Origin of the sequence: Novosphingobium sp. 1529 (assembly GCF_040544855.1) — a bacterium.
Taxonomy (GTDB): Bacteria; Pseudomonadota; Alphaproteobacteria; order Sphingomonadales; family Sphingomonadaceae; genus Novosphingobium; species Novosphingobium capsulatum.
Genome location: NZ_JBEPKW010000003.1, coordinates 288,358 through 346,028 on the forward strand (window position 1 = coordinate 288,358; position 57,671 = coordinate 346,028).

44 protein-coding genes and 1 other annotated feature (2 of these 45 only partly in view) are annotated in these 57,671 nt (G+C 68.4%); of the genes, 12 read left to right on the forward strand and 32 right to left on the reverse strand.

Going from position 1 to position 57,671, the window contains the following annotated elements; translation table 11 throughout:
* The 15 genes from ABIC78_RS09255 to ABIC78_RS09325 form a co-directional block, all read right to left on the reverse strand.
* On the reverse strand, positions 1-255 hold the 5' portion of the coding sequence (locus ABIC78_RS09255; RefSeq protein WP_354489155.1) for an antitoxin Xre/MbcA/ParS toxin-binding domain-containing protein. 108 nt of this gene lie to the left of the window's left edge; 255 of the gene's 363 nt are visible here — the first part of the coding sequence; the start codon lies at positions 253-255; the stop codon falls past the left edge of the window.
* Between the two features lie 136 nt (positions 256-391).
* The gene (gene treF / locus ABIC78_RS09260) at positions 392-1,939 is read right to left on the reverse strand and encodes an alpha,alpha-trehalase TreF (RefSeq protein ID WP_354489157.1); all 1,548 of its coding nucleotides are present in this window, start codon (positions 1,937-1,939) and stop codon (positions 392-394) included.
* Positions 1,936-3,411 (reverse strand): tryptophan halogenase family protein, encoded by a 1,476-nt coding sequence (locus ABIC78_RS09265; protein WP_354489159.1) that lies wholly within the window; start codon positions 3,409-3,411, stop codon positions 1,936-1,938. The genes treF and ABIC78_RS09265 overlap by 4 nt, the downstream gene beginning before the upstream one ends.
* Entirely contained in the window at positions 3,408-5,426 is a 2,019-nt protein-coding gene (locus ABIC78_RS09270) for a glucosidase family protein (protein WP_354489161.1), read from the reverse strand. The genes ABIC78_RS09265 and ABIC78_RS09270 overlap by 4 nt, the downstream gene beginning before the upstream one ends.
* Positions 5,427-5,617: 191 nt before the next feature.
* Complete coding sequence (locus ABIC78_RS09275; protein ID WP_354489163.1) at positions 5,618-8,488, reverse strand: TonB-dependent receptor; 2,871 nt, start codon at positions 8,486-8,488, stop codon at positions 5,618-5,620.
* A gap of 105 nt (positions 8,489-8,593) precedes the next feature.
* Positions 8,594-9,577, reverse strand: a complete 984-nt coding sequence (locus ABIC78_RS09280) for a FecR family protein (protein ID WP_354489165.1) — start codon at positions 9,575-9,577, stop codon at positions 8,594-8,596.
* A complete protein-coding gene (locus tag ABIC78_RS09285; protein WP_354489167.1) occupies positions 9,574-10,167 on the reverse strand; it encodes an RNA polymerase sigma factor in 594 nt (197 codons plus the stop codon). Before ABIC78_RS09285 ends, ABIC78_RS09280 begins: the two co-directional genes overlap by 4 nt.
* A 65-nt stretch (positions 10,168-10,232) precedes the next feature.
* Positions 10,233-11,966, reverse strand: a complete 1,734-nt coding sequence (locus tag ABIC78_RS09290; RefSeq protein ID WP_354489169.1) for an FAD/NAD(P)-binding protein — start codon at positions 11,964-11,966, stop codon at positions 10,233-10,235.
* A 74-nt stretch (positions 11,967-12,040) separates the two neighbouring features.
* On the reverse strand, positions 12,041-12,637 hold the full coding sequence (gene pnuC / locus ABIC78_RS09295) for a nicotinamide riboside transporter PnuC (RefSeq protein WP_354489171.1): 597 nt from the start codon (positions 12,635-12,637) through the stop codon (positions 12,041-12,043).
* Positions 12,634-13,743 carry a phosphotransferase enzyme family protein gene (locus tag ABIC78_RS09300; protein ID WP_354489489.1) on the reverse strand — a complete coding sequence of 370 codons (1,110 nt, stop codon included), beginning with the start codon at positions 13,741-13,743 and terminating at the stop codon, positions 12,634-12,636. The genes pnuC and ABIC78_RS09300 overlap by 4 nt, the downstream gene beginning before the upstream one ends.
* A gap of 26 nt (positions 13,744-13,769) precedes the next feature.
* On the reverse strand, positions 13,770-16,106 hold the full coding sequence (locus ABIC78_RS09305) for a TonB-dependent receptor (RefSeq protein ID WP_354489173.1): 2,337 nt from the start codon (positions 16,104-16,106) through the stop codon (positions 13,770-13,772).
* Positions 16,107-16,208: 102 nt separating this feature from the next.
* Positions 16,209-17,237, reverse strand: a complete 1,029-nt coding sequence (arsB, locus tag ABIC78_RS09310; RefSeq protein WP_354489177.1) for an ACR3 family arsenite efflux transporter — start codon at positions 17,235-17,237, stop codon at positions 16,209-16,211.
* A gap of 3 nt (positions 17,238-17,240) precedes the next feature.
* Entirely contained in the window at positions 17,241-17,669 is a 429-nt protein-coding gene (gene arsC / locus ABIC78_RS09315; protein WP_022677753.1) for an arsenate reductase (glutaredoxin), read from the reverse strand.
* Between the two features lie 13 nt (positions 17,670-17,682).
* Positions 17,683-18,015 (reverse strand): ArsR/SmtB family transcription factor, encoded by a 333-nt coding sequence (locus ABIC78_RS09320; RefSeq protein WP_354489180.1) that lies wholly within the window; start codon positions 18,013-18,015, stop codon positions 17,683-17,685.
* Positions 18,016-18,061: 46 nt separating this feature from the next.
* Positions 18,062-19,531, reverse strand: a complete 1,470-nt coding sequence (locus ABIC78_RS09325; protein ID WP_354489182.1) for a SulP family inorganic anion transporter — start codon at positions 19,529-19,531, stop codon at positions 18,062-18,064.
* Positions 19,532-19,639: 108 nt separating this feature from the next.
* Positions 19,640-19,695, reverse strand: a sequence feature (sul1 is cis-regulatory element that is thought to sense ions involved in sulfur or methionine metabolism; They are found in Alphaproteobacteria).
* A gap of 197 nt (positions 19,696-19,892) precedes the next feature.
* Between ABIC78_RS09325 and nfsB the strand changes: the two genes are divergently transcribed.
* On the forward strand, positions 19,893-20,549 hold the full coding sequence (gene nfsB / locus ABIC78_RS09330; protein WP_354489491.1) for an oxygen-insensitive NAD(P)H nitroreductase: 657 nt from the start codon (positions 19,893-19,895) through the stop codon (positions 20,547-20,549).
* Between the two features lie 106 nt (positions 20,550-20,655).
* Positions 20,656-23,673 carry a sensor histidine kinase gene (locus ABIC78_RS09335; protein ID WP_354489184.1) on the forward strand — a complete coding sequence of 1,006 codons (3,018 nt, stop codon included), beginning with the start codon at positions 20,656-20,658 and terminating at the stop codon, positions 23,671-23,673.
* Here the strand turns inward: ABIC78_RS09335 and pip are convergent.
* Positions 23,661-24,605, reverse strand: a complete 945-nt coding sequence (gene pip / locus ABIC78_RS09340) for a prolyl aminopeptidase (RefSeq protein WP_354489186.1) — start codon at positions 24,603-24,605, stop codon at positions 23,661-23,663. The two genes, ABIC78_RS09335 and pip, sit on opposite strands and share 13 nt — an antisense overlap.
* 30 nt (positions 24,606-24,635) lie before the next feature.
* Complete coding sequence (locus ABIC78_RS09345; RefSeq protein WP_054131428.1) at positions 24,636-25,898, reverse strand: spinster family MFS transporter; 1,263 nt, start codon at positions 25,896-25,898, stop codon at positions 24,636-24,638.
* 109 nt (positions 25,899-26,007) lie between these two features.
* On the opposite strand from ABIC78_RS09345, the gene ABIC78_RS09350 reads away from it, so the two are divergent.
* The 4 genes from ABIC78_RS09350 (at position 26,008) to ABIC78_RS09365 (ending at position 30,157) form a co-directional block, all read left to right on the forward strand.
* Positions 26,008-26,703: a TetR/AcrR family transcriptional regulator gene (locus ABIC78_RS09350; protein WP_084390822.1), complete on the forward strand. Its 696-nt coding sequence runs from the start codon at positions 26,008-26,010 to the stop codon at positions 26,701-26,703.
* Positions 26,700-27,566, forward strand: coding sequence for an alpha/beta fold hydrolase (locus ABIC78_RS09355; protein WP_354489189.1), 867 nt, complete (start codon positions 26,700-26,702; stop codon positions 27,564-27,566). The genes ABIC78_RS09350 and ABIC78_RS09355 overlap by 4 nt, the downstream gene beginning before the upstream one ends.
* A gap of 84 nt (positions 27,567-27,650) precedes the next feature.
* Positions 27,651-28,898, forward strand: a complete 1,248-nt coding sequence (locus tag ABIC78_RS09360) for an MFS transporter (RefSeq protein ID WP_354489191.1) — start codon at positions 27,651-27,653, stop codon at positions 28,896-28,898.
* A gap of 8 nt (positions 28,899-28,906) precedes the next feature.
* Positions 28,907-30,157, forward strand: a complete 1,251-nt coding sequence (locus ABIC78_RS09365; protein ID WP_354489193.1) for an arsenic transporter — start codon at positions 28,907-28,909, stop codon at positions 30,155-30,157.
* A 1-nt stretch (position 30,158) separates the two neighbouring features.
* Here ABIC78_RS09365 and ABIC78_RS09370 read toward each other — a convergent pair whose 3' ends face one another.
* From ABIC78_RS09370 to ABIC78_RS09385, 4 genes are all read right to left on the reverse strand, one after another.
* Positions 30,159-31,157: an alpha/beta hydrolase gene (locus ABIC78_RS09370; protein WP_354489195.1), complete on the reverse strand. Its 999-nt coding sequence runs from the start codon at positions 31,155-31,157 to the stop codon at positions 30,159-30,161.
* Positions 31,158-31,191: 34 nt separating this feature from the next.
* Complete coding sequence (locus ABIC78_RS09375) at positions 31,192-33,555, reverse strand: TonB-dependent receptor (protein ID WP_354489197.1); 2,364 nt, start codon at positions 33,553-33,555, stop codon at positions 31,192-31,194.
* A 205-nt stretch (positions 33,556-33,760) separates the two neighbouring features.
* Positions 33,761-34,750, reverse strand: a complete 990-nt coding sequence (locus tag ABIC78_RS09380; RefSeq protein WP_062784204.1) for a LacI family DNA-binding transcriptional regulator — start codon at positions 34,748-34,750, stop codon at positions 33,761-33,763.
* A 90-nt stretch (positions 34,751-34,840) separates the two neighbouring features.
* Positions 34,841-35,932, reverse strand: a complete 1,092-nt coding sequence (locus ABIC78_RS09385) for an alpha/beta hydrolase (RefSeq protein WP_354489199.1) — start codon at positions 35,930-35,932, stop codon at positions 34,841-34,843.
* A 107-nt stretch (positions 35,933-36,039) separates the two neighbouring features.
* Here ABIC78_RS09385 and ABIC78_RS09390 point away from each other — a divergent pair, with 107 nt between their 5' ends.
* On the forward strand, positions 36,040-36,576 hold the full coding sequence (locus tag ABIC78_RS09390; RefSeq protein WP_354489201.1) for a DUF3237 domain-containing protein: 537 nt from the start codon (positions 36,040-36,042) through the stop codon (positions 36,574-36,576).
* On the opposite strand, the gene ABIC78_RS09395 is transcribed toward ABIC78_RS09390, so the two are convergent.
* The 6 genes from ABIC78_RS09395 to ABIC78_RS09420 all read right to left on the reverse strand — a co-directional run bounded on the left by ABIC78_RS09395 (position 36,577) and on the right by ABIC78_RS09420 (position 45,657).
* Positions 36,577-38,304: a tannase/feruloyl esterase family alpha/beta hydrolase gene (locus ABIC78_RS09395; protein WP_354489203.1), complete on the reverse strand. Its 1,728-nt coding sequence runs from the start codon at positions 38,302-38,304 to the stop codon at positions 36,577-36,579.
* 94 nt (positions 38,305-38,398) lie between these two features.
* Entirely contained in the window at positions 38,399-40,258 is a 1,860-nt protein-coding gene (locus tag ABIC78_RS09400) for an aspartyl protease family protein (protein ID WP_354489205.1), read from the reverse strand.
* Positions 40,259-40,401: 143 nt separating this feature from the next.
* Complete coding sequence (locus tag ABIC78_RS09405) at positions 40,402-40,938, reverse strand: hypothetical protein (RefSeq protein ID WP_354489207.1); 537 nt, start codon at positions 40,936-40,938, stop codon at positions 40,402-40,404.
* A gap of 147 nt (positions 40,939-41,085) precedes the next feature.
* Entirely contained in the window at positions 41,086-44,124 is a 3,039-nt protein-coding gene (locus ABIC78_RS09410; protein ID WP_354489209.1) for a TonB-dependent receptor domain-containing protein, read from the reverse strand.
* Positions 44,105-45,055 (reverse strand): FecR family protein, encoded by a 951-nt coding sequence (locus tag ABIC78_RS09415; protein ID WP_354489211.1) that lies wholly within the window; start codon positions 45,053-45,055, stop codon positions 44,105-44,107. The genes ABIC78_RS09410 and ABIC78_RS09415 overlap by 20 nt, the downstream gene beginning before the upstream one ends.
* Positions 45,052-45,657 carry an RNA polymerase sigma factor gene (locus tag ABIC78_RS09420; protein ID WP_062784214.1) on the reverse strand — a complete coding sequence of 202 codons (606 nt, stop codon included), beginning with the start codon at positions 45,655-45,657 and terminating at the stop codon, positions 45,052-45,054. The genes ABIC78_RS09415 and ABIC78_RS09420 overlap by 4 nt, the downstream gene beginning before the upstream one ends.
* A 220-nt stretch (positions 45,658-45,877) precedes the next feature.
* Between ABIC78_RS09420 and ABIC78_RS09425 the strand changes: the two genes are divergently transcribed.
* From ABIC78_RS09425 to ABIC78_RS09440, 4 genes are all read left to right on the forward strand, one after another.
* On the forward strand, positions 45,878-48,700 hold the full coding sequence (locus ABIC78_RS09425; RefSeq protein WP_354489213.1) for a TonB-dependent receptor: 2,823 nt from the start codon (positions 45,878-45,880) through the stop codon (positions 48,698-48,700).
* Positions 48,701-48,815: 115 nt separating this feature from the next.
* Positions 48,816-50,066 carry a histidine-type phosphatase gene (locus ABIC78_RS09430; RefSeq protein ID WP_354489215.1) on the forward strand — a complete coding sequence of 417 codons (1,251 nt, stop codon included), beginning with the start codon at positions 48,816-48,818 and terminating at the stop codon, positions 50,064-50,066.
* Between the two features lie 78 nt (positions 50,067-50,144).
* Positions 50,145-50,351, forward strand: a complete 207-nt coding sequence (locus ABIC78_RS09435; RefSeq protein WP_028658256.1) for a hypervirulence associated TUDOR domain-containing protein — start codon at positions 50,145-50,147, stop codon at positions 50,349-50,351.
* A 4-nt stretch (positions 50,352-50,355) separates the two neighbouring features.
* Positions 50,356-50,679: a hypothetical protein gene (locus tag ABIC78_RS09440; protein ID WP_168352261.1), complete on the forward strand. Its 324-nt coding sequence runs from the start codon at positions 50,356-50,358 to the stop codon at positions 50,677-50,679.
* On the opposite strand, the gene ABIC78_RS09445 is transcribed toward ABIC78_RS09440, so the two are convergent.
* Genes ABIC78_RS09445 through ABIC78_RS09460 form a run of 4 tightly spaced genes read right to left on the reverse strand, consistent with a single transcriptional unit; the run spans position 50,676 to position 55,728 of the window.
* Complete coding sequence (locus tag ABIC78_RS09445; RefSeq protein WP_354489218.1) at positions 50,676-51,089, reverse strand: hypothetical protein; 414 nt, start codon at positions 51,087-51,089, stop codon at positions 50,676-50,678. The two genes, ABIC78_RS09440 and ABIC78_RS09445, sit on opposite strands and share 4 nt — an antisense overlap.
* 6 nt (positions 51,090-51,095) lie before the next feature.
* Positions 51,096-52,013 carry a myo-inosose-2 dehydratase gene (iolE, locus tag ABIC78_RS09450; protein WP_354489220.1) on the reverse strand — a complete coding sequence of 306 codons (918 nt, stop codon included), beginning with the start codon at positions 52,011-52,013 and terminating at the stop codon, positions 51,096-51,098.
* The gene (iolD, locus tag ABIC78_RS09455) at positions 52,010-53,833 is read right to left on the reverse strand and encodes a 3D-(3,5/4)-trihydroxycyclohexane-1,2-dione acylhydrolase (decyclizing) (protein WP_354489222.1); all 1,824 of its coding nucleotides are present in this window, start codon (positions 53,831-53,833) and stop codon (positions 52,010-52,012) included. The genes iolE and iolD overlap by 4 nt, the downstream gene beginning before the upstream one ends.
* Entirely contained in the window at positions 53,824-55,728 is a 1,905-nt protein-coding gene (locus ABIC78_RS09460; protein ID WP_354489224.1) for a bifunctional 5-dehydro-2-deoxygluconokinase/5-dehydro-2-deoxyphosphogluconate aldolase, read from the reverse strand. Before ABIC78_RS09460 ends, iolD begins: the two co-directional genes overlap by 10 nt.
* 140 nt (positions 55,729-55,868) lie before the next feature.
* Between ABIC78_RS09460 and iolG the strand changes: the two genes are divergently transcribed.
* Positions 55,869-56,852, forward strand: a complete 984-nt coding sequence (gene iolG, locus ABIC78_RS09465) for an inositol 2-dehydrogenase (protein WP_354489226.1) — start codon at positions 55,869-55,871, stop codon at positions 56,850-56,852.
* Positions 56,853-56,858: 6 nt separating this feature from the next.
* Here iolG and ABIC78_RS09470 read toward each other — a convergent pair whose 3' ends face one another.
* Positions 56,859-57,671, reverse strand: partial view of a GH92 family glycosyl hydrolase gene (locus ABIC78_RS09470; RefSeq protein WP_502915667.1) — the 3' portion only. 1,539 nt of this gene lie beyond the right edge of the window; the window shows 813 of its 2,352 coding nt (coding positions 1,540-2,352); its start codon lies beyond the right edge, outside the window; the stop codon is at positions 56,859-56,861.

Here is a 57,671-nt window from a genome sequence, read left to right on the forward strand (position 1 = left end):
CTGCGACCGATACCAGGCAAAGGCGGCCAGTTCCGAGCCGGCCCAGGGGATCACGCGGTTGACGATCTCCACCATGTCACGCAGCCGCTTCTGCGTGGCGGGCGATGCCACGCGGCTGGCCTTGGACACACTGTCGCGCGACAGGCCCAGCGCATGGGCCAGTTCGGTCTTGGTGATGCGCAGGCGGCCCGAGACGACATCGGGCGAAACCGCCCCGCCTTGCCCCACCATATCTGCCAGAAACGCCGTTGCCACGTCTGCCTCACCAATTGCCGCGATATAGGGGCAATATACGTGGCAATGGCGGATTTGCAAGATGGGCTCGGCTTAGGTTTCCACCACCCCCAACCCCCTCCTCTTCAGAGGAGGGGGTCGGGGGGTGGTGCGAACCCTAGCCCTGCGGCTCGTATCGCTCCAGCAACACCCGCGTCACGCCGTTGGTCCAGCCAAAGCCATCCTGCAGCGGATATTCCCCGCCGCCGCCCGGCGCGTGGGCTTCCACGTCATACTTTTCCAGCATCTTGCCGGTGCTGTCATAGGCGGCCTGCACCGTGCCCAGCCACGCGCGCGCGATGGTCGCAGCAAGATCGCCCTCGCCATAGCGCAGCAGGCCTTCGTGGGCGATCCATTGCAGCGGTGCCCAGCCGTTGGGATCGTCCCACTGCTGCCCGGTGCGCAGCGGCGTGGTGCGCAAGCCGCCCGGCGCCAGCAATTGCGCGCGCACCAGCCGGGCCACGGCCTGCGCCTGATCGGGCCGGGCCAGGCCCACGAACAGCGGATAGAGCGTGGCGGCCGAAACGCGGGGGCTGGCCTGGCGGATTTCGCGGTCCCAATCGGCAAAGCGACCCTGCGCCGGCAGCCACAGCCAGCGCTGGATGGCACGGGCGCGGGCATCGGCCTGGGCGGCAAAGTCGGCCGCGCAGGCGCGGTCTCCCGCCTCGGCACAGCGGCGGGCGATGGCCTTTTCCTGCGCCCACAACAGGCTGTTGAGATCGACCGGCACGATCTGGGTGGTGCGGATCGTTTCCAGCCGCGCCGGATCGCCCAGCCAGCGGGAGGAATAGTCCCACCCGCTTTCCGCCCCGGCGCGCAGATCGGTATAGACCTGATCAGCCGGCCGGCCCGACGTGCGGGCGGTGGCCACATCCTCGCGCCAGGATTCATCGCGCGGGCCGGGTGCATCGTCCCAATAGCGGTTGAGCAGGCTGCCATCGGGCATGCGCACCACGCGGGCCGCTGCACCATTTTTGCGCGCGGCGGCGGCGCCTTTCATCCAGAACGCATGCTCGGCCCGCAGCGCCGCGAGGTGCCGCGCTGCCGTGGCGGCATCGTGGCGCGGATCGAGATCGGCCATCAGCGCCAGGAACGGCGGCTGCGAGCGGCCGAGGTAATAGGTGCGCGTGCCATTGGGCACAAAGCCATAGCGCGCCACCAGGCTGTCGAAATCATCGAGCATGCCGGCGATCAGCGCATCCTGGCCGTCGGCCTTGAGGCCGAGCATGGTGAAATAGCTGTCCCAGTAATAGATTTCGCGAAAGCGCCCACCTGGCACCACATAGGGCTGCGGCATGGCCAAGGCCGATGAACCCGGCGGCGGGGTGAGCGCCGGGCGGGTCAGCTGCGGCCACAGCGCGGCGATATGCTCGCGCAGCGATGGCCGCGCCCCCGGCTCGGCCGGCACCACGAAGTGCCGGTTCACAAAGGCGCGCAGCGCCGCCGGGCCCTGCGGCTGCTCCGCCCGCCACGCAGCCATCACCGCATCGGGTGCCTCACGCGGGGTGGCGTCGGCAAAGGTCTTGCTGTCGGGATAGAGCCGCGCCGCCTGCACCGCTTCAAACAGCGGACCGAACAATACCTGCGGCGGCGGCTGGGGTGAAGGCGCCACCTGCCCCATCGTGGCTAGCGCCACCAGGGCAAGTGCGAGGGGGCGCAGCCTCATGCCCGGTCTGCCCGCAATTGGGCCAGGCTCTTGGCCACGGCGGCCTTTACGGCATCGAGGTGGCGCAGGTTTTCCGTTTCGCTCATGCTGTCGAGCATCGGATTATGATCGCCCGCGCGCAAGCCCTGCCCGGTCATGACGGCAAACCAGCTGGCATCGCGGAACAGCTCTTCGCCACGCAGCATCAGGCGCCCGCTCGATGTGAACTGCTCCACCTTGTAGGCCAGGCTTTCGGGCAGGGCCGTGGCCTGGCAGTGCTGCCACAGCGGCTCGCTGCGGCCTTGGGTGAAGTGATAGTGCAGCACCAGGAAATCGCGCACGTCTTCCATTTCCTGGGCGAACACGCGGTTGTATTGCTCGGCCAGCAGCGGCGCGCAGTCCTGGCGTGGGAACAGCGACAGCAGCTTGCCGATCCCGGTCTGGATCAGGTGGATGCTGGTCGATTCCAGGGGTTCGAGGAACCCGCTGGCCAGGCCGATCGCCACGACATTGCCGATCCAGGCGCGACGGCGACGGCCGGGGGTAAAGCGGATCAGGCGCGGATCGGCCGTGGGCGTGCCGATCGCGGCGATCAGGCTGTCGCGCGCGGCATCGGCGGTTTCGAACCGGCTGGAAAAGACATAGCCATTGCCCACGCGGTGTTGCAGCGGAATGCGCCAGCGCCAGCCGGCCGCCGCCGCCGTGGCGGTGGTGAACAGCGGCGCGGCCGGATCGGCGGCGGTGGGCGCGGCCCAGGCGCTGTCGCACGGCAGCCAGTGCGACCAGTCTTCAAAGCCAGCCGCCATCTGCCCTTCGATCAGCAGGCCAGCGAGGCCCGAACAATCGATGAACAGGTCTGCCGCCACATGCTCCCCCCGCTCGGTGGTGAGCGCGCGGATGAAGCCGGTCTCGCCATCGCGGTCGATCGCCGTCACGCGCCCCTCTTGGCGGCGCACGCCGCGCTCTTCGGCCATGCGTCGCAGGAACGCGGCATAGAGGCCGGCATCGAAATGATAGGCATGGCCCAGCGTCGAGAGCAGCGAGCGCGGATCGCCGCTGCCCCGGGCAAAGACGCCGGCCCGCGCCAGTTGCGTGGTCAGCGACACGGCCTCGATATCGATCGCGTGCCCGCCGTTCCACGCGCGGATCAGGCGGTGCGGCAGCATCTGCGCATCGCCCGGCAGGCCATAGGTGCCGAACGGATGGAAATAGGCGCTGCCCTCGCCCTGCCAGCCGCGAAATTCGATGCCCAGTTTCCAGGTGGCGCCGGTTGCCTGCATGAACGCCGCTTCGTCCAGGCCGATCAGCTGGTTGAACCAGTGGATCGTCGGGATCGTCGCTTCGCCCACGCCGATCGTGCCGATGGCATCGGATTCAATGAGGGCAATGGCCACGCCCTGCGGCGCCAGCGCCTTGGACAGGGCCGCTGCCGTCATCCATCCGGCGGTGCCGCCACCCAGGATGGCGATCGAGGCAATCGGCGCGCCGCTCATCGCAGGCCGCAGCCCGTCATGCCCGGCGCCGGCCGCTTGAGCGCCAGATAGACCGTGCTCCACAGCTGCGCGGCGTTGGATTCATCGGCATCGCCGCCGCGCGCGCCAAAGGCTTCCACCTTGTAGCGCCCGCCCGTCACGCTCCATGACCACAGCTCGGAACTCTGCACCGCACGGCTGGCATCGATCGCCTGCCACAGGGCGCCTTGCGCGCCGCGCACCTTGGCGCAGACCGCGCCGGGCAGATCGGTACGCGCGGCCTGCCGCGCCAGGCCAGCGGCGGCCAGCGCCTGGTGCCACGACCACACCACCGTGCCGTGATAGGCATTGCGGCCAAAGCGCGCCTGCAACGGTGCCGGGGCCAGCGCCGGATCGGCCACGACCATGCCCGCCCCGGTCATCAGCCCGGCGGGAAAGGGCCGCGCCATGGTATCGGCGGCCAGGGCCACCTGATCGGCATCGGGCCTGCCCATCAGCAGGGCAAAGCCTTCATCAGAATGGATAATCGGCACCGGCTGGCCCGCCCCGTCGAGCGCAATGGCGTGATAGCGCAGCGGGGCATTGCCCAGCGCGGCAAGCGCAGGGGCCGCCGGCACGCCTTCCTGCCGGGCATAGGCATCCACCCGCGCGCGCGCCGTGGCAACGTCCACGCTTTGCAGGAACAGGCGCGGCGCCTGATCGTGCCAGACCTGCGCCATGTGCCCCACGCGCGCCAGCATCGCGCGATCATCGGGCGTGGCATAGGGATCGAGCAGGCCGGCCTGGGCCATGGCCGCCGCCGCATCGAGCGCGGCCGGCACCAGCACGGCGTTGACATCATAGGGATAGCGCCCGCCGCCCAGGCCATCGTTGCTGTCCCGCCATTCGCCCGCATCCATGCCGGGTTTGAGCGCGATGAGGTTTTGCCAGCGCGGATCGCGGGCAAAGGCGTCGGCCGCCTGCACCACATGGCGCAGGTTGCGGATCAACGCCGCGCCCAGCGCGGTATCGCCATCGCGCTCGGCCAGGAAGGCTGCGGCGCGCGCCTGGCCGCGCGGATCGTCCACCATGTAGGCGCGCGCCACCGGCGCCAGCAGAAACGCGCTGTCGATCATCGCATAGTTGTAGGTGGGCGCATCGCTCGCCCCCTGCCCGGCGGCAAGATGATCGAGCACGGCAAATTCGCCGATGTCTTCCTCGTGCGCCACGTTGCCATCGGCCGACAAGCGGGTGAGCACCGAGCGCAGGCCGGTTTCCACCGCAGGGGGCGTCAACACCGGCATGAGCAGCCGCACCGACATCAGCGTATCCCGTCCGAAATAGGTGTTGAACCGCCACGAACCGGCCAAGAATTTCTCATGATAGCTCAGGAATTGCAACGCGCGCCGCGCCGCCGGATCAGCGGCGGCCTGCAGGGTGAGCAGGGTTGGCGCGGTATAAGGCGTGAGCGCGGGATCGCCGCTCAGCGCGGTGATCGCCAGGGTGATGCGCCCATCGCGCCCGGCCAGGATCGCGCCATCGGCCACGCGGCCATGGGTTACGGTCAGTGCCAGGCGATAGCCGGCATGCCCATCGAGCCGGTCCCGCTGCCACACCACGCTGTTGCCATCCACGCGCGGCGCCACCAGCACTTGCGCCGGCGCCTTGCCCAGCGCCTGGTAATCGCGCAGCACGCGCACGCTCGACAGCACCGCCTGCTTGAGATCGAGCCGGGGCGTGGTGATCTGTGCAGCCAGGCGCACCCCGCGCAAGGGGCGTCCCTGCGCATCGGCTTCATGCACCGGCACCGGCGGCGTGGTCAGCGTCCAGCGCGCCGGCTGGGCAAGCTTGCCGAACCACAGCCCGGTCCCGCTGTTGCCCGCGGGAAACGCCACGATCAGGCGTGGATCGCTGCCCGAACGCAGCACCACATGCGCCGCGACATCGCCTGCTTGCACGAAGGAATTGAGATTGAGCCCCTCCTCCACCACCGGCGCCGGTGCCGCCCCGGTCAGCAGCAGCAGGGCAAGCGGGGCCAGCACGCGGGTAGGGATCATGGGGTGTCCTTTGAATAGCGCAGCAATCGTTCCTCCCATCGTCACCCCGGGCTCGACCCGGGGTCCTGCTTTTTCTTGCTGCGTCACGCCAAGCTCCAAGAAGCGGGACCCCGGATCAAGTCCGGGGTGACGAAGGAGAAGATAGGGTGTGCCGGGGGCCATGGGAGGGCAGCCCCCGGCACGAGGGGGCTTCAGAACCGGTAGGTCAATGAGGCCAGGGCGTTGCGCCCGGCAATCGCGCGGCCATAGAAATAGCCGTTGACGATCGTCTGCGTCTGGCCTTGGCGCGGGTTGCCTTCGGTAAAGCCCTTGGCGTTGGTCAGGTTGTCGATGCTCACCGCCAGGTTGAGCTGGTCGGTCAGGTTGAGATTGGTGCCGATCGTGAACACGCTATAGCTGGGCAGCGCCACGCCATTGCCGGCGTCGGCAAAGATCTTGCCCACGTATTTCCAGCGGCCATAGATTTCACCCAGCCCATGGGGCAGCGTGAACGACGGCGTCACGGTCAGCAGCTTTTTCGGCGTGCGTTCGGGCGTGTTGCCTTCGTATTGCGGCTGCGCCGTGCCATCAAACCGCAGGTTCACCAGGCGCGGCACCTGATACACCCCAGTGGCGGTGATGCTGAAGAACCGCGTCGGCCGCAGTTCGGCGTCAAGCTGCACGCCGTTGGTGGTATTGTCAGCCAGGGCGTTGACGGCATTGGCCGGATCGGCCGGATCGATGAACTGGTACGACTGGTTCTTGAACAAGGTGCGGAAGCCGACGATCGAGGCGGAGAGGATCGACGTGCGCAGGCGCACCCCGCCTTCATAGAGCGTCAGGTCGGTCGGGCCATGGGCGCCGCCGGTGTCGGCCCCGTTGGTCTGGAAACCCTTGGCCCCGCGCAGATAGAGCGAGACATTCGATGTCAGCTCGTAGTTGATCCCGGCGGTATAGGCCCAGTCGCTGAAACTGGCGGCGACATGGGTATAGGTGCCGTCAAACGTGCTGCCCACGTCGCGCGCCAGGCCGGGCGTGCCGGCCGGCACTGCTTCGTTGACCATGGCGGTGTTGCCGATGTTGGCCGAAATGTGCTGATGCTCATACCGCGCGCCAAAGTCGATGTGCAGCTTGTCGTTGACGGTCAATTCGTCGTTGAAATAGCCCGACAAGCTTTCGACGTGGCTGTTGTAGATGCCCTGGCCCCAGTTGCCATAGCTGAGCATGCCGTTGTTGGTCAGCTGGCCCAGCACCTGGCCACCCTGGTCCAGTGCCACCACGTCATAGATATGCGAATTGTCGCGCACGTCGTTGATCAGGGTGGCCACGGCCGATTGGTCGTTGCGCTGGCGCACGTCGTAATACATGCCGCCCACGGTCAGCGAGTTCTGGATCGCATCGCCGCGCGCGTCCCAGGTCACGCCGAAATTGCTGCCGAAATCCTTGGTGGCCAGCGTCTGGTGGTTGAGCACGGTCTGCTGCAACAGGCCATTGCCATTGAGCGCGTTGAGCGTGCCGGTATCCGAGGCGGCGATCACGTTGCCGGTCAGCGTATCGCGAATGCCGAACTGCGTGGTGCCCGGAAACGCCGCCGCGCCCGCCGCCAATGTGCTGGCAATCGGCGAGGTGCCCGGCGTCAGATAGTTGACCGCCGAGGAGAGGCCCGCCGTGCCCGAGCCACTGCCCGGGAAGATGCCGTTGAAATCATACTTGCCATCAAGATAGCGCGCGCGGGCAAACAGCTTCACGCCATCGGCCACCGGCTTTTCCATATCGATGCGATAGGTCCACGAGGTGGTGTGGATGCCATCCTCGCCGCTGAATGTGCGCAGGCGATTGCCCGTGGCCGAGGCATCGGGCACCGCGATCGAGCGGAACGCCTGGCCCAGGATATTGTCATAGCGCAGGTCGGTGCCCGGCACGCTGCCGATCTTGCCCGAGGCATCGACGGCAAACGGCATGTCGGCGTAATAGGGATCGTGCTCGTCACGGCGTTGCAGCGTCAGGCGCACAAAGCCATCGTCGTCGAACCGCTTCTCGATCTGGCCCTTCACCTGATAGCTGTTGTAGCGGAACGGCGAATGGCGCTGGCCGCGCTGGCTCCAGTAATAGCCGCTCAGGCTATAGGCCAGGCCATCGCTGATCGGGCCCGAAAGGTAAGCGTCCGCACGGAAATCGGAATAGGTCGTGCCGGTGGCGCGCACCGCCCCGCCCAGCTTGTCGAAATTGAGCTTGCGCGAGATGAAGTTGATCGTTGCGCCCGCGCCATTGGGGGCCAGCACGCCCGAGGTGCCGCCTTCGACCGCTTCCATGCGATCGACCGACAGATCCTGCTGGAAATAGAAATCCGCGCCGCCGCCGCCATAGAGGATCGGCAGGCCATCCTGCTCCAGCGTGATGAACGTCTGCCCGCCGCCGCGCAGGCCGCGCACCGAATAGTTGTTGGAGGCAGGGCCAGCCGTCGCCTCGACAAAGATGCCTGGCACGAGTTCGAGGGTTTCGGCAGTGGAACGCGGCGCCTTGCGCTGCAGTTCGGCCGCATTGGCCAGCGTCACGTTGCTGGATGAGTTGAACTGCGTACGCCGGCCCGAGGTGCTGCCGGTCACCACGATGACATCGGCGGGCGAGGCTTCGACCGGCGCGGGCGCCTCGGCTGCGGCGGGGGCCGGCGCAGGATCGATCGTCTGCGCGGCAGCAGGCGTGGCCATCGGGCGCGGCTCGCTGCGCAGGCGCGGCTGCTGGCCCGACATCCGCGCATCGGGCATGCCCGCATCGGCAAGAACCGCCGTGCGCCCATCGAACGAAACCAGGCGCATGTGGCTCGATGCCGCCAGACGGCGCAGGCCATCGGCCACGGTATAGCGGCCCTTGAGCGGGGCGATGCGGCGGCCCTGCGTCGCCGTGCCCGGCGCCAGGATCTGGATGCCCGCCTGATGGGCAAAGATCACGATGGCGTCCTTGGCCGGCTGGCCGGGAACGTCGAACTGGCGCACTTGTTCATCCGCCTGGGCCGGCGCGGCGGCGATCACCGCCGTGGCGGCGAGCATGGATGACGAAATGCAGAAGCGATGGATCGATCGCAAGGTATCCTCCCCTGAAGGTTTGTCACGCCTTTGCGGCGTTCGGCCCTACAGATGACTGGCCAACGATTTTCCGTCGACTCGGTCCCAAAAAAATTTCGAATGTATCTATTTCAGGATGCGGATCACGCCATCGCCGCGCTCCACCCGGCCACCGACCATCGCCGCGCAGGCCTGGGCAAAGCCATCCATGTCATTGGTCTGGAACGAACCGACCACGCGCCGGTCGGCCAGTGCCGGGTCCACTTCCAGGCGATCTTCGTGATAGGCGTTGAAGCGCTGCGCGGCCTGGGCCAGCGTTACATCATCCAGCACGATCTGCCCTTCGCGCCAGGCGAGTTCCTGCTGCGCGGCATCGGGCGCAATCGCGCTGACCGCCAGGCCCACGCCATCATCGAGCCGCGCGCGCTGCCCGGCCTTGACCAGTTGCGGCTCGCCGCCTTCGCTCCACACTTTCACGGTGCCTTCGGTCACCACCACGTCAACCCCGACGCCGGCGCGGCGGACGTTGAACGCAGTGCCCACCGCCTGCACCCGCACGCGGCCGGCGGTGACGGTAAAGGGCCGATCGGGCGCCTTGGCCACCTGGAACCAGGCCTCGCCCTGCGCCAGTTCCACGTCGCGGCGGCGGCGGGTGAACGATACACTCAATTCGCTGCCGCTGTTGACCACGGCCATCGAGCCATCGGCCAGCGGCACGCGGCGCATTTCGCCGATGCGGGTGCGGATGCCCGAACCCTGCGGCCACAGCGCCAGCGCGCCCGCGCCGATCAGGCCACCGGCCACGCCCACCCCGGCCAGCGCCATGGCTTGGCGGCGCGTGGTGCGCCAACCAGGGGTGGAAACATCTTCCTCCGCGTCGGCAGCACTATCATCGCCGCTACCATCACCGCATCCCAGCGCGCGGCAGCGATCAAGCAGGGCCATGCCCGCCTGCGCCCGCAGCAGTGCGCCGCGATGGCGCGGGTCGGCCGCCAGCCAGGCGTCCAGCGCGGCTTCCTCCTGCGCGTCGAGATCGCGATCGAGCGCGGCCGCCCACTGGCAGGCCTGCGCATCGATCGGGTTGGCGACGGGGTCCTCGTGATCGATCATGGCTGGTCTCCCTGCCGCGCGGGGCGGGCAAACAGCGGGCGGCGGCGGCGCGTGGGCATTTCGGCGCGTTCGCCCTCGGTCAACTGATCCAGCACACGGCGCAGGCCGCGCGCCACTTCGTTTTCGACCACGTTCTCGCTCAATCCCAGGGACGCGGCGATCTCGCGCTGGGGCAGGCCGTCGATCTTGCGCATGCGCACGATACGGCGGCTGCGTTCGGGCAGCGCATCGATCAGGCGCTCCACGCGCTCAAGCGCCATGCGCCCGGCCACGATCCGCTCGGGACTGCATTCCTCGTCCACCGCCCCCTGTTCCAGCACCGCCAGGCCGCTGGCCGCCTCGATCCGCACCACGCGTTCGCGGCGCACCTGTTCCAGCACGATATTGCGCGCGATGCGAAAGAAATAGCGGCGCGGATCGTCGATATGATCGACGCTGGAAAGCCCGGCCAACCGGCAATAGGATTCCTGGATCACGTCATCGACGTCGATTGCCGGAAAAGCCGTGCGCAGCCACGTGCGCAACGCGCGCTCGTGCGGCAGCACATGGCGGCTGACCCAGCCGATCAGGAACGAAGACATTGCAGGCATCACCGCACCGATGCACCGCGCAGACGTTTCCGTCATCCCGCGCGCAAAAATATTTTCGCGATGCGTCAGGCCGTTGGCCGCGCCACCATCAGCACGTCGGTGCCCTGATAGATCGGATCGGTGCGATCGAGCCAGGCCAGCGCGGCGTGGATATCGTCGCGCGAGCGGGGCTTTGCCTCGGCCCGGCGACCCAGTGCCGCCACGCAGGCGCGGGCCATGGCCGCGCTTTCGGTCAAGCCCTGGATGAACGGGTGGCGATGCAGCAGGAACGGCAGCGAGAGCACATGCACGCGCGATAGCGCCGGATCTTCGGGATCGAGTACATGACCTTGCGCCGGCGCCAGGCCTTCATGCCAGTGGCGGTCTTCGGCCAGGGCCTGCGCGCAGATGTGCAAGCGCAGCGTAGGAAAGGGAAAGTCTTCCAAACCCAGCGGCGCCTGGCCGCGCGCGTCGATCACTTCGTCAAACGGCTCGACCGCGTCGGGGGTGCCGATCGTCCAGCCACCATCGGCCGCGCGCGCCATGCTGGCATCGCGGCCGATGCACTGCACGGTCAGCACGCCCGCCTCGTGCAGCGCCAGCAGGCGCGCCACCGACAGGTGCGGTACAGCGGCGTAATTATCGACAAACACGCGTTTCAGCCCACGGGAAAAGCGCGCCAGATCAGCGTCGCTCAGGTCAGGCACGATGGTGGCAAACGCCTCGTGCATGCGCAGGATGGCGTGGCGCCAGGCGATCGTCTGCGCGCGAGCATGGCTGTCGCGCGCCTGGGCCAGGTTGGCGCGGGCATGGACAAAGGGATCGCTGCCCATGCGCGCGGCAAAATGGCGCGTGGCAAAGCTGTCAGCGTCGCACGTCGGCAGGTCGATCGTGCGGGCATAGTCGGGGTCAGCCTCGGCCAGTTCGCGGGCGAACAGGGCAAACGCGCGATCGAGGTCGCCATCGGCGCCGTGCACGACGGCGGCCAGCGCAGCCGGCGTGCAGTGGCGCAGCGGTGGCGCCTGTTCCGGCACCCAGAAATCGGCCTCGGGCAGCAGGCCGTGGCGCGACAGGAACGTCACCGCAAAGGGCTGCTCCATCGCATAGCGCAGCGTGCCATCGCCCGCTTCGTGGAATTGCCCGTGGCGCACGGCGAGCTCCACCGCGGCATCGATCGCGCTGAGCGAACTGCCGATCACGGCCACGCGCCGCCCGCGCGCGGTGCGGGCGCTCGCCCCGGCCAGCCGCGCGCCGACATCGGGCTTGCCATAGCCGCTGGCCACGATCACCGCGTCGAAATCGGCGGCATGCTGCTGGCCCCGCTGGGTCCAGATCACCCGCGCGCCATCGGGGCGGGCGACGATATCCTGCACTTCGGCATGGCAATACAGCTCTGCCTGACACGGGCCGGCCTCGGGCGCCATCAGGCGGCCCAGCTGGTCGGCATAATAGGCGCCCAGCGCCATGCGCGGGAAAAACGCGCGCGGATCGTGCGCCATCCCGGCCACGCCCAGCGCGGCCTGGCGCCGCGCAGTTTGCCGCATGGCCCAGGCATTGAGCGTTTCACCCACCGGCGGCAGTTCAAAGCCGGCGATATTGGCGAGCAGATGCGCGCCATTGTTGCGCGCGTTGAACGGGATGCCCTGCCCCGGCTGGCCGCCCGCCTCCAGCAGCGTGACGCGGCAGGCCGGCCCCTGGCGCTGCAACGCATCCAGCGCATAGACGGCTGTCGGCCCGGCACCGACAATCGCAATGGAAGGGAGGCTGGAAGACGCGGGAAATGGGCCGGATGACGACGGCGCGCAAGGCAGGGGTTGCATGATAGCCGATGAACGGCACGGGCGCCCGATCCGTTCCACCCTGCCCTGCGAAATCGTGCTTTCCTTGATATGGGTTACGAGATTGCCATCTCGCCGGGCATGGCGCCGCGCCGCCACTGCCGCCAGCCCAGCACGGCGAGCACCACCAGCGCGGCATAGAGCCCGGCGGTAAGCCACAGGCCCTTGAACACGAACATGCCGACATAGATGAGATCGGCCGCGATCCACAAAAGCCAGTTCTCCGCATGGCGCCGCGCCGCCCAGAACTGCGCCACCAGGCTGAAGCTCGACAGCGCCGCATCGATCCACGGCAGCGCCGCATCGGTATAGTGGCTGGTGAACCAGCCGATCGCCACCGCGCCCAGGGCGCCGCAGCCCAACCCGGCCAGCAACGCCAGCGGGCGCAGCGGCACCACGTCCACCGCGTCGCTGGCCCCGTCGGCCGGTGCGCCAGGATGCCGGCTGCGTGCCCAAGCCACCCAGCCATAGATCATCGCCAGGCCAAACAGCGCCTGCAGCACCATGTCGGCATAGAGCTTCACATCGAGGAACAGCTTGAAATAGAGCGCGCAGGCCAGGATGTTGACCGGCCAGCACACCATCATCCGCCGCGCGGTCAGCCATATCCCCAGCAAGCTGACGGCCACGGCCACCAGTTCCAGCGCGCTCATGCTTGATCCTCTTGCGCAATTGCGGAGAGCAGGGCCTGCCCCTCTGCCCCGGCGAACCACGCGGCATGGCCAATGAGATAGCCCTGCCAGGCCAGCGCGGCATCGCCCGGGCGCTGCACCTGCCCGGCGAAATAGTCCACCTCCGCCAGCGCGAATTCGACATGCGCCAAGGGCAAGAGCCGCGCCAGCAGCGCGCGATCGGCCTGGTCGAGCGGCGCTTCCTGGGCATAGCCCGCCACAAGCGCGCGGGCCTGCGCCATTTCGGCAAGGGGTGCGGTCCCCTCCCCCAGTTCCAGCCAGCGCACCACGCTGCGTTCCAGCGCGATCGCCAGGTCGAGCAGGGCAAAGCCGCGATCTGCCAGCCCGAAATCGAGCACGGCAGCCACCGCGCCGCCGCTCGTCCAGGTCAGGTTCGAGGGGTGCCAATCGTTGTGCGTCCACAGCGTGGGCCGCAGGCGCAGCGCGCTGGCCACGCCGGGCGCATCGTGCAGCGCCAGCACGCCGGCCAGTTCATCCTGCCAGGCGCGCCCCGCTACCCAGCCGGCCAAGGCCGGCCGCGCGGTGACATAGGCGCGCGCCGCCGCCTGCGGATCAGGGCTGCCCAGGATCGTCGCGCTGCTTACCAAGGGTTCGGCCGGGCGCGCCGGCGCGGCGTGATCGGCCGCGGCGCGGTGCAGGCGGGCCAAGGCGGCGCCGGCGGCATGGGCCTGGCGATCATTGAGAAACGGCGTCCACGAGGGCCGATCGCGATAGAGATCGTCGCCCGGCGCCAGGGGATGGGCTTCCCACACCCACTCACCCGCCGGCAGCACGGTGTGCCCGGCGGCATCGGCGAGCGGGCGCAGCACCGGCTGCCCGCGATCGGCCAGGTGGCGCATGAAGGCATGCTCTGCGCCCAGGCCCGCCACGCTGCGCATTGCGCGGTGATGCCGCTTGAGAAACACCGTGCCGTGCTCTGCCTGCGCCAGCGCGGCGGCCGAGAACGGGCGCGGGCTGTGCCAGTCCAGGCGCCGCAGTTCACCCCCTTGCGGCAGGCGCGCCAGCACCTGCGCCGCTTCAGCCAGGGTAATCGGCGGCCAGGCCGGCGCTTCCAGCGCCGTGCCCATGCCGTGCACGCGGTGTTCGGCCCCGCTCAAAACTGCCGCGCCAGGGTGACCATGAAGGCCCGCCCGCTGCCGATGTAATAGCTGGGCGCGGCGCCCGCGATCAGTGTGCCGCCTGTGCCGATGGTGTCGCGCGCCGCCGGCGTTACCGCCTGCACGCCCGACAGCACATGGGGATCGGTTACGTTGATGGCGTTGAGACGCAGATCGGTGCGCTTGCCGTCGAGCCAGCCGGCCAGGTGCACGCCGATCGACAGGTCGAGCGTGGCATAGCCGGGAATGCGCTCGTCATTCATGAACGTGGCGAACTGCGGCCCGAGGTATTTCATCGCGAAACTGCCGAACAGGCGCGTATCGTCATAGGTGCCGCCCAGCGCAAACTGCCAGGCCGGGCTCGATACCGCGACCTTACCCGCCGTGGGCAGGAAATCGCCACCCGCCGGCAGGTTGTCCTTGATCCGCGCGCGCAGCCACTCGCCCGAGGCATAGAGGCTCATCCCCGCCAGCGGGCGCCAATCGACTTCGGCGTCGACGCCCCAGCTTTCCTGCCGCCCGGCATTGAGCGTGGTGTTGACCATTGCGCCGTTGACGTTGGCCATCGTCGCCACCAGGCGGTTGCGGAAGGCATAGTGAAACCCGGTGGCCGAGGCGGACAGATTGCGCCCCTGCCAGCGCCAGCCCAGCTCCTGCGCCAGCGAATATTCGTTCTTCAGCGCGGTGGTGCCGTAGGTGGCAATGCCGCCATAGCCATCATAGGTATCGTAGAGCGTATATTCGTCGGGCGCGCGGAAGTTGGTGGTAATATTGGCAAAGACCTGCTGCCGATCGGTCAGCCGCACATGCAGCGCTGCGCGCGGCAGCGCGGCAAAGCTATCGAAATGCAGGCGGCCCTGGTTGCCGGGCAGATTGTTGCGCCCGGCGTGGAGCAGGTCCACTCCCTTGAAGCCCAGGTCCAGCGTCACGCGCGGCGACAGGGCCACGCTGTCGGCCAGGAAGAACGCCTTGGCCACGGTGATCGTCTTGGTATCGCCGATCGAGAACAGCCGTCCATCGGCGGTGCGCACGGCGTGTTCGTCGCGCGCCCAGCCATCGACCGGATCGCCATTGGCGCCCAGCGGGGTAAAGCTTTCCACCACGCGGTCGCTGCCATAGTCGATCCACAGCCCGGCCGTCAGCGTGTGGGCGCCGCGCGCCAGGGTCAGCCGCGCGATCTGCCCGGCGCGCATCTGTTCGCCCAGCCAGTTGCCCAGCACGTTGACCGTGCCGCCATTTTCCAGGCCAGCGAGCTTGAGCGGCGCGTCAAGCGCCTGGGTGCCCAGATAAGTACCGGGGTAATAGCCATCGGGCCCGAGCGAGGCGCCATAGGGCGAGTTGCCATAGCCGAACTGGAGATAGCTGGTGGTATCGAGCGTCAGCCCCGTGCCCAGCACCAGATGCACCGGCGCTGCGAAATAGAGGTTGCGGAAAGGCTGGCGATAGAGCCGCCAATAGTTGAGATCGCCCGCGCCATAGCTGGCCGACAGGTTGAACCCACGCCCCTGCGCCTGCCAATCGGCCAGCGTCGGGCTGAGGTAGGTGGAATTGCTCGCGTCGTTATAGGAAACCGACAGGCTGGCGGTGTTGCCGTTGCCCCATTCGCCGGCGATCTTGGCATCGATGTGCTGGCGCTTGTCCACCCCCGGCCCGCGCCAGTTGTCGGCGCTGTTGTTGGAATAGGACAGGAACGCGCGCACCGGCGCCTGGCCCAGGTTGCCGCTATCGACCCGCACGAACACGCGGCGTTCGTTGAACGAGCCGAGCGAGGCGTCGGCCATGACGCCGAAATCGCGGTGCGGCGCATCCAGGCTCAAGGCCAGCAACCCGCCCACCGCATTGATCACCGGCGCGGCGATATCGGCCGAGCCCTGGCTCAATTCCACCCGCGCCACGTTTTCAGGATCGGCAAACTGCGCCGGATAGGCAAAGTAATAGCCGATGTCATTCTGCGGCGCGCCTTCCATGGTCACGCCGATGGCATCCTGGCCCAGCCCGCGCAGGGTAAGGCTGGACGAGGTGGACAGGCCGAACGGATCGGTGCCGGCCACATTGGCGCCCGGCAGGATATTGACCAGCTGGAACGCGTTGAACGTGGCGGCCTGCTTTTCGATGAACGCCGCGCCGATCGTGCTGACCGCCTTGGGCGCATCGGTATCGGGCAACAGCCCTTCGGGATCGGGATGGCCGATGACGCGGATCGGCCGAGTGCCGTCACCAGTATCAGCATCATTGGCCGCAGCGGCATGGGCGGCCACGGCGGCCGTTCCCGCCATCATCGCCAGCGTCATGGCCGCGCCCCGCATGGCCCGCTTGCGCGTCGTGCCGATCATCCCTGTTACACTTTCTTCTGCCTGCAAAGGGGGCGCGCCTACACCCTTATGCACGGCGGCGAAAGCATGGCCTTTTGGCGGGGGGCAAGTTTGCCGCAGGGTTCAGGCCGATGCCTGTTCATACCAGCCGCGCGTGGCCTTTACCACGTGCACGATCGACAGCATCACCGGCACTTCCACCAGCACGCCCACCACCGTGGCCAGCGCCGCACCCGATTGCAGTCCGAACAGGGAAATCGCGGCCGCCACTGCCAGTTCGAAGAAGTTTGACGCACCGATCAGCGCGGCGGGCGCCGCCACGCACCAGGCCACCCCCAGGCGGCGCGACAGCCAATAGGCCAGCGCGGCATTGCCATAGACCTGGATCAGGATCGGCACGGCCAACAGCGCGATCACCACCGGCTGTGCCACGATCGCCCGGCCCTGGAAGCCGAACAGCAGCACCAGCATGGCCAGCAACGCGACCAGCGACACCGGGCCAAGCGCGGCCAGCAGCCTGCCGAGCGCCGGCTGTCCGCCGCGCGCCAGCACGGCACGGCGCAACACTTGCGCGGCAATCACCGGCACCACAATATAGAGCACGACCGACAGCAGGAGCGTGGCCCAGGGCACCTGCACCGCCGCCACGCCCAGCAGCAGGCCGACCAAGGGCGCGAACAGGAACACCATGATCACGTCGTTGAGCGCCACTTGCGACAGCGTATAGGTCGGCTCCCCATCGCAGAGGTTGGACCACACGAACACCATCGCCGTGCACGGCGCGGCCGCCAGCAGGATCAGCCCGGCGATATAGGATGGCCCCTGCCCGGCCGGCAGCAGCGGCGCGAACAGCCAGCCGATGAACAGCGTGCCCAGCAGCGCCATCGAAAACGGCTTTACCGCCCAGTTGATCAGCAGGGTTACACCCACGCCTTTCCAGTGCTGGCGCACCGCACCCAACGCCGCGAAATCGATCTTGAGCAGCATCGGCACGATCATCAACCAGATCAGCCCTGCCACCACCAGGTTGACCTGTGCCAGCTGCGCGGCGGCAATCGCGGCAAACAGCCCGGGCAAGACCTGGCCCAGCGCCACGCCGGCCACGATGCACAGTGCCACCCACAGCGAAAGATAGCGTTCGAACGTGCCCATGGTTCAGATCACCCGCTGCCCGGCGGCATCGACCACAACCTCGCCATCTTCCTTGGCAAAGGCACCCAGCTGCGCGTGGGGCAGCAGGTCCAGCACCGCTTCGGACGGGCGGCACAGCTTGACCCCCAGCGGCGAGACCACCAGCGGGCGGTTGATGAGGATCGGATGGGCCATCATCGCATCGATCAGGGCGCTGTCATTCAGCGCGGGATTGTCGAGGCCCAGTTCAGCATAGGGCGTGCCCTTTGCACGCAACAGTTCGCGCGGCGTGATGCCCGCGCGCACGATCAACTGCGCCAGCAGATCGCGCGCCGGCGGCGTCTTGAGGTATTCGACCACGTGCGGCTCGATCCCGGCATTGCGGATCAGCGCCAGCGTATTGCGCGAGGTGCCGCATTCCGGGTTGTGATAGATGACGATGTCGACACTCACGCCGCAGATCCTTTCAGCAACAGGGGGATAGCGCCGCGACCAGTGGCGCGCACAGCGCGGCATTCCCCGCGCAGCAATCGGTGACCAGGAACAGCATCACGGCGCGCAGGCCATCGAGGTCTGCCCGATAGACGATCGTGCGCCCTTGCCGTTCTGACTGCACCAGCCCGGCGCGGGCGAGGATGCCGAGATGCGCCGACATGGTGTTTTGCGGCACGCTGAGCAGGCGGGCGATTGCGCCCGCCGCCAGCCCGGCCGGCTGGTGCCGCACCAGCACGCGAAACACGTCTAGCCGCGTGCCCTGCGCCAAGGCACCCAGCGCCGCTATGGCCGAATCACTATCCATATATCCAGATTAATGGATATGTTTCGCGTTGACCAGTCCCGGTGTGCTAGGAAATTGCCGGCGCCAGGCGATCGACCAGGATGGCGCTGGCCTGGTTCAGCCCGATCAGTTCCACCGCGATGCCGTGATGGCGCATCTTGGAAACCACGTCTTCCAGCGCGCCCACGGCGGTGACATCCCACAAGTGGCTGGCGGTCAGGTCGATGCGCACGCGCCTGGCATCATCGCGCAGGTCGAACCGGTCGGCAAAGATATCCGCGCTGGCAAAGAACACCTGGCCCGTCACGACATAGGTGCGCGTATCGCTGGCGGCGTCATAGCTGTCGCGCACTTCCATCATGCGCGTCACCTTGAAGGCAAAGAACACCCCGCTCAGCAGCACGCCCACGGCCACACCGGCGGCAAGATCGTGGGTGGCCACGGTCACCAGCACGGTGGCGACCATGACCACGCCCGAAACCTTGGGATGGCGCGCCAGATCGCGGATCGAGCCCCACGAAAACGTGCTGATCGACACCATGATCATGATCGCCACCAGGGCCGCGACCGGCACTTGCGCCACCCACGGGCGCAGCGGCACCATCACCACCAGCAGGAACACCCCGGCAACCAGCGTGGACAGCCGCCCGCGGCCACCATAGCGCACATTGCCCACCGTCTGGCCGATCATGCCGCACCCGGCAATGCCGCCAAACAGCCCGGCGGCAAGATTGGCCAGGCCCAGGCCGGTGCACTCGCGCGCCTTGCTGCTTGATGTTTCGGTCAGATCATCGACCACGCTGGCGGTCATCATCGATTCGAGCAGGCCCACCGCCGCCATCGCCAGGGCATAGGGCATGACGATGCGCAGCGTTTCCCACGCCATCGGCACGCCGGGCCAGGTCAGCGACGGCAAGGTGGCAGGCAGGCGGCCGAGGTCGGCCACGGTGTGGACCGGCATGGGAAACGCCATGTTGATCGCGGTCAAGGCCACGATGCAGATCAGCGGCGAGGGGATCGCCGTGGTGATGCGCGGCGCAAGATAGATGATCGCCAGGCCAGCCGCGATGAGGGCATAAGTATGCCACGTCACATCGAGCATCTGCGGCACCTGCGCCGAAAAGATCAGGATGGCGAGCGCATTGACAAAGCCTGTCCGCACCGAACGCGAAACGAAGCGCATCAGCACGTCAAGCTTGAGCAGCCCGAACACGATCTGGAAAACGCCGGCGAGCAGCGTGGCGGCCAGCAGATAGGGCAGGCCATGGGCATGCACCAACGCTGCTGCAACCAGCGCGACAGAGCCTGCCGCGCCCGAAATCATGGCAGGCCGCCCGCCGGCAAAGGCAATGACGATGCCGATCACGAACGAGGCGAACAGCCCCACTTCCGGGTCGATCCCGGCGACGAAGGAAAAGGCGATGACCTCTGGAATCAGCGCAAAGGTGCCGACCATGCCGGCGAGGATGTCGCGCCGGGCGCTGGTGGCACTGTCCCACCATTCGGCGCGATAGCGCGCAAAACTGCTGTTGTTCATGCTGTAAAAAACCGAGGAGGTCGCAACGGGCGATCAGGCGGCCGATCTGGCGGGCAGCAGGGGCTGCCAACGGCCGGCCACAGGGCTGAATAGCGCCCCGGCGACAAGCATTGTCCGGCGGATTGGCGGCCGGAATAGCCACCCGGGGTTGCACCGGGTCCATGCGATTGGCGCCTCCCTATCGCCGCGCGGCGCCCAGGGCAATGCCCTGCGTGCAGAGAAAAAATCATGGCCCGATCTGATCGGGCCTGCCCCAAAGGCCATGGAATATGCCGTGGGCAATACCCATAACGCGGGCTGACACCCGGCCGGGCGCCCGCTGCCCGGCTGCCCAGCCCCAGGAGAATCTCCCCTGTCCGACATTCTTGCCACCGCCCGCCGTCGCCACACGGCGAAGGCCTATGACCCCGCGCGCCGCATCAGCGACGCTGATATGGAAACGCTGGAAAACCTGCTGCGCTTCAGCCCGTCGAGCACCAATTTGCAGCCTTGGCACTTCATCGTGGCCGGCACGGCAGAGGGCAAGGAACGCGTGGCCAAGGCCGCGCAGGAACGCTTTGCCTTCAACGCCAAGGCCATCCGCGATGCCTCGCACGTGGTGGTCTTTGCCAGCCTGATCGATGCCAGCGCCGAACACATCGCCCGCATTACCGCCCAGGAAGAGGCCGATGGCCGCTTTGCCGCCGATCCCGAAGGGATGAAGGCGCGCGCCAATGGCGGACGCATCACCTTTTCGGGCATCCACAAGTTCGACACGCGCGACCAGCAGCACTGGCTGGACAAGCAGGTTTATCTCAATCTCGGGCAGTTCCTGCTGGGCGCGGCCACGCTGGGCATCGATGCCACGCCGATGGAAGGGATCGACACGCGCCTGCTCGATATCGAATTCGGCCTGCGGGACAAGGGCTTCACCAGCCTGTTCGTGGTCGCGCTGGGCTATGCCGACAAGGATGCCGATTACAACGGCCGCCTGCCCAAGTCGCGCCTGCCGATCGAAACGATCATCACCCGCGTCTGAGTGAGCGGGCGGTAAAAGCCCGCGCGCTGGGGCAAGCCCCGGCGCGCAGGCTTTTACACACACCCTTGCGCAAGCGCCCGCGATTGCCGATGGACGGCGACCGGGCATGACACACACGCAAGGCAAACTTTTCCCCCTCTGGCGCGGCGGCGCCGTGGTGCTGTTCGCGCTCTGCGGCCTGGCAGGCCTGGCGGCGTCCGGCGCGGGCGCCCCGCCAGCGACGGTTCAGCCCCACGCGGCCCAGCAGCCCGCACCGCTGCCCGCGCCGCCACCGGCCTGGCAGCACCGCAGCTGGACTGCGCGCGATCATGCTCCGCGCTTTGTGCAATCCCTGGCGCAAGACCGCGACGGCTTCCTGTGGGTGGGCAGCGTCGAAGGGCTGTTCCGCTTCGATGGCACCACGTTCGAAGCGGTGCCGCCGCCGCCCGGCCATCCCCGCGCCGCCACGGCCGTCAGCGCACTGGCCGCCGCGCCCGATGGCAGCATCTGGCTGGGCTATGCCGGGCGCGGCGGCGTGGCGGTCTATCGCGACGGGCGCCTGCACGATGCCGGCCGCCCCGGCGATGCCGCCGAAATCACCAGCATCACGATCGGCCCGGATGGCGAGCCGTGGATCGCGGTGGGCGATGGCGAGCATGCGGTCTATCGCCACACCGCCACCGGTTGGCAGGCGATGATCGCCCCCACGTTCGACACCAACGAGGCCGAACCGCAGCTGCTTTCGCGCCAGGGGGATATGTGGTTCGTCACCTGGGGCGGGCAGCCGTTCCGCTGGCCGATTGGGCCGGGCCCGTTTCGCCCCACGGCGGTGCCGCTCACCGTGTCGGGCGGCGGCGCCATGATGCAGACGCCCGACGATGCGCTCTATCTCATCGATTCCCACGGTCTGCGCCGCGTGCCGGATCGCGGCGCCGCCGCTCGGCTTGTCGTGCCGGGCACCGCGCTGCCGTCGGCCAACTTCTATCGCGCCGTGGCCGATCCGTTCGGGCGGATCTGGGCCACCACCGCGATTTCGGGCCTGGTGGCGATCTGGCCGCGCAGTGGCGCGGTGGAGCGGATCGGCGAAGAGCAGGGCCTGACTTCTGATCGCGCATCTCCGATCCTGGCTGATCGCGATGGCAATGTCTGGGTGGGGACAGAGCGCGGGCTTGACCGGTTTTCTCCCTCACCGCTGCGCGTGCTGCCGAATATGGCGCCGCGCGGCGGCAGCGGTCTCTTGGCCACGGCCCAGGGTGGCCGCGTCTATCTTGCCAACGATGCGGCGGTGTACCAGATCGATCCCGGCCAGGCGCCGCGCGCGCTGGCGCAGGTGCCACCATGGGTCATGGGCCTGTGTGCGGGCGCCAATGGCGATGTCTGGGCGATCAGCCCGGATCATGCCCAGGTGGTGGCCGGGCCGCACCGTGGCCAGACGCTTCCCATGCCCCGGCACGTGCTGGAAGTGAAGGATTGCGCCGCCGATGCCAGTGGCGCGCTGTGGCTTTCGCCCAGCGGCCTGGGGTTGTTGCACCAGGTGGGGGCACGGCTGGAACCGGTGGCGCTCGACCCCCGGCTCGGCCAGCCGCAAAGCCTGGCTTTCGACCGGCAGGGGCGCCTGGTCATGATACTCGATCGGCGCACCATCGCCCGGCTCGATCATGGCGCGCTCAGCACCTGGGATGGCAGCAAGATCGGGTTCGAGCGGCCCGGCACGCTCAGCGTGCGCGCTGACGATGTGCTGGTGGGCGGCACCACGGGCCTGCTGCGCCTGGATGACAAGGGTGTGCAGGTCCTCGACGCGCGCGATCATCCCTGGCTGTTCGATACGCGCGGGGTGGTGTCCACCGCCGCTGGCCAGACCTGGCTGATTGGCTATCACGGCCTGTCGCGGGTCAGCACTGCCGCGCTCACCCAAGCCTTTGCCAACCCGACGCGGCCGATCCCGCACGTCACGTTTGATGATGACGATCGCCGCATTGCCCTGCCCCAGGCCGGCGCGGGCGAACAGATCGTGCGCGATGGGCAGGATCGCGTCTTTGCCCTCACCCGCCAAGGCGTGCTTGAAGCATTGCCCTGGGCCAATCCTCTGCCCGAAACCCGCTTTTCGCTGTTCGTACGCGCGCTGGGCGCCAATGGCCACGAATGGCCGGCGCGGCCGGGCCTGGCGCTGCCGGTGGGGACGACGCAGGTGACCATCCGCTATGGCGTGCTCGATCTCGCCACCCCGGCGCAGCGGCGCTTTCGCGTGCGGCTTGGCGGGCTGGACGATGGCTGGGTGGCCAATGGCACCGCGCAAGACATCTCCTATGCCAACCTGGCGCCCGGTACCTATCGCTTTGACGTGCAGACCACCGACCGCGAGGGCGCCTGGCAGCCGCAGGGCGCCGCGCTGACCTTCACCATTCGCGCGGCATTCTGGCAGACCACCTGGTTTCGCCTCGCCGTCGCCGCGCTCGTGCTGTTCGTGGCCCAGGCGCTCTATCGCCAGCGCACCCGCGTGCTGATCGCGCGCGCCAAGGCCAAGCGCGAGGGGCAGATCGCCGAGCGCGAGCGCATCGCGCGCGAATTGCACGATACCCTGCTGCAAGGGGTGCAGGGCCTGATCCTGCGGTTCCAGGCGGTGGCCGCGCGTGGCGCACTCGATCGCACCACGCGGGCCGAACTCGATGCCGCACTCGAACGCGGCGATGACGTGGTTGCCGCCGCGCGCGACCGCGTGATCGACTTGCGCTCCCCGGCGCCCGATGCCGTCGATCTGGCGCGCGCGCTGGCGCCGCTATGCAGCGATGGCCATGTGCCGCCCGTGATCCTGCGCTGCAGCGGCAAGCCGCGCACGGTGGCGATCGCCGTGGCCGAGGAGTGCGTGGCGATCGCCCACGAAGCGGTGGCCAATGCCCGTCGCCACGCTCAGGCAAAGACCATCACCATCGCCCTGCATCACGGCCGTCGCATGCTCACGCTGCGGATCAGCGACGATGGCGTCGGCTTTACCGGCGCGACGCAAGGCGCGGCGGGCCATTTCGGCCTGATCGGCATGCGTGAACGCGCCGCCACGCTGGGTGCCCGGATCGAAATTCGCAACGGCGCTACCGGCGGCGTGGTGGTGCAGTTGCAGGTGCCCGGCCGCCGCGCCTATCGCGCGTAGCGATCGGTGGCGCGGATCAGCTGATCGAGAATGCCCGGTTCGGAAAAGGCATGGCCGGCCCCTTCGACCAGGTGAAACTCCGCCTCGGGCCAGGCCTGGTGCAGCGCCCAGGCATAGTGCGCCGGGCACGGCATGTCATAACGGCCATGCACGATCGTGGCGGGGATATGGCGCAGCCGCTCTGCCCCGGCGAGCAGCTGGCCTGGCTCCAGCCAGCAGCCATGCGTGAAATAGTGGGTCTCGATCCGGGCAAACGCCAGGGCGAAATGGCCATCGTTGTGCTGGGCGCTGTTGGCCGCATCGGGCAGCAGGGTGATCGTCTCGCCTTCATAGAGGCTCCACGCCCGCGCGGCGGCAATGCGCTCTTCCATCGGCCCGCTGGTCAGGCGGCGGTAATAGGCGCCCAGCATGTCGCCGCGTTCCGCAGGCGGGATCGGCGCGACAAAGCGGGCATACTTGTCGGGAAACATCTGCGAGACGCCGAACTGATAGAACCAGTCCAGCTCTGCCTGCGAACACAGATAGATGCCGCGCAACACCATCGCGCTGACGCGCTCGACATGCGCCTGGGCATAGGCGAGCGCCAGGGTGGAGCCCCACGAGCCTCCGAACACCAGCCACTGCTGCGCGCCGACCATCTCGCGCAGCCGCTCGATATCGGCCACCAAGTGCCAGGTGGTGTTCGCCTCAAGCCCGGCATGGGGAGTGGAGCGGCCACAGCCGCGCTGGTCGAACAGCAGCACGTCATAGCGCGCCGGGTCGAACAGGCGCCGGTGGGTGGGCGAAATGCCACCGCCCGGCCCGCCATGCAGGAACACCGCCGGCGTCGCGCCGGGCGTGCCGCAGCGTTCATAGGCGATGACATGCCCCTCGCCGGTATCGAGCGTGCCGGTTTTATAGGGTTCGATCGGGGGATAGAGCGTGCGCAACATCGGCCTATGTTGCGCTCTGGCGCGGCAAAATCAATCCACCCATTCCCGCGCCAGATGGCGCGCGCCTGCCAGCATCAGCACGGCCGCGAGCAGGTAGAAGCCCAGGCCGATCTGGATCGCCTGGCGAAGCGCATCGTTGCCGAAATGCGGCGTGAGCAGGTCAGACAGCTTGCCGATGGTCAGCGACCCCAGGCCCACGCCGATCAGGTTGTTGATCAGCAGGAACGCGGCAGAGGCCGTGGCGCGCATCGGTGCGGGCACCAGGTGCTGCACCGCGGTCAGGATCGGGCCGAGCCAGATATAGACCAGCGCCTGGGGCAACAGGAACAGCCAGAACGCCAGCGCGGCGCTGCCGGCATGGAGCCCGGCGACGAACAGCGGCACCCCGGCCAGGAACGCCAGCGCGGGCACACGGGCATAGGCGGCGCGGCTGCGCGTGCCCAGCCAATCAGCCAGCACGCCCCCGGCCATCACCCCGGCAGAGCCGCCCACCAGCAGCAGCAGGCCAAAGAACTGCGAGGTTTCGACCAGGCCCAAGGCAAACGAGCGGCGCATCAGCGAGGGCAGCCAGAACGCCAGGCCATAGCCCATCATCGAACACGACGCTGCGCCCAGCGCCAGCAGCCAGAAACTGCGCTTGCGCGCCAGGATCGCCAGCACCGCGCGCATCGCCGGCGCTTCGCCCGCTTGCGGACGGCGCGGATCGCGCACGGTCCAGGCAAACAGCGGGGTGAATGCCAGGCCAGCCAGGCCCACCGCCAGGAACGCCGCGCGCCAGTTCACCGCCGCCGCGACATAGCCGCCCAGGAGGATGCCCGCTGCCGATCCCAGCGGGATGCCCAGCGAATAGATCGCCAGGGCCCGCGCCCGCCGCTGCGGCGGAAAGGTATCGGAAATCAGCGCATAGGATGGCGCCACCCCGCCAGCCTCTCCCACGCCCACGCCCAGCCGGCAGGCAAACATCGCCCAAAAGCCCGAAACCATGCCGCACAGCGCGGTAAACGCGCTCCACACCGCCAGCGAGGCCGCGATCACCCGCGTGCGCCCGCGCCGATCGGCCAGCCAGGCCAGCGGCAGGCCCATGGTGGAATAGAGCAGGGCAAAGGCAAAGCCGCCCAGCGCGCCGAGCTGGGTGTCGCTCAGGCCCAGATCGGCCTTGATCGGCCCGGCGAGAATGCCCAGGATCTGCCGATCGATGAAATTGAACGTATAGACCACCAGCAGCATCGCCAGCACGAACGCCGGGCGGCGCAGCAAGGGCAAGCTATCGTGCGATTCTGGCGCAGGTGGCATTCGTCTCTCCCATTGAGCGCGGCGTGGACTTGGCTGTACCTTGCGCTGCCGGCCGGTTCCGGCATACTAGTGAAAAATGAATCACTCTTCAAATTAGAACTGGCTGCTCATGGCTGAAACCCGGACTTCTCCCGCGCCTTCCTCCGCCACGGCGGCACCGCAGCCCGATGCCGCGGCGGCAGCACCAGCGCCCCGCCCGTCCAAGGTGCCCAAGACCGAGCGCGGCCGGCGTACGCTGCGCGCGCTGCTCAATGCGGCGGCCGAAGAGTTTGGCGAAAAGGGCTTTCACGATGCCGCGATCAGCCAGATCACCGCGCGCGCCGGCGTCGCCACCGGCAGCTTCTACGTCTATTTTGACAGCAAGGAAGCGATCTTCCAGGCGCTGGTGCGCGATCTCTCGGGGCAGGTGAAGGATTTCGTCGGCCCCAGCATTGCCGCAGCGCCCAACCAGCTTGCCGCCGAAAGCGCCGGCCAGCTCGCCTATCTGAACTTCGTGCGCCAGCACAAGGAGATCTACCGGATCATCGATGAATCCGAATTCGTCGATCCGGCCGCCTATCGCGAACACTACACCAATTCGGCCGCGCGCATCGCCGCCCGGCTCGAAGCGGCCGCCCAGCGCGGCGAGATCAGCGCAGGCGACAGCGAAGTGCGCGCCTGGGCGATCATGGGCATGAACGTGTTCCTCGGCCTGCGCTTTGGCGTGTGGGGCGATGAGGCCCCCGAAGCCGTGGTGCAGGAGGCCGGACGCCTGCTCGCCCATGGCCTGTCATCGCCAAGTGCCAGCGGGGAGGAACGCGCGTGACGGGTTCTGCGCCGTTCGCCCTGCGCCAGTGGACATCGCCCGATGGGCTGGCGCTGTCGGGCCGGGATTATGCCGCAGCGCCCGGCCCGGCGCGGCTGCCGGTGGTGTGCCTGCACGGCCTGACGCGCAATTCCCGCGATTTCGAGGCAATCGCCCCGTGGCTCGCCGCGCGGGGGCGCCGGGTGCTGGCGCTCGACATGCGCGGGCGCGGGCTTTCAGCGCGCGATCCGGCGCAGCGCTATGACGTGGACACATATGTGGCCGATGTCTGCGCCCTGCTCGATGGCCTGGGCATTGCCCGCGCGGTGTTCATCGGCACGTCGATGGGCGGGCTGATCACGGTGGCCCTCGCCACCCACGCCCCCGCCCGCGTCGCGGCCGCCGTCATCAACGATATCGGCCCGGAACTGTCCCCGCGCGGCCTCGCGCGCATTGCCGGCTATGTCGGCAAGGGTGGCGCGATCGCCACGTGGGACGATGCGGCCAAGGCCTGCGCCACGCTCAACGCCGATGTCTTTCCCCACTATCGCGCGGCAGACTGGCTGGCCATGGCCCGCCGCCTGTTCCGCGAAGAGGACGGCGCGATCGTGGCGGATTACGATCCGGCCATCGCCCAGGCCTTTGGCAAGATCGTGGCCGATCCCGATCCCTGGGGCAAATGGCATGCCTTTGCCCAGGATCGCCCGGTCCTGGTGCTGCGCGGCACGGCCACCGATCTGCTGGATGAAGCCGTGGCCCAGGCCATGGTTGCCGGCAAGCAGCAGGCCCGGCTCGCCGCCATTCCCGGCATCGGCCACGCTCCGATGATGGACGAGCCCGACAGCCTCGCCGCCCTGGAGGCCTTTTTCGCCACCCTGCCCTAAGCCGCACCCCATGCCCCCATTGCCAGGGAAACATCCCGCCACGGCAGAGTTCACCAGCCAAAGCGGGTTCAAAGGGTTAAGGGCGTGGGCGCAGCAGCAACGGACAATGCCGATCGGCGGCGCGCAACCCGCGCCCTGCAGGCGCTCAATTTCTTCATGGCTGATATGCAGGCCGGCATCGGCCCGTTCCTGGGCGTGTTCCTGCAGCAGCGCGGCTGGCAGACGGGGCCGATCGGCACGGTGATGACCGCCGGCGGCATTGCCGGCATGGCCATGACCGTGCCGGCCGGCGCCTTTATCGATCACACCGCGCACAAGCGCTGGGTGGTGGTGATCACCGGCATCTGCACCGTGCTTGCCTCGTTCCTGCTGCTGTGGTCGCAGGCGTTCCTAGTTGTCGCCGGCAGCCAGGTCGCCACCGCGATTGCCGGCGCGGCGATCGGCCCGGCCGTGGCGGGGATTACCCTGGGCGTAGTGCGGCAGCGCGGATTCAACGCACAGAACGGCCGCAACCAGGCGTGGAACCATGCCGGCAATCTGGTCGGCGCCGGGCTGTCCGGCTGGCTCGGCTGGCGCTTTGGCATGCCGGCGATCTTCTTCCTGGCGGCAGCGTTCGGCGTCATGGCGATCACCGCCGTGCTTTCCATCCCCGAACGCGCGATCGATCACCGCGCCGCGCGCGGGCTGGAGCCGGAACACCAGGCCACGGCCGATGGGCAGGCCGAGGGCTTTCGTGAACTGCTGTCGAACAAGCCGCTGCTGATCCTCGCCGCCGCGCTCGCCTGCTTTCACCTCGGCAACGGGGCGATGCTGCCGCTTTATGGCATGGCGGTGGTGGGCATGGGCAAGGGCGATCCGGCCATGTTCACCGCGACCACGGTGATGGTGGCCCAGGCCGTAATGATCGTGGCGAGCCTCGCGGCGATGAAGCTGGCGCATCAGCGTGGCTATTGGCTGGTGCTGCTGGTGTCGTTCGCGGCGCTGCCACTGCGCGGGCTGCTTGCCGGCGCCTTTATCGAACACTGGGGCGTGTGGCCGGTCCAGGCGCTCGACGGCATTGGCGCTGGCCTGCAAAGCGTGGCGGTGCCGGGCCTGATCGCCTGCCTGCTCGATGGCACGGGCCGCGTCAATGTGGGCCAAGGCGCGGTGATGACCGTGCAGGGCGTGGGCGCCAGCCTCTCTCCCGCGATCGGCGGGTGGCTGGCGCAGATGCTGGGCTATCATGCCACGTTCTTCATTCTCGGCGGCTTTGCCCTCGCCAGCCTGGCCCTGTGGATAGGCTTTGCCGGCACACTGCGCCCGGCTTGCGCGGCCGGCGCGGGCCGGCCATGACGGCGCCGATGCCAACTGCAACAGGCGCCATCTGGGCGATCGCCAGCCTTGCCACCGCCGGGGTGATCGCGCGCCCGATGCGCTGGCCCGAATGGATCTGGGCCGCCAGCGGCGCCGCGTTACTGGTACTGACCGGACTGATGCCGCTGCCCGCCGCCGGCGCCGCCGTGGCCAAGGGGCTAGACGTTTACCTGTTCCTCACCGGCATGATGCTGCTGAGCGAGGCGGCGCGCCAGCACGGCGTGTTTGACTGGGTCGCCGCTGCTGCCGTCAACCACGCCGGCGGATCGCGCGCTCGGCTGTTCACGCTGGTCTATGCCACCGGCGCGGTGGTCACCGTGTTCCTGTCCAACGATGCCACCGCCGTGGTGCTGACCCCGGCGGTCTTTGCCGTGGCGCGCAAGGCGCGGGCAGAGCCTTTGCCGCTGCTGTTTGCCTGCGCGCTGATCGCCAATGCCGCCAGCTTCGTGCTGCCCATCTCCAACCCCGCCAACCTTGTGCTCTATGGCGGGCACATGCCGCCGCTGGGGCCGTGGCTGGCCGCCTTTGCCCTGCCCTCGCTGGCGGCAATCGGCGCCACCTATGCCGTGCTGCGCTGGTATTTCCGCCGCGATCTGGCCGGCACTTGCGCCGCCGTGGTGGAACGGCCCGCCCTGTCGCGCGCGGGCAAGGCGGCGGTGCTGGCGATCGTGCTGACGGCCGGCGTGCTGCTGGCGGCCTCGGCGCTCGATCGCCCGCTTGGTCTGCCCACGGCCGTGGCGGGCCTGGCCTGCGCCATCGGCGTATCGCTGTTCGCGCGGCAATCGCCGCTGGGCCTGGTGCGCCACGTTTCCTGGGGCGTGCTGCCGCTCGTTGCCGGCCTGTTCGTGGTGGTAGAGGCGGTGGATCGCACCGGCGCGATCGGCGCCTTGGCGCGGATGCTGTCGCAGGCCACGGCCCAGCCGGCAACGACGGCGCTGGCCGCCGGCACGGTCCTGGCGTTTGTGTGCAACATCATGAACAACCTGCCCGCAGGGCTGGTCGCGGCCGGAACAGTGGCCCTGGCACATCCGCCGCGCGTGGTGGTCGATGCCCTGCTGATCGGTGTCGATCTTGGGCCGAACCTGTCGATCACCGGCTCGCTCGCCACGATTCTGTGGCTGCAGGTGATCCGGCGCGAGGGCGAAGACGTGGGCTTTGCCACGTTCTTCAAGCTGGGCCTGATCGCGATGCCGCCCGCCCTCGCCCTCGCGCTGCTGTGCCGGGTGTTCCTGGCCTAGCTTAACCCAGCTGGCGGTCCAGCCAGCTTGCGGCCAGGTTTGTCCACTGCCCGGCCGGCGCATTGGCCGGGCCAGTGCCAAAGCCGTGGCCGCCTTCTTCAAAGAAATGCGCCTCCACCGGGCGGTGGGCGGCCTGCATCGCTTCGATGAACAGCGTGCTGTTCTGCCACGGCACGGCCGGATCATCGAACGAATGCGCCAGCATCACCGGCGGCGTCTGCGCGCCGACATGGCGCGCCGGCGATCGCCGCGCGATCAGCGCCGCATCGGGATGATCGCCCAGCAAGCGGCTGCACGAATACGCGTGGGTATAGGGCGGCTCCATCGCGATCACCGGATAGACCAGCACGCCGCAGGCCGGCCGTGCATCCAGACGATCGATCGCATCGCCCGGCGCGAACAAGGCCTCGTCATACCCGGTCAGCAGCGAGGCGGCGAGATGGCCACCAGCGGAAAAGCCGATCGCCGCCACCTGCGCCGGATCAAACCCGTGCGTGCCGGCCAAGGCGCGGATCTGCCGCATCGCGCGCTGGGCATCGGCCAGCGGCACATCGGCGCGCGGGGTCCAGCCTTCGCCGGGCAGGCGATAGACCAGCACGAACACGGTATAGCCCAGCGCGGTAAACCGCACGGCCACGTCGACGCCTTCGTTGCGCACCGAAACGAAGGTATAAGCCCCGCCCGGAATCACCAGCAACGCGCGACCATTGCCTTGGTGCGGGCGGAACACGCGCAGTTCCGGCGCAGCCACGTCGGTCACGAACGTGGCGGCCAGATCGGCCGCGCGCGCCACCGGGTGAAAGGTTCCACCCGGCGCCACGCGCCCCTGCCACAGCGGCACGGCCTCTGCCGCCTGCCACGCCGGCGGCAGGGCGCTCGCCCCGATCGGGGTTTGCAGCGGCGCGCGCGCATGGCCCGCCGCGGCATCGGCAAACGAACCGGCCATCATGGCGCCCCCCAACAGGCCCAGCATGCCCCGCCGGTTGATTGCATGGTCCATCGCCCTTCCCTTCGCACGTTCGCGCTTTCCAGCGTCAATACTTGAAGCCGATGCGAATGCCATAGGTGCGCGGCGGCGCATAGCTTGCCGTGGTCGAACTCCACACCGGCGTCACCAGCGTGGGAATGCGGCGATCTTCCAGATTGTTGACGAACAGGTTGACATAGGCGTGGCCGCTGGCCTCGTCGAACTGCAGGTTGAGGTCGGTCTTGGTATAGCCATCGATCAGGCCCTGCGCGATGTTCTGCGCCGTGGCATAGCTGTGGGTCTGGTAATAGAAATCCACCGCCGGCGTGATCTTGGCGCCAGAGGCAAATGTGAACGTGTGGCCATAGCTGGCGCGCGCGCTGAACGTCGGGGCATTGGGCAGGCGCTTGCCGGTGTTGTCGGTCGTGGCGGCATTGATTGGCGCATAGCCCAGGAGCGGCGCAAAGATGTTGTACATCGTATCGGCATAGAGCAGCCCATCGGGCGTATTGGCAAAGCTGCGGAACTTGGCGTCCATCAGCGAGATATAGCCCGAGAAGCGATCGGCCGAGGTCGGCCGGAACGTGGTTTCCAGCTCCAGCCCGCGAATGCGCGCCTTGGCGGCATTGGTCGTCACCGCGATCGGCCCCTGCACCGGATCGACGATGATCGTCGAAACCTGCAGGTCGCGATAGTCCATCTGATAGGCGGTAAGGCCCACGAACAGGCGGTTGTTGAGCAGGTTGGCGCGCAGGCCCGCTTCATAGTTGGTCACGGTTTCAGGCGCATACTGGCGGAACGCAGCGGGGTTGGTGCTGGCCTGCAGGCCACCGCCGCGATAGCCGGTCGATACCGAGGCATAGCCGATCACGTCAGGCGTGATGTCGGCATCGAAGCCGATCTTCCAGTTCACCTTGCTGAACTTGGCCGCCGGGCGGTTGCTGTCATCGGTATAGGCGAGGGCAAAGGTCGGGCAGGTGGTGGAGCTGATATTGGCGCGCGTCACCGTGTCGCCCTGGCAGACCAGCTGCTGCTCGCGCGAGAACACCTTGTCCCAGGTGGAACGCAGGCCCAGGTTGATGCGCAGGCCCGATACCGGCTTGAGCGTCGCCTGGCCGAACAGCGCCTTGGAACGGCTGCCCGTGCCCGAATAGGTGTTGACCACGTCCACCGCGCTGATCGTGGAAATCTGGTTGCCGGTGCCGGCCACCTTGGCGCCAAAGATGTTGTACACGCTGTTGAACGGGGCCGGCGCGGTGTTGCCGGCGTGCAGCAGGCGCTGGCCCGAGGGCTGCTTGTCTTCCGAGATATAGGCGCCGGCAACCAGCTTGATCGGCCCGCTTTCATAGTTCACGTCAAGTTCGTGCGACCAGGTCTGCATGCGCTGATTGATGTATTCCTGCGAGAATACGCCGCTGGTTGCGGTCACGCCGTTGTTCTTGAGTTCGGAATAGCCAGCCAGCCAGGTCAGCGTCAGCGCGCCCGATGCGCGCCACACCATCTTCGAGCGCACGTCATAGCTTTTGACCGCCTGGCGATTGTTGGTCACCAGATCGAGGCCGGGATTGACCGCATCGCTCGGCACGATCACGCCCTGGCCAAATGTGCCGGTCTTGAGATCGGCATTGGGGTAATAGGTATAGTTGCGCAGATAGACCGCGGGCACGGTGCTGTTGTTCTCGCCATAGGCGCCCGAAACGCGCCAGCTCAACGTGGGCGTGATATCCCACTTGGCAGTGACACGCACGGCCGACAGATCGGTCTTGTCAAAGCGGTCGGTCTTGAACTGCGGGCCATAGCCGTCGTTGATCTGGTGGAAGGCGGCAATGCGGATGCCGAACGTATCGGCAATCGGCAGGTCGATCGCGGCCTGGGCGCGGATATCGTTGAAGCGGCCATACTGCACGCTGGCGCTGCCACCCAGGTTGCGGCCCGGATCAGCAGTATTGATGTTGACGACGCCGGCCGTGGCATTGCGGCCATAGACTGTGCCCTGCGGCCCGCGCAGCACTTCGATCGAGGCCACGTCGAACACCGCCATGGTCAGCGCGGCGGAAAACGGATTGTAGATGCCGTCGATCTGCGTGGCGACGGTGGAATAGCCGCTGAAGCCGTTGTTGCTGCCGATGCCGCGAATGGCAAAGCCGTTCTGCGACAGCTTGAGCGAAGGCACCGTGGTGGCCAGCTGTTCGCCCGTGGTCAGCCCTTGGCGATCGAGCAGGCCCTGCGCCACCACGCTGACGGCGATCGGCGCCTTGCTGATGCGCTCGCTGCTCTTTTGCGCGGTGACGACGATTTCGGCGGGCGGCGTATCGGCCACTGCCTCGGGCGCGGCATGCGGGGCGGCTTCCTGCGCCAAGGCGGTGGTGGGCGCCGTCAGGGCCAAGGCCAGGATGCCGGCCGAGCCGAGCAGGATGGTGCGATGGATCATGTGTCTCTCTCCCTGGTTGGATCGGCGCCGCACCGGACAGGCCGGCGCGTGGTCGTCCGCGATTCGACGCTACGCCTACGCCATCATTTTTGTTTGCGCAATCGATTGCGCACCAATGCGCAAAAATTGCCCTGGTCGCCTTGGCGGGTGTCTCACGCTGTCACGTTGGCTGTCGTCAGGTGGGCTGTCGTCAGGTGGCTTGCGCTCAGGTTGACTGGCGCACCAGCAGGCGCGGCTCGATCCGCACCGAGGGCGCGTCTTCGCCGGCAATGCGCCGCATCAACAGATCGACCATGATCCGCGCCCCTTCGCGCAAGTGCTGGTCGATCGTGGTAAGCGCTGGCACGAGATGCCCGGCGATCGGCAGCCCGTCATAGCCGATGACCTTGATCGTGCCCGGCACGTCGCAGCCCATTTCGGCCAGCGCCTTGAGCATGCTGGCGGCGGTCACGTCGGCGCCAGCAACGATACCATCGGGCATGCTGTCGAGCGCGCCCAGGTGCTTGGCCAGATCGCGATAGGCGGCATCGGGTTCGAAGTGCGAGGGCAGTTCCACCGGCGGCGGCAGTCCGGCGGCGGCCAGCGCGGCACGCACCCCAGCCAGGCGCTCGCCAAATTCCACGCCCAGCCCCGGCCCGGCAAAGGCCAGCAGGCGGCACCCCCGCGCGATCAGGTGTTCGGCCGCCATCTGCCCGCCGCGGAAATTGTCCGATCCCACCGCGCAATGGCGCTGCCCTGGCATCTGCCCGCCCCACACCACCATCGGGCGATAGCGGCGGGCCATGCTTTCGATCACATGGTATTGATCCGATTGACCGATCACCAGAATGCCATCGACCCGGCCGGTGCCGATGTAACGATCCAGCCAGCGCTCATCATCGGGCAGCACGCGCGAGAGCAGCAGGTCATAGCCATGCTCGACCAGGGCATCGGCGAGGAAGCCGATCATCGTGTTGAAGAACGGGTCAGACAGGTGCTGCAACGCATCGTGGCCCATTGGCACCACCACGCCCACGGTCATTGTGCGCTGGGTGCGCAGGTTGCGGGCGATGGCGTTGGGCTGATAGCCCAGCTTTTCCGCCAGGGCGACGATCCGGCTGGTGGTCTCTTCGCTGACCCGGCCCGTCCCGCTCAGCGCGCGGGATGCGGTTGCGGTGGAAACCCCTGCCAGTTCAGCAAATTGCTTGAGATTCATGTGGTCCGTTTCATCGTATCGCCGCTGCCGCCGGCACCATGGCGCGGCGGCTATCCTACGGCAAGGCCATGCCTGTGCCCAGGCGGGCGCCTATCCCGCCGGCTGGCCAAACGCGCGACGCAAGGCCGCCAGCCGCGCCGCGATCAACCGGCGCGAGGGCGATGCATCGGGCACCACGCGATCAAACCCGTGATAGGCGCCAGGGATCACCAGCAGTTCGGTCGGCACGCCGGCATCGGTCAGGCGCCGGGCATAAGTGATGTCTTCATCCACGAACAGATCGATCCCGCCCACCGCGATGAACGCCGGCGCCAGGCCGGCCAGGTGCGCGCAGCGGGCCGGCACCCCGGCCGCCGGCACCGCGCGCCATCCCGGCGTGGCGCCCAGGAAACTCTCCCAGCCAAAGCGATTGGCCTGCGCGTCCCAGCCCAGCTTGCCGATGCCGGGCGGCGGCATCACCGTGCTGCCGGTGCGATCATCGAGCATGGGATAGGTCAGCACCTGCAAGACCAGCGGCACCTCGCCCCGGTCGCGCGCCTGAATCGCCAGCAGGGCGGCATGGCCACCGCCGGCGCTTTCGCCCATTACCGCCAGCCGCCGCCGATCGACGCCCAGCGCCTCGGCCTGGTCATGCAGCCAGCGCAGCCCGGCATAGGTTTCCGCCACCGACCGGGTAAACCGTGCCTCTGGCGCCAGGGTATATTCCACCGAGACGATCACGCAATCGAGGGCGTGGGCAAAATCCTGCAGATAGCCGCGTTCGGCCAGCGCGGAACCGGCGACGAAACCGCCGCCATGGGTGTGCAGGATTGCCGGGCGCGGGCCGACGCTAGGCCGGGTGCCGGCATTGATCACCTGCACCGTCACGTCGGGAATGCCTGGCCCCACTGGCACCTTGCGCGCCTCCACCGGCACATCGGGGCGCAGCGGCCCGGCCATCGCCGCCCCGCCCCCCCGCAGGATCGGCAGCCGCGCGGTGGTCAGCGGGGAAAGCTTGGCCCCCATGGCCAGGACAGTGGCCGCGCCAGCGCGCAACTCGGGATCGACGCCGGCGAGCGGATCGGCGGCAGCTGCGCTGGCAAAGTCCAGCCCGCCGATGCCCAGGCTGCTGAGGCCCATCCCACCCAGGCCAACCCCCAGCGCCACGCCACCCCGGCGCAAGACCGACCGTCTGTTGATCATCACCTTCTCCCTCGCCGTCGCGGCCATGCCATCTTGCATAAGGCGGCTATTTGCACAATCGTTTACTCAAACGCGCAACAGCGCCAACCCGAAAGGCCCACCACCCGATGTTCGCAGCCCTGTTACCACGCCTTGCCGCCCCGGCGCTGGCCCTTCTCGCCGCCCCTGTCGCTGCGCTGCCCGCCGTGGCCCATGCCGATGCGCCCATGGCACCGCCCCCCGTGCTGGAGCCAGCATTCCGCGCCCATGTTCTGTTGGGCGAAAGCCTTGACGTGGGCCAGACGCCGCGCGGCGGGCGCAGCCTGGTGCGCATCACCGGGGGCACGGTCGATGGGCCCATGCTGCACGGCGTGGTGCTGCCTGGCGGGTGGGACTGGCAGTTGCACGGCGCGGGCGGCTGCATCGAACTGCATGCCGACTATATGCTCAAGGCCGCCGACGGGGCCGTGATCAACGTGGTCAACCATGCCAAGGCCTGCCCCGGCCCCCACGGCGAAAAGCCGCAGATGGTGGGCATGCCGATGTTCGAGGCGCCGCTCGGCCCGCAAGGCTGGCTCAATAGCGGCGCCTATGTCGCCACGGTCACCGGCGGCAATGACCCGGCCCACCCGGCTGTCGACATCGCCGTCTACAAAGTGCGCTGATCAGCGGCGGGCGGTCTTGGGTGGCATGGCGCAGGCCGTCACGCCGCCCTTGGTCTTGGCCACCAGCGGATAGCGGCACAGCGGCCGCTCCCGCCCGGGCCAGGGCGTGGCTGGGCCGGCCTTGGCCGCCAGCGCTTCGGGCGCCTTACCCTGCTCCACCCAATCGACCAGCGCGCGCAACGCGTCATAGCGATCGGTGGCCGGGCCACCGGCGCAATGCGCCATGCCCGGCACCGGAAACACCCGGGCATAGCCGGCCGCACGCCCGCCACTGTGGCGATCGAGCGCGCGCCACCAGCCCAGCGTATCGTTGAGCGAAAAGACCGGATCTGAGCCGCCGTGCGGCACGATCAGGCGGCCGCCGCGCGCCTGGAAGCGATCGAGATCGGGCACATGCGCGCCCACGTCCTGCCAGGCAGAGCGCGGCCAGCCCGGCGCGGTGGCGGTCACCGCCGCGGCATCGCGCGCCGGATCAAACGCCAGCTGCGCCGCCAGGATGGCATCGGGGGCCAGCGGCACATTGCCCGGCGGCGTGGCAAACAGCACCACGCGCGATGGCCCGCCCAGCACGACATTGAGCGCCGGCACGCGCCCATCCGGGCTGCCGGTCATCCAGATACGCCAGCCTGGATCGAACCAGCCGGCATCCCAGCCAAAGCCGGGATAGATCTGCCGCCCGGCGCCATCGCGCACCCCGTCGTGGATCTGCTCCAGCGCGGTGACCTGGGCCGGGCTCAGGCCGGCGGCGCGCAATTGCGGCACGACCAGCGCGCTGGTGCAGCGCGCGCCATCGGCGACGATACCATCCTTGGCGCCGTCCAGCCCGTCGCACGCGGCCAGGATCGCCTGGCGTACGCGCGTGCCGTCTTCCACCGAAAAGGCGCGGGCAAGGTTCGCCACGCTGGGCGCGTCGCCGCGCGCGGCCAGCACGCCGCCCATCGCCTTGGTATTCCACGCCTCTGCCAGAGCGGCGCGCGGCAGGGCAAAGCCGGGAGCAGCAGCGACGATGCCGTTGTAGAGATCGGGCTCCTGCTGGGCCAGGACCATGCCTTCCTGCCCGCCCTTGGAACAGCCATAGAAATAGCTGAAGCGCGGATTGCGCCCGTAATAGGCCGCAACCAGCGCCTTGGCCGCCAGAGTCACCGGGCGCAGCGAAGCGCCGCCGTAATCGGCGCGCGACTGGGGATCATGGGCAAAGGCCACCATGCCGCCGCGCGCGGGATCGGTATTGGTGGCATTGTCATGCCCTGAATCCTGCGCCAGCACGGCAAAACCCTGGGCAAGCGCCGGTGCCTGGTCCATGCTGACCTTGCCGATCGCATCGCCCACCGTGCCGTTGGTGCCGCCCCCGCCCTGCATCAGGAAGCGCCCGTTCCAATCGCTCGGCAGGCGCAGGCGGAAGCGGATGGCATAGGCCTGGCCATCCACGCCACGGCGTTCGTGCATCACGCCTTCGACCTCGCAATGAGCGGGCAGCACGGCCTGGGTGGGCGGCGCGTCGGGCTGGCCCACCAGCGGCACGGCATAGCCGGCCGGGCGCCAGGTTGCCGCAACGATCCGCGTGCCGGCCTCGGGCCAGGCAACATGGCCTGCCTGCGTCAGGGCGGCGCAGCTATCACTGCCCACCGGCGCCGGCGCAGCCGCGGCGGCATGGGCCAGCGGGGTGAACGCGAAAACCGACATGCCGGCCAGCAAGCCGCCAAGACAACGCAGGGACACGCGCATCATTACCTCTTCCCGCCCGATCGGGGCCTTGTCATATCGTAATGACACATAGCAGTTGATCGGGCCTTTGCAACGCAGTGGCCGCGCCTGTGGCGTCTTATTCGTCCTCTTCCTCTGCCTCGTCCGCGTCACCCGCAGGCGGCTTGGCCGGCGCGGCATGCGGCGCTGGCGGGGCGATCAGGCCATAGGCCCTGTAGCGCCGGTCGATGCGCGGCGCGATGGCGCGGGCGGCGGCCAGATCGGCCGCCCCGCCGGTGGCATCGCCGCTGGCATCGCGTGCCAACCCGCGCACGAACAGCGCGGCGGCCAGGCGCGGGTTGCTTGCCAACGCAGTTGTTTCGTCAGCAATCGCGGCGGCATAGGCCTTGCGCCGGTATTGCACCAGGGCGCGCGTATCGAGCATGGCCGGCTGCGGCCCGGCCTTCTTGATCGCAAGATCGCAATCCTTGAGCGCGCGATCGAGATCGGCATTGGCCAAGGCGCGGTTCCAGCTGCGCGCGTTGAGCAGGCTGGGATAGACCGAATCGTCGCGGTGCAGCGCCACTACTGCATCGATCAGCGCCAGCCCGCGATCGGCCGCGCCCAGCCGCTCATAGAGATTGACCACCTGCATCACGTCGAGCGAGCCGGGCGGCAGATGCGCCGCCGCCGCATCGGTATCGGCGCGCGCGCCGGCGCGGTCCCCGGTGGCCAGCCGCAATTGTGCGCGCCGCGTCAGCAGGCGGTGATCGGTGGGGCGGATCGCCAGCCCGGCATCGAGATCCTGGCGCGCCAGGTCCAGCTTGCCGCTGCGCAGATAGGCATTGGCGCGATGCTCCAGCAGATCGGCCCGCGTCGGCGCCAGGCGCAGCGCCTCGGAAAAATCGGCTACCGCGCCGGCGGTATCGCCGCGATCCATCCGGCCAGAAGCGCGCCCGGCAAATTCGTCCGCCGTCTTGGGATCGGCCGTGGTTTCGGCCTTGCCCATGTTTTCCGCACGGGTTGCGAGCCGCCCGATTTCGCCATCGGTCGTCGCGGAAAAGATCGGCCCGCCATTGTACGTCACGAACATCAGCCTTTGCGCGCGCGACACGATAATGTGGTGCGACAGCAGAAAGTCGACGCCCAGGATCATGTCGGTCGAGCGATCATCGTCGGCATCGTCGATCACCCGGATCGGGCTGTTGCGGATTTCCTCGCCCCCGATCGAGATGGTTTTGGTGCGCACGATCCAGCTTTCCCGCCGCTTCATGCCGATGCCGCCCATGCGCATCGAATTGACCACATCGGGCGCCGACATATCTATGCCAGCGCGCTCGGCCGCCCGGCGGCCCAGCAGAGTGGTGGGCGCCCCGGTATCGAGCAGGGCGCGCATCGACTGCCCGTTGATCATCACTTCGACGATGATGTGATAATCATGCTCGTCGGTCGGGCGAAACACGCGCGCCTCGCCCACCGACATGCCCTTGCCCCAATAGGCCAGGCTGATCCCGTCGCAGCCGCGCTCCTGGAACAGGTTGACCACGCCCTTGGCAAGATCGAACTCGGTGGTCTGCACGCCCAGCAGGTTGGCGCCGAGAAAGCCGTTGCCGGCATCGCTACCGCCCACCAGGAACTGCACGTTGTGCAGCGTGACGCCCACGATTCCGAAATCACGCACTTGCGCCAGTTCGGGCGTCACCGTGCCGCCGATCCCGGTCATGTAAAACCCCATCGGCAGCGGCTCGGTCCGCAGGCCCAATTCCACCGCGCGGGCCTTGGGCATAAAGTTGAAGAACGCCCCGCTATCGAGCCAGACGCGGGTTTCCTTGCCGTTGACAGTTACCGGCACGCTGGCGCGGGTGTTTTCCATCACCACCGGCAGCTTGGCGATCAGGCCCACCTTGCACTTGTTCGCGCCCTCAGCATGGGCAGCGGGCGCGCCCAGGCCAGACACGGCAACCCATAGCCCTAAGCTGGTCAACAACACCCGATTCATGGTGGCATGCCCCTTGTCCAAGCGACACGCCGTTTGATCACGAATCCCGGCAAGCGGCCAGAGGCAAATAGCGCCGAATCAACCGTTTTTCGGGTTGCATCGAAGCGAGCCCGGCCCGCCCCGGGGCAGGCCGGGCCACCGCATTATGCCCCCGGGGCAGCCGCCTTGGTCGCCGCATCCAGTTCGGCTGCGGTCATCGAGATGAACAGGCCATCCGCACCCAGGCCAAACGCCGTCTTGGGCAAAGCGACCGAACCGGCGCTGCGCGCCACGATCACCTGGTCGCCCTTCACTTCCTTGATCGTGCCGATCGCGCCGCCGGCCTTGCCTTTCACCGGTGCACCGGCAACCATTGCCGCTTCGACCGCAGCGCTTGCCTTCTGGTTGGCAGCGGCCACCTGTTCGTCGATCTGGGCCTTGGTCATGGCGATGATCGGACCCTTGGGCCCAGTGCCGATGGCGCTCTTGGGCAACGTGGCCTTGTTGGTCCCGGTATCGACCACCACGGCATCACCGGTCATGCTCACGATCTTGCCCACTTCGCCGCCCTGCGGATCGAAGATGGTGCCACCCACGGCCACGGTTGCCGCAGCGTTCGCCGCCGGTGCGGTCTGGGCCTGGGCCAGCGCCGGAACACTGGTCATCGCCGCTGCTGCCACCAGGAAATGGAAAACCTTCACGTGTCGAACTCCCATCTTGCCATAGACTTAGCGCTCGACCGGAAAAACCCGGCCTGGTTTCGCAACCGGCCATCACCCGATGTGGTTCCCAAGATTGTGTCGACAATCTTTTTCCTGAAAAGAAAACGGACGCAAATTCGCGTCGTTTCAGAAGCCCGCCGACCAGGTCAAGAGCAGTTGCCGCCCGCCCAGGATCGTCTGCGGCACGGCGTCGCTATAGCGGCCGATCGTGGCGCGATAGGCGGTATCATCCAGCGCGTTGCGCAGTGCCAGGCGCAGCGTCTGCCGGCCCCAGTGCCGCGCCATGGCCAGGTCCACCTGCCGCGACGGGCGCACCCAGGTATCGAGCGCGCTGCCCGATAGCGGCGCGGTGCCGGCAAAGGTCGGCACTTCGATCCCGTATTCCTGGATATAGGCGCCGGTCAGCCGGCAGGCGGCATCGGCAGACCAGCGGCCGTCATCATAGTGCAGGCGCAGCAAGAGGTTGCTGGCGGGGGCATATTGCGTGCGCTCCACCCGGTCGAGCGCGGGATTATTGAGGTGCACCGCGCTGTGCAGCAGGGTGAGATCGGCCGCCAAGGCCAGATGGCGCAGCACACCGGAAACCAGGTCCAGCGGCACGGCCATGCTCGCCTCCAGCCCCAGGATCGTCGCGGTGCCGCCGTTTTCCGGGCGGATCAGGCGGATCGCGCGGTATTCCATCACGCTGGCCGGATTGTTGAGATCGTTGCCGGTATCATTGAGATAGCGCGCCAGGTGCTTGGCAAAGCCGCCCAGCGCCAGGTGCAGCCCGCCCGGCCCCTGCCAGGCCACGCCCAGATCGGCATTGGTGCCGCGCACCGATTTGAGATCGGGGTTGGACAGCTGGATTTCGGTCACCCCCTGGCTGTCGCGCGTGGCGCTGCCACCGCCGGTAAGCTGATAGGGCGATGGCCGCGTCAGGCTGGTCCACAGCGCTGCATCGAACGTCCATTGCCGATCGGGCCGCCAGTGCAGCGTGGCGCTGGGCAAGAGCGCGGCATAGTGGGCCGACAGGTGGTTCCAGCCATAGGCCACGCCATCGGCCGGCACGCCATCGTTGCCCGCCAGCCAATAGCGCCCGCTCACGCCAGACCATTCGCCGCGCAGGCCCAGCGACAGGTCAAGCGCGCCCTCCCCCGCATCGTCATCCCCGCCCAGGTGCCGCGTCACCATGGCATAAGCGGCCAGGCGGTCTTCGTGCAGAGCATAGGCATTGGCGTTGCTGTCATCGATCGTGCGCGGCTGCACGCTGGCCCGGCCGATCGCACGCAGCAGCGCGGCATCGGCGATGGTCGGGATGGCATAGTCATAGACCCCGCGCAGCACCGGCCCGATCTGCCCATCGACCAGCCCGCTGTTGCCCAGCGTGGTGCCGGCGGGCAGCGTATCGGCATAGAGGAAATGCGCGGTCTCCCGGCTGCGCCATGATCGCAGCGCCAGGCCGCCAATCTCGGCCTGCCAGCCCGGCGCGGGGCTGGCCTGCACGCGCCAGTCCCCGCCCAGGCGGTGGTCCTGGCTCGTCTCGCTTTCGCGCTCCCCCTGGTTGTGCACCGGAAAGGCGAGTGGATTGGCGACCAGCGCGGCATCGGCCGGGGCGAGCTTGAGCACGGGAAAGCCGCGCACATCCGCCACGTTGACCCCGCCGGAAAGCCGCGTGGTATCCGCGTCCCAGAACGAAATCTCGATATGGTCGGGCCGGTCGGTGCGGCCCAGCGCGGCAAACACGCGGGCCTGCGCCTTGGTCGCGCCAGCGTCCCACGCCAGCGCCGCCTGGGCCATGCCCAGCCGGTCGCGCTCGGGATTGGTTTCGAACCAATAGTGCGCATCGGCGCGAATGCTCTGGGTGCGCAGCAGGCCATCGGCGGTGGCGGTCTGGGCAAAGAAACCGGCGGCGCGGCCGCCCTGCACGCTCACCTGGTAGACATCCTGCGCAATCGCGCGGCTTGCCCACATCGCACTCGCCGTCAGCGTCAGCCGGTCGCTCGCCCGCCACCCCAGCGACAGGAACGCGGTCTCTTCGTGCGCGGTGCCGCGCGTCACTTGCGCGTTGACCGAGGCGAGCAGCAGATTGGCCGCCGGGTCCAGCCCCGGCGCGCTGTTGCCCTGCGCATCGGTCAGGGCATAGGCCAGGTTGCCAGATTGATAGGTCTGCTCCACGCTGGCGAAATGGCGCCGGCTCAGCGCCGCGCTGGCCACGAGCGCCAGCCGCCCATCGGGCGATTGCCAGCCGAACCCGGCATTGGCGCCCCAGGTGCCGGCATTCTGGCCAAAGCGCCAGGCCTGGTCATCGGCCCCCGCGGTCAGGCCCAGGCGCAGGCCCTGCGCGCGCGGCGCGAACGGCGCCAGGTGATCGATATCGAGCGTGCCGGCAATCGCTTCCCCCGCCAGCCGGGCATCGAGCACGCGGTGCACCTGCAGGCCCAGATCGGGCGCCAGGGCCATCAGCCCCAGTTGCGTGCCCCGGCTATAGGGCAGGCTTTGCGGTATCTCGATGCCGTCGATCCGCGTTTCGACATAGGCACCGGGCAGCCCGCGCATCGCCACGAAATCGCCCGTGGCGCGGCCCGCGTGGTCCACCCGGCCCATCGCCCCTTCCAGCGAGGTCGCCAGCGTGATGATGCCGGGCAGGCGGCCCAGCGCCTCGGCGATGGTGCGATCGGGCAAGCGGCGGATCTGCGCGCTGGCCAGGGCATCGGGCGTGTCTTCGGCCGCGCCGTCGCGCCAGACCCGCGCCGCCAGCGAGGCTTCCACCACGATGGCGGTGCGATCCTCGATCATGGGCGGGGGCAGCGGTGCCACGGCCTGGCGGCGCGGTGCTGCGCGCAGGGACGCGGGCGGGCGCCGCCGCGGGGCAAGCCGCACGGCGCCGCCGGCCAGCCGCGTGGCCACCAGGCCATTGCTGCGCGCCAGGATGGACAAGGCCTGGTCAAACGTGGCGGCGCGCACGGGTGGCGCTTGCGCCCCGGCCACGTCGGCAGCGGCAAACAGGATGTTGCGCCCGGCCTGCCGCGCCAGCGCCAGCAAGGCCTGGCCCAGCGGCATGGCCGGCAGCACGATGCGCGTGGGCGCGTCGACGGGCTGCGCCGTCGCGGCCATGGCCGGAACGGGCGCGGGCACAAGGCACGCCGCGCCCAGCAAAGCGGCGCTAGCGGCGGAAAACCTCATACCCACGCTCGGTTCGGCGCCACGCCACAGGGTAGAGCGCGCCAACGGCATCGAGGAACTGCGCCACGTCGCCAAGGCGATAGGTGCCATAGACGCGCAGATCGCCCATCGCGGGATCGCGCAGTTCGATCGGCACGCCGCTCAATTGCGAGAACCGCGCCATCACCGCCGCCAACGGCAGATCCTGCGCCACCAGCCGCCCGTCGCGCCAGGCCAGCGCAGCATCGGCATCGATCGCAGCGATCGTGGCAGTATCGCCGGCCAGCGACACCTGCTGCCCGGGATGGGGCGTGGCGATCAAGGCGCCGCTGTGGCTGTCTTCGATATCGATCGCCCCGCGCGCCAGGATCACCGCCGTCTGCCCGGCGCGCCGCGCCACGGAAAACAGCGTGCCGCGATCGACCACGCGCACGTCGCCGGCCGTCACCGCAAACGGGCGTCGCTCGTGCTTCACGTCAAACGTGCCTTCGCCATCAAGCGCAACCGACCGGCCCAGCAGGGTGGCGCGCATCGTCACCGCGCTGCCCGGCGTCAGCCACACCTGGCTGCCATCGGCCAGGGCAAAGCTGGCCATGCGATCAGCCGGCGCTGCCAGATGCTGCTCGTGCACGGTCAAGGTCCAGGCGGCCACGGCAGCCAGCGCGGCGCAGGCCGCGCCCAGCAGTGGCCCCGCCATGCGCCAGCGCCCCGCACCGCGCGCGGCGGCGGGTTCAGCCAGGCGCGCGCGCGGGCGCAGGCCACGCCCTGCCGCGGCACGCGGCGCCTCGCGCCAGGCGCGCTCGACCAGGTCCATCGCCGCGACATGCTCGGGCCGCTCGCGCAACCAGGCGCGAAAGGCCCGGCGGTCTTCCTCGCTGCCATTGCGGGCGCGTTCCATCCAGCGCGCGGCCTCGGCCAGGATCGGGCTGTCGTGCAGGTTGGGCGCCGTCATCGCGCGGCTCTCCCGCCGCTGCCCCTGCCGCTACCCTCGCCCAGCGCCAGGCGCCCGGCCATGCGCGCCAGCGTGCGCTCCACATGGTGCGAAACCGCCTTGGGCGTGATGCCCAGCCGTTGCGCGGCTTCCTTGTGGCTCAACCCTTCCACCCGCACCAGCAGGAACGCATCGCGCGCCACTGGCCCGATCGCCTCGAGCGCATCGCCCAGCAGCGCCAGCTCCTGGCGGCCAGAGGCAATGCGTTCGGGCGCCAGGGCGCCATCGTCGACGATATGCTCGTCCAGCGTGGTATGGTGTTCGGACAAGCGGGCAGCCTTCCTGCGGTAACGGTCGATCAACAGGTTTGACGCAACCCGGCGCAGAAATCCCCGAATATTGGCAACAGGATCGGCTTCCGGCGTCGAAAGCACGCGCAGATAGACGTCCTGGACCATGTCGTCCAGGTCCTGCCCATCGCTCATGCGCCGTTTGAGATAGGCGCGCAGCGCGGCCATCTCGCCGGCACTGGTGGCCGCCTCCAGCTCTTCGGCACGGCACGATGCCGCCCCCTGCGGCAGCTCTGGTGGCGGCGCATGACTATCCCCGTCGATGCTCCGCATGGTCGACCCCGTTCTTGCCATCATTGCCCCCCGGCGGCACCCGGCCAAAACGCGCGGGATTGATCCCCTGGGGCACATGGCCGGGCGCCCTAGGCGGCAGGTGTGACAGCGCCGTGACAATCGCGCCATCAAATTTTTTCGGGGAATCGTGGGGCGGCGCTGCGTCCTTTCCAGCAGACCTGCCCGCCGTGGCTGGTCGTGTTTCCTAAAGGGGGAAAACATGCCCGTTTCGTATCTGCGCCCGGCCCTGCTCGCCAGCGCGCTGCACACCATGATCGTTCCCGCGCTGGCGCAACAGGCGCCGCTGCCCGCGCCCGATGCCACCGCCGATTCCGCTGGCGATTCCGCGGCCCCGGCCGATGCCGAACGCGCCATCGTGGTGATCGGCACGCGCAAGCAGGCCGCCGATATCCAGTTCCAATCCTCGCACCCGATCTCGGTTCTGTCGGAAGAAGACCTGCGCCACACCGCCGTGCACAACGTGGCCGAGGCGCTGGGCCTGCTGCCCGGCGTCAACGTGGTCAACACCGGCTCGTCGTTCATCGGCGGCGTCGATGGCGCCTCGCGCGGGGAAGGCATGTATGTCGCCATCCGTGGCCTCAATTCCGAATACAACGTCAACCTGATCAATGGCGTCAACGTCGCCCAGGGCCAGCCCTACAGCCGCGGCGTGCAGCTGACCCTGCTGCCGCCCACGGGCCTCAACACGATCGTGCTCAACAAGGCCTCGCGCGCCGACATGGATGGCGATGCCATCGGCGGCACGGTGGACTTCCGCACGCCTTCGGCGTTCGACTATTCCGATCGCCTGCACGGCAGCGTGACGGCCTCGTGCCGCCTCGAAACCCGCGCGCGCACCTATGGCGACAGCGGCCTGGGCGGCGGCCTGGCGGCGGAAATCTCGTCGCGCTTTGGCCCGGGCCACACCATGGGCATCTACGTCAGCGGCTATTACGACAAGCGCACCTACACCAACAGCGAGATCCGCGGCGCGCAATCGGCGCACGACGATGGCAGCTGGGGCTATCTCAACGCGTCGGACAGCAAGGGCACCAGCTATCCCGGCCTCGATCCGCAGCGCAATGCCGCGCTCACCGGCTTTGACGCCGGCGTATCGAGCGGCAAGACCCGCCGCTTTGGCGGCAATGCCTCGCTCGACTGGCGCCCTGACGATACCACCCGCGTCTATCTGCGCGGCACTTATGCCAAGGCGCTGACCGAGCAGGATTCCACCCTGGCGCAGTTCAATGGCGGCACCAAGGCGTGGATTCTCTCGCCCGGCACCGATCGCTATGTCCTGACCGTGCCTTCGGTTTCGGTGCGCAACTACTTTGAAACCAACCCCGAAACCGCGATCCTGGCGACGGCCGCGTTCGGCGGGGAAAAGCAGCTTGGCGACTGGAAGATCGCGCCCGAGGTGTTCTACAGCGAAGGCCACAACAACCGCCCCAATCATATCGAGGCGTCGGCCCGCATCAACCAGTCCGACAAGTACACCAGCGGATCGAAGATCCCGCTCGGTGGCCAGTCGGTCGGCTATTCCGACAACTATCCGGTCGCGCTCTATAACCAGGCGATCTTCAACGCGTTCGACAATTCGGCCAGCGTCCTGCCCGCCCGCCGCGCCGGCCAGTTGACCGAGCAGTTCAGCGGCCAGCGCAAGTGGGGCGGACGCCTCGATATCAGCCGCGATTTCACCGATGGCGGCCTGCTGCAGAGCATCGCCTTTGGCGCCAAGCTGCAAAGCAGCAAGCGCAACGTGACCAGCCGCGACTGGACGACCGACTATGTCGCCAACTATGTCGGCCACGCCGTCACCTGGGGGCAGCTGGGCCTGACCAACGGCACGTATGCCCACACCTATCCGGGCCTTTATGACTGGTCGCTGCCACGCTTCAACAAGACGGCGCTGTTCAATCTGTTCAACAAGTACCAGTTCGCCAACGAAGCCGATGGATCGAGCTACAACAGCTTCGACACCTGCGGTTCGCTCTATGTGAACAACTTCAACTGCGGCACGCTGTCGGGCCGTGAAACCGTGGCGGCGGCCTATGCCACGGCCACGCTCAAGGCCGGCAATCTGGAAATCATTCCGGGCCTGCGCTTTGAACACACCACGATCTACAACACCTATTGGGTCATGGCCTATAGCGGCGGCGTGGAACAGCCCGGCGCCTTTGCCAGCAACCGCACCACCTACAACGAACTGCTGCCCAGCCTGTTTGCCAACTGGCGGCCCAGCAGCACGCTGGTGGCGCGTGGCGACGTGTGGTTCTCCTATACCCGCCCGCCGTTCTTCCAGCTTGGCGGCAGCTCCACCGCGCGCACCGGTGACGATGGCAAGACCACGATCGTGCAAGGCAACCCCAACCTCAAGCCGATCCGCGCGATCAACGTCGACAGCTCGGTCGAATGGAACTTCGCTCCCTCGGGCCACGTCATGCTGGGCGGCTATTACAAGCGGCTGACCAACTATCTCTATGACAGCGGCACCACCCTGCTCAACACCGCCACCAACGACGGCACCAACCAGACGTTCATCACCCGTCCGCTCAACGGCGGCAGCGGCAATGTCTATGGCCTGGAATTCCAGGTGCAGAAAACCTTTGTCGAACTGCCCGGCGCGCTGCGTGGCTTCGGCATCGGTGCCAACCTCACCCGGCAGTGGACCAAGGTGGACATCGGCAACGGCGTGATGCGCAATATCCAGAACGCCCCTGATGTGATGGGCCAGGCGCGGGTGTTCTATGCGCTCGGCGGCTTCTCGATCGACGCCATCTACAACTACACCGGCGCCTATCTGGAATCCTACAACTACCTCGGCCAGCCCACGGGTTGGGACGATCGCTGGGTGCGCCCGGTCAAGCGGGTTGACCTGCACGCCGGCTATGACTTCGGCAATGGCCTCAAGGCCGATGTCTCGGTGGCCAACCTGTTCAACAACTACACCTACTGGGCCCACATCGGGCGCCACTCGCTGGCCATTTCCGACATCGTCAATTCCGGCACCACGGCTCTGGCCAGCATCAAGTACTCGTTCTGATCGCCTGATCCCTCTGGCGATCGCAAACTGGGGCGGCGGCGCGTTTATCGCGGCCGCTGCCCCTCTTTTTGCCGCGTCGCTTCTGTTTCACATTTGCCAGGTAAGGCTGCCCGCCATGCTCGCTCGTGCCCGCTTCACCCCCCACCTTGCGCTGTGCCTGCTCGCCGCGCTGATCCCGGCCATGGCGATCGCCCGCCCGGCGCCAGACAAGACTCCGCGCTATCGCGTCGATCGCGTCGTGCTGCTCATCCGCCACGGCATCCGCGCCCCGCTCGATGGCGAAGCGGCCGCTGCGCCGCTGGCTGACCAACCCTTTCCCCACTGGGATACCCCGCCCAGCCAGCTGACCCCGCACGGCGCCCAGGCGCTCGGCCGCCTTGCCGATTACGAGCGCGCGCGCCTGGTGCGCCAGGGACTGTTGCCTGCCGGGGGCTGCCCGCAAGCCGGCAGCATCGCGATCTGGACCAACAGCAAATCGCGCACCATCGCCAGCGGCCAGGCCCTCGCCCAGGGCCTCGCGCCCGGTTGTCCGCTCGCGGTCGATCACCTGCCCGAAGGCCAGGCCGATCCGCTGTTCGACGCGCTCGATACGCCGGCCGTGCCGTTCGATGCGCGCGCCGCTGCTGCCAGCATCAACGCCGAACTCGACAATGGCCGCGCGCTGATGGTCGGCATGGGCCCGGCCGTCGCCACGATCGAACGCGTGCTGGGCTGCCGCGCGCCCTGCCCGATTTCCACCCAGCCCAACCGCATCGCGCCTTCGGCCGATGGCAAGGGGTTGAGCCTGGCTGGCCCGATCGATCTCGCCTCGGGCACGGCGCAGGTGTTCCTGCTGCAATACACCGAAGGCATGCCGCTGCGCGAGGTCGGCTGGGGCCGGGCCAGCGCGGCCGACATCGCCACGATGTCTCCGCTCCACGCCCGGCTGTTCGATGTCTTTGCCCGCTCCGCCTACATGGCGCCGCGCGTCGGCGGGTTGATCGCGCGCAAGATCGCCGCCACGCTGACGGCACCGCAAGCCCCGGCGTTCAGCGTCCTCGTCGGCCATGACAATACCATCGCGGCGGTTACCGCGCTGATCGGCACCGGCTTTACCCTGCCCGGCTATGGCCGCAACGATCCCCCGATCGGCGCGGGCCTGCTGTTCGAACGCCTGGTCGATACGCGCACCGGCCGCCAGTTGCTGCGCCTGTCCTATCTGGCGCAAACGCCCGATCAGGCGCGGCGCCTGCTGCCTTTGCCGCAAGCGGGCGCCGGCGCGCCGCTGCATCCGCTCTCGCTTGGCCGCTGTGACACCGCGTGCACGCCGGCAGGCTTTGCGCAGTTGATCGCCCGGCAAACCCGGGTGCTCGACCAGGCGAAATAGCCCCCTGCCCCAAGGGCCATACGGAACTGTCCTTCGCGATGGTGGGTTCCTTTACCGCATATGGAAGAGGAACCCACCATGGCCGAAACCCTGCGCAAGGGCGCGAAAGTCAAATGGCACAGCAGCGGCGGCACCGCCCACGGCAAGGTCGTGCGCAAGGTGACCAAGCCGATGAAGATCAAGGATCACAAGGTCGCCGCCTCGCCCGATGATCCGCAGATCCTGGTGGAAACCGCAAGCGGCGCCCGCGCCGCGCACAAGCCCGCAGCGCTGGAAAAGGAATAGCGCCATGGCCGGGCAACACTTCACCCCCACGCTCAAGATGGCGGCCAATGCCAAGCGCGGCCTGCGCCTGCGCGAAAAGTTTGGCCGTGGCAGCACGGATGTGGGCGTGCGCCGCGCGCACCAGCTGGCCGAGCGCCGCGATGTGAGCGAGGCTGACGTGAAAGCCATGGCCAGCTATTTCGCCCGCCACGAGGTGGACAAGCAGGGCGCTGCCCACCAGTGGAACAGCAACAGCGATCCCTCGGCGGGCTTTATCGCCTGGCTGCTGTGGGGTGGTGATGCCGGGCGCACCTGGGCGGAGGCCAAGCGCGCCAAGCTGGCGGATTAGGAATTGCTGCGCAGATAGCTGCTCGCCGCCTGGGCATCCTGCACGTCATAGGCGAACCACGTGCTCTGCGCGTGGTCAAACACCTGCACCACGCCATCGCCCACGCGCGCCTCGAAATGAGCGCCGCTGTCCCGATCAAAACCGCGCACCTGTTCGCCGTCGATGGTGAACGAAACGAAGGCCTTGCTGCCCTCGTCATGGATTTCGGGCAGTGTGCCAGCAAAAGCCACATTGCGTTCGCCGTCAAAGCCCTGGACCTGGTCGCCGCGCCGCTCTGCCGCCACGCGCAGATCGCGGCCGGCGGCATGGTCAAACAGCCCGGCCACCGTCTTGCCGGTGGTGGAGGCAAAGGCGACGGCGGCGATCATGGCGCGGGTATCGGGGTTCATGCCCGCCGATGTCGCATGCATGGCGGCCTACTTCAACCCCTGCGCCGCCACCCCCGCCGCCGCCCCCGCCGACATCCACAGCGCGCGCAGATGGGCCAGACCAGCGCGGGCATAGGCCGCTGGCGGCGCCAGCGCGGGGTCTTGTTCCGCCTCGATCACGATCCACCCGGCATAGTCGATCGCGGCGAGCGCCGCGCAAATGGTGGCAAAATCCACCGCGCCATCGCCCGGCACCGTAAACATGCCGGCAATCACGCCATCGAGGAACGAGGCGCCCTGGCCGATCGTCTCGGCCGCCACCGCCGGGCGCACGTCCTTGGCGTGGACATGCACCACGCGGGCGGGATGCTCGCGGATCAGTGCCGGCACATCGATTCCGCCCAGCCGCGCATGGCCGGTATCGATCACCAGGCCCACACCCTCGCCCGTGGCATCGATCAGCCGCGCCAGATCCTGGGCATCCTCAACCACGGTGCCGAGGTGATAGTGATAGGCCAGGCGCAGGCCGCGATCGGCCAGCCGCGCCGCCACGCTGTCGAGCATGGCGCCAAACGCGGGCCATTCGCTGGGCGCCAGGCGCGGCCGCTGGCGCAGCGGTGTGTCGCGCTGGCCGTGCACCGCGCCGCTGGTTTCCGCCAGAATGAACACGTCGCAGCCACAGGCCGCCAGCAGCTTGGCCTGCGCCTCGATCGCCGCGCTTTCCCCCGCCAGGCCATGGGCAAGCAGGCTGCTGCCGTGCCATGCCCCGGCCAGCGCCAGCCCGGCCTGGTCCAGCGTGGCGGCCAGCACTGCCGGTTCGGCCGGGAAGATACCTCCCCGTTCGATCCCGGCAAAGCCGATCGCCGCCGCATCGCCCAGGATCGTGTCGAGCGTGGTGCCCGCGCCCAGGCTGGGCAGGTCATCATTGACCCAGCCGATCGGACTGACGCCCCAGCGCACGGTCATGGCCGCTGCTCCAGCGCTGCGTCATAGTCTGCGCGGGCAGCCATCACCGCCGCGCGCGTGGAAATTTCCGGCACAGCCACGTCCCACCAGGCGCCGCCCAGATCGCGCCCGCCATCGGGATCGGTCTCGATCACCAGCACGGTGGGCCGATCGGCCGCACGCGGGGCCGCCAGTGCCGCTTCCAGCGCGGCGCAATCGGCCACCTTGTGCGCCACCGCGCCCAGCGCGCGGGCATGGGCGACGAAATCGATCGCCGGCAGCCCGTCCCCGCGCAGTGTGGCGAAAGAGGCATTGCCGGTGCGCCCTTGCAGGCGGTGGATGCAGCCAAAGCCCCGGTTGTCGAGCAGCACCACGGTAAACGCCACACCCAGCGCCGCCGCGCTCGCCAGTTCGGAATTGAGCATCAAATAGCTGCCATCGCCGACCATCACCACCACATCGGCGGCGCGATCAGCCAGGGCAATGCCCAGCCCGCCAGCCAGCTCGAAACCCATGCAGGAAAAGCCGTATTCCACGTGATAGCGCCCCGGCGCCGGGCACGGCCAGAAGCGGTGCAGATCACCCGGCAAGCCGCCGGCCGCCGCCACGATCGTGGCATCGGGCCGGGCGCGCTGCACGGCGCCGATCACCGCCACGTCATCGGGCAGCACATCCGCCGGCACCGGCCGATCGCGCGCGTCCTTGGCCGCCTGATGCCATTGCGCCGCCCAGGCCCCGGTCTGCTGCGCCCAGGCGGCAGGCACAGTCCAGCCGTCCAGCGCGTGGGCCAGCGCAGCGACCAACACGCCGGCATCGCCCAGCACCGGCTGCGCGCCATGCTTGGCACAGTCATGCAGCGCCACGTTGACCTGGAACAGTTGCGCATCGGCTGCGAACAGGCGGCGCGATCCCGTGGTGAAATCCTGCAACCGCGTGCCCAGCGCCACGATCACGTCTGCCTGGCGCGCCGCCGCGTTGGCAGCGTCGGTGCCAGTCACCCCGATCGCGCCCAGCGCGCCGGGCGCGGCATCTGGCAATGCCCCCTTGCCCGCCTGGGTTTCGGCCACCGGCAGCCCGGTCTGCGCCGCCAGCGCCGCTAGCGCCGGCGCCGCCCCGGCATAGTGCACGCCGCCCCCGGCAATCACCAGCGGCCGCTGCGCCCCGCGCAGCGCCGCGACCAGCGCGGCCAGTTCGCGCGCATCGGGCGCCGGCCGGCGGATGTGCCACAGACGCGGCGCCAGGAAATCGGCCGGCCAGTCGATCGCCTCGGCCTGCACGTCCTGGCACAGCGCCAGCGTCACCGGGCCACACGCGGCCGGGTCGGTCAGTACCGCCATGGCGCGGGGCAGCGCGTCGATCAGCTGCTCGGGCCGGGTAATCCGGTCGAACAGGCGCGACACCGGGCGCAGGCAGTCGTTGGCCGACACCGTGGCATCGGCAAAATGCTCGATCTGCTGCAACACCGGATCGGGCCGACGCGAGGCATAGACATCACCCGGCAAGAGCAGCACGGGCAGGCGGTTGACATGGGCCAGCGCCGCCGCCGTCACCAGATTGGTTGCCCCTGGCCCGATCGAGGTGGTGCATACCATCGCCCGCCGCCGGGCATGGGCGCGGGCAAAGCCGATCGCCGCATGGGCCATGCCCTGCTCGCTATGCGCGCGATAGGTGGGCAGGCGCGCCGGGTCTGCCTGCGCCAATGCCTCGCCCAATGCGGCCACGTTGCCATGGCCGAAAATCGCCCAGACACCGCCGAAAAACGGCACGCGCACGCCATCTTCCCCCACCACGTCCTGCGCGGCGAGCCATTGCACCAGGGCCTGGCCGGCGGTCAGGCGCAAGGGGCCAGCGCCTTGGCCCGCGCCCGGCGCCAGGTGGCGACCATGGCGGCAAAGTTCTCGGTCAAACGCACCAGTGCGGTTTCATCATCGATCATGCCGGTAAACCATTCCTGCGCCACGTCTTGCCAGATCGCCCGTCCCACGGCAAAGCCCTTTACCACCCGGCGCGGCGCGGCGGCGGCAAAGCTGGCGGCCAGATGCGCCTGGCTGCTTTCCGCGCCCAGCACGACCACGCCCCGGCACCACGGATCAGCCTGCGCAATCACCGCCTCGATCGCCGACCAGGCGGCCGGGTCGTCGGTCGCTTCCAGCTTCCACCAATCGGGATAGATGCCCAGGGCATAGACATGGGCCATGACCCGCGCCACCGTGTCGTGGTGCACCGGGCCATAGGGCGCGGCGATGATTTCCAGCAGCAGTTCGTGGCCGGTGCTGCGCGTGGCATCGAACAGGCGCGCCAGCTGGGCATCCTGCTCGGCGCGCAGATCGGCCGGATCATCAGGGTGATAGCGCAGGTTGCATTTCACCGCATGCGGGCGCGGCCAGGATCGCAGCGTGATCGCCACATCAGCCCCGCCCTCGAACCGCAAGGGGCGCGAGCCGGAAATCTCGATCGGCCGCCCGATCCAATAGGGCGCATCGGCGGCCTGGGCCAGCGCGCGTGCGCCAAACCGGCCATCGAGCAACAAGCCACAGGCACGATCGCCGGCTGCGGTGCGCTCCATCGCCATGCCGGCCAGATCCTTGAACGTCGCCACGCGCGCCGCATCGCCACCGCCGCTGGCGATCAGGGTTTCGAACAGGCCGCGATGGTCGATCGCCAGGATGGTCAGCGCTTCATCAGCCGGGGCGCGGGTGGTGGCCCAGTGCACCTGTTCCAGGCTGGCCGGGCTGCGCGCGCCCTGCCCCGCCATGAACGCGTCAAGTTCGGGCCAGGTCGGCATCGCCGGGGCACAGCCATGGCGCGCCACCACGATCGCGCCACAGGCATTGCCCCAGGCCGCCGCCCGCGCCATCGGCTCCCCCCGCAGCCAGCCGCGCAGGAACCCGGCCATGAAGCCATCGCCCGCGCCCAGCACATTGGTCTCTGGCACGGCAAAGGCCGGCGCCACCAGGCCTTCGTCCAGCTCGCCCGGGATCACCCCTTCAAACACGACGCAGCCCTTGGCACCGCGCTTGACCACAACCGGCGCGTCGGTCAGCGTGCGGATCGAGCGCAGCGCGTCGAGCGTGTTGGTCGATCCGCCCAGGATGTGGATTTCCTCTTCGGTGCCCACCACCAGGTCGACCAGGTCGAGCACGCGCTGCAGCGTCGCGGTCACGCTGTGGCTCGGCACATAGCGATCCTCGCCGCAATCGCGCGGCGCAAGATCCCACAGCACCGGGCGATAATCCACGTCCAGCACCACGCGCCCGCCCTGTGCGCGCATCAGTTGCGCGGCGCGGCGGCTGGCAGCGGCGGTCTGCGGCGTGGAAAAATGCGTGCCCGACAACAGCACCGCGCCGGCCTGGGCCATCAGCGCGGCGTCAACATCGGCCTCGCACAGCGCCATGTCGGCGCAATCCTGGCGATAGAAGATCAGCGGATAGGTGCCGTTTTCGCGAATGCCCAGCAGGACCAGCGCCGTCAGCCGCGCCGGATCGCTGCGCACGCCGCGCGTGTCCACCCCTTCGCGCACCAGTTCCTCGCGGATGAAGCGGCCCATGTGATCGCCGCCCACGCGGGTGATCAGCCCGGCGCGCAGGCCCAGCCGCGCCATGCCGATCGCGGTATTGGTCGGGCTGCCGCCCACATACTTGGCAAAGCTGGCCATGTCTTCCAGCCGGCCGCCCACCTGCTCGCCATAGAGATCAACCCCGGCGCGGCCGATCGCGATGACATCGAGTGGCTTCATGGACGGCGCCGTTTCCCTGGCTGGTGAAGGTTGCCCCCGCTATGCCGCCAAGCGCGCGCTCTGGCCAGTGCCGCTCTTGTGCCGGCGCGCCAGTTTCGGCACAGACGCGCCAGACCACGCCAAAGGAGCCGCCAGGCCTCATGCACACAATCGCTCTGCTGGGCGCCGGGCGTATCGGCGCCGTCCATGCCGCGCATATCGCCCGCCATCCCGGCCTGCGCCTGGCCGTGGTGGCCGATATCGATCCCGCTGCGGGGCAGGCCCTGGCCGATCGTCACGGCGCGCTGGCGCTGGCGCCCGAACAGGCGCTCGATCATCCGGGCCTTGCCGGCGTGGTGATCGCCAGCCCTACCGCGCTGCACGCGCCGCAAACGCTCGACGCTGCCGCGCGCGGTCTGGCCGTGCTCTGCGAAAAGCCACTCGCGCTTGATCTGGCCGTGGCGCAGGCGGCACTGGCCCGCCTCGACGCGCTGGGCGCGCGGGTGCTGATGGGCTTCAACCGCCGCCACGATCCCGATTTTGCCGCGCTGCAGGCCGCGCTGGCCCAGGGCGCGATCGGCGGCATCGAAACGCTGCACATCATCAGCCACGATCCCGCCCCGCCCCCGCCGGCCTATGTCGCCACCTCGGGCGGGATCTTCCACGATATGGTAATCCACGATTTCGACATGGCGCGCTGGCTGCTGGGCGAAGAACCGGTGGAAGTGATGGCCGCCACGGCCTGCCTAATCGATCCCGCGATCGGCGCTGCGGGAGACGCCGATACCGCCAAGACCATCCTGCGCACCGCCAGCGGGCGCATGGCGATGATCAGTTCCAGCCGCCGCAGCGGCTATGGCTATGACCAGCGGATCGAGGCGTTCGGCGCGCGCGGCGCGCTGCGCGTGGGCAATGTGCCGCACAGCCGGGTGGAACACTGGGGGCCGGCGGGCGCGGCCGGTGCGCCGTTCATGGATTTCTTCCTCGATCGCTATGCCGCTGCCTTTGCCGCGCAGATCGCCCATTTTGCCCAGGTGATCGACGGCGCCGCACCGCTGATCAGCGCAGGTGACGGGCTGCGCGCGCTGCTGCTGGCCCAGGGCGCGCAGGAATCGGCGCGCAGCGGCGCGTTTGTCCGCGTCTGATCGGCGTCAGCCCAGCGCGTTGCGCGGCGGGCGTGTGTCAGGCGCATGGCCAAAGGCGGGGTTGGGCCGGGTATCCATCTCGAACACCAGGTGCCCGCCGCGCGCCAGTTCGGCATGGCTGATCCAGCTGCGGTTCCACACCTGGCCGTTCCAGCGCACCTGCCGCACATAGACCGCTGCCGCGCTGTTGCCCGGCGCCTCGATCACCAGGCGCCCGCCCGGCACCGCCAGTTCTGCCCGGTTGAACAGCGGCGAGCCGAACACCCACACCCCGCTGACCGGATCGACCGGATAGATCCCCAGCGCGCTCAACACGAACCACGCGCTCATCTGCCCGCAATCCTCGTTGCCCGCCAGGCCATCAGGCGCGGCGCGATACATGCTGGTCAACAGGCTGCGCACCCGCGCCTGGGTTTTCCATGGCGAACCTGACCAGGCATAGAGATAGGCCACGTGGTGCGAGGGCTCATTGCCATGGGCATATTGCCCGACCAGGCCAGAGACATCGGGCGGCGCATCGGCCGGCAGCGTGCTGTCGGCGGCAAACAGCGCGTCCAGCTTGGCCTCGAACGCGGCGTCTCCACCCATCAGGTCGATCAGGCCTTGCGGATCGTGCTGGGCCATGAACGTGGCCTGCCAGGCGTTGCATTCGGTAAAATCGCGCCAATGGTTGGTATCGTGGCCCAGCGCGCGCGGATCGAACGGCGTGGCCCAGGCACCATTGGCCAGGCGCGGACGGACAAAGCCGGTATCCTTGTCAAACAGATTGCGCCAGTTGCGCGACCGCGCGCGCAGCGCCGTGGCATCCTCATGCGCGCC

Bases quoted from the DNA above. Each gene is read 5' to 3' on its own strand.
- ABIC78_RS09445 (WP_354489218.1), bottom strand. From the start codon at position 51,089: ATGCATGCGACATCGGCGGGCATGAACCCCGATACCCGCGCCATGATC.
- ABIC78_RS09320 (WP_354489180.1), bottom strand. From the start codon at position 18,015: ATGGATAGTGATTCGGCCATAGCGGCGCTGGGTGCCTTGGCGCAGGGC.
- ABIC78_RS09345 (WP_054131428.1), bottom strand. From the start codon at position 25,898: ATGCCACCTGCGCCAGAATCGCACGATAGCTTGCCCTTGCTGCGCCGC.
- ABIC78_RS09375 (WP_354489197.1), bottom strand. From the start codon at position 33,555: ATGATCCATCGCACCATCCTGCTCGGCTCGGCCGGCATCCTGGCCTTG.
- ABIC78_RS09380 (WP_062784204.1), bottom strand. From the start codon at position 34,750: ATGAATCTCAAGCAATTTGCTGAACTGGCAGGGGTTTCCACCGCAACC.
- pip (WP_354489186.1), bottom strand. From the start codon at position 24,605: ATGTTGCGCACGCTCTATCCCCCGATCGAACCCTATAAAACCGGCACG.
- ABIC78_RS09410 (WP_354489209.1), bottom strand. From the start codon at position 44,124: ATGAGGTTTTCCGCCGCTAGCGCCGCTTTGCTGGGCGCGGCGTGCCTT.
- pnuC (WP_354489171.1), bottom strand. From the start codon at position 12,637: ATGAGCGCGCTGGAACTGGTGGCCGTGGCCGTCAGCTTGCTGGGGATA.
- ABIC78_RS09290 (WP_354489169.1), bottom strand. From the start codon at position 11,966: ATGCAACCCCTGCCTTGCGCGCCGTCGTCATCCGGCCCATTTCCCGCG.
- ABIC78_RS09350 (WP_084390822.1), top strand. From the start codon at position 26,008: ATGGCTGAAACCCGGACTTCTCCCGCGCCTTCCTCCGCCACGGCGGCA.
- ABIC78_RS09390 (WP_354489201.1), top strand. From the start codon at position 36,040: ATGTTCGCAGCCCTGTTACCACGCCTTGCCGCCCCGGCGCTGGCCCTT.
- arsB (WP_354489177.1), bottom strand. From the start codon at position 17,237: ATGGGCACGTTCGAACGCTATCTTTCGCTGTGGGTGGCACTGTGCATC.
- ABIC78_RS09400 (WP_354489205.1), bottom strand. From the start codon at position 40,258: ATGAATCGGGTGTTGTTGACCAGCTTAGGGCTATGGGTTGCCGTGTCT.
- ABIC78_RS09325 (WP_354489182.1), bottom strand. From the start codon at position 19,531: ATGAACAACAGCAGTTTTGCGCGCTATCGCGCCGAATGGTGGGACAGT.
- ABIC78_RS09430 (WP_354489215.1), top strand. From the start codon at position 48,816: ATGCTCGCTCGTGCCCGCTTCACCCCCCACCTTGCGCTGTGCCTGCTC.
- ABIC78_RS09285 (WP_354489167.1), bottom strand. From the start codon at position 10,167: ATGCCTGCAATGTCTTCGTTCCTGATCGGCTGGGTCAGCCGCCATGTG.
- ABIC78_RS09435 (WP_028658256.1), top strand. From the start codon at position 50,145: ATGGCCGAAACCCTGCGCAAGGGCGCGAAAGTCAAATGGCACAGCAGC.
- ABIC78_RS09395 (WP_354489203.1), bottom strand. From the start codon at position 38,304: ATGATGCGCGTGTCCCTGCGTTGTCTTGGCGGCTTGCTGGCCGGCATG.
- ABIC78_RS09365 (WP_354489193.1), top strand. From the start codon at position 28,907: ATGCCAACTGCAACAGGCGCCATCTGGGCGATCGCCAGCCTTGCCACC.
- iolG (WP_354489226.1), top strand. From the start codon at position 55,869: ATGCACACAATCGCTCTGCTGGGCGCCGGGCGTATCGGCGCCGTCCAT.
- treF (WP_354489157.1), bottom strand. From the start codon at position 1,939: ATGAGGCTGCGCCCCCTCGCACTTGCCCTGGTGGCGCTAGCCACGATG.
- ABIC78_RS09415 (WP_354489211.1), bottom strand. From the start codon at position 45,055: ATGACGGCGCCCAACCTGCACGACAGCCCGATCCTGGCCGAGGCCGCG.
- ABIC78_RS09370 (WP_354489195.1), bottom strand. From the start codon at position 31,157: ATGGACCATGCAATCAACCGGCGGGGCATGCTGGGCCTGTTGGGGGGC.
- ABIC78_RS09305 (WP_354489173.1), bottom strand. From the start codon at position 16,106: ATGATCGGCACGACGCGCAAGCGGGCCATGCGGGGCGCGGCCATGACG.
- ABIC78_RS09270 (WP_354489161.1), bottom strand. From the start codon at position 5,426: ATGATCCCTACCCGCGTGCTGGCCCCGCTTGCCCTGCTGCTGCTGACC.
- ABIC78_RS09280 (WP_354489165.1), bottom strand. From the start codon at position 9,577: ATGATCGATCACGAGGACCCCGTCGCCAACCCGATCGATGCGCAGGCC.
- ABIC78_RS09460 (WP_354489224.1), bottom strand. From the start codon at position 55,728: ATGAAGCCACTCGATGTCATCGCGATCGGCCGCGCCGGGGTTGATCTC.
- ABIC78_RS09385 (WP_354489199.1), bottom strand. From the start codon at position 35,932: ATGATCAACAGACGGTCGGTCTTGCGCCGGGGTGGCGTGGCGCTGGGG.
- ABIC78_RS09440 (WP_168352261.1), top strand. From the start codon at position 50,356: ATGGCCGGGCAACACTTCACCCCCACGCTCAAGATGGCGGCCAATGCC.
- ABIC78_RS09300 (WP_354489489.1), bottom strand. From the start codon at position 13,743: ATGGGCACGGCGCTGGAAGCGCCGGCCTGGCCGCCGATTACCCTGGCT.
- ABIC78_RS09420 (WP_062784214.1), bottom strand. From the start codon at position 45,657: ATGCGGAGCATCGACGGGGATAGTCATGCGCCGCCACCAGAGCTGCCG.
- ABIC78_RS09335 (WP_354489184.1), top strand. From the start codon at position 20,656: ATGACACACACGCAAGGCAAACTTTTCCCCCTCTGGCGCGGCGGCGCC.
- iolE (WP_354489220.1), bottom strand. From the start codon at position 52,013: ATGACCGTGCGCTGGGGCGTCAGTCCGATCGGCTGGGTCAATGATGAC.
- ABIC78_RS09265 (WP_354489159.1), bottom strand. From the start codon at position 3,411: ATGAGCGGCGCGCCGATTGCCTCGATCGCCATCCTGGGTGGCGGCACC.
- ABIC78_RS09425 (WP_354489213.1), top strand. From the start codon at position 45,878: ATGCCCGTTTCGTATCTGCGCCCGGCCCTGCTCGCCAGCGCGCTGCAC.